At 63.2% G+C, this 55587-nt stretch carries 55 protein-coding genes and 1 pseudogene (2 of these 56 running past the window's edge); 22 read left to right on the top strand and 34 right to left on the bottom strand.

Going from position 1 to position 55587, the window contains the following annotated elements:
• The 3 genes from ACFOJ9_RS27980 to ACFOJ9_RS27970 all read right to left on the bottom strand — a co-directional run.
• On the bottom strand, positions 1–679 hold the 5' portion of the coding sequence (locus ACFOJ9_RS27980; protein ID WP_378983564.1) for an ABC transporter permease. It extends 152 nt beyond the left edge of the window; 679 of the gene's 831 nt are visible here — the first part of the coding sequence; the start codon lies at positions 677–679; its stop codon lies off the left edge, out of view.
• Entirely contained in the window at positions 676–1662 is a 987-nt protein-coding gene (locus ACFOJ9_RS27975) for an ABC transporter permease (RefSeq protein ID WP_378983562.1), read from the bottom strand. The genes ACFOJ9_RS27980 and ACFOJ9_RS27975 overlap by 4 nt, the downstream gene beginning before the upstream one ends.
• 258 nt (positions 1663–1920) lie before the next feature.
• Positions 1921–3531 (bottom strand): ABC transporter substrate-binding protein, encoded by a 1611-nt coding sequence (locus tag ACFOJ9_RS27970; protein ID WP_378983559.1) that lies wholly within the window; start codon positions 3529–3531, stop codon positions 1921–1923.
• 372 nt (positions 3532–3903) lie between these two features.
• On the opposite strand from ACFOJ9_RS27970, the gene ACFOJ9_RS27965 reads away from it, so the two are divergent.
• Complete coding sequence (locus tag ACFOJ9_RS27965; RefSeq protein ID WP_378983556.1) at positions 3904–5094, top strand: M24 family metallopeptidase; 1191 nt, start codon at positions 3904–3906, stop codon at positions 5092–5094.
• Positions 5095–5127: 33 nt separating this feature from the next.
• On the opposite strand, the gene ACFOJ9_RS27960 is transcribed toward ACFOJ9_RS27965, so the two are convergent.
• The 3 genes and pseudogenes from ACFOJ9_RS27960 to ACFOJ9_RS27950 all read right to left on the bottom strand — a co-directional run bounded on the left by ACFOJ9_RS27960 (position 5128) and on the right by ACFOJ9_RS27950 (position 7690).
• Positions 5128–5547, bottom strand: coding sequence for a cupin domain-containing protein (locus ACFOJ9_RS27960; RefSeq protein ID WP_378983553.1), 420 nt, complete (start codon positions 5545–5547; stop codon positions 5128–5130).
• Positions 5548–5652: 105 nt separating this feature from the next.
• Positions 5653–6480, bottom strand: a pseudogene (locus ACFOJ9_RS27955) (phosphoenolpyruvate hydrolase family protein); the annotation flags it as partial.
• Between the two features lie 13 nt (positions 6481–6493).
• On the bottom strand, positions 6494–7690 hold the full coding sequence (locus ACFOJ9_RS27950; RefSeq protein ID WP_378983550.1) for a Tm-1-like ATP-binding domain-containing protein: 1197 nt from the start codon (positions 7688–7690) through the stop codon (positions 6494–6496).
• A gap of 110 nt (positions 7691–7800) precedes the next feature.
• Between ACFOJ9_RS27950 and ACFOJ9_RS27945 the strand changes: the two genes are divergently transcribed.
• From ACFOJ9_RS27945 to ACFOJ9_RS27915, 7 genes are all read left to right on the top strand, one after another.
• Positions 7801–8496, top strand: a complete 696-nt coding sequence (locus ACFOJ9_RS27945; protein WP_378983548.1) for a TetR/AcrR family transcriptional regulator — start codon at positions 7801–7803, stop codon at positions 8494–8496.
• A 358-nt stretch (positions 8497–8854) separates the two neighbouring features.
• On the top strand, positions 8855–10171 hold the full coding sequence (locus ACFOJ9_RS27940; protein ID WP_378983545.1) for an ABC transporter substrate-binding protein: 1317 nt from the start codon (positions 8855–8857) through the stop codon (positions 10169–10171).
• 67 nt (positions 10172–10238) lie between these two features.
• Complete coding sequence (locus ACFOJ9_RS27935) at positions 10239–11144, top strand: carbohydrate ABC transporter permease (RefSeq protein WP_378983542.1); 906 nt, start codon at positions 10239–10241, stop codon at positions 11142–11144.
• A 1-nt stretch (position 11145) separates the two neighbouring features.
• Entirely contained in the window at positions 11146–12105 is a 960-nt protein-coding gene (locus ACFOJ9_RS27930) for a carbohydrate ABC transporter permease (RefSeq protein ID WP_378983539.1), read from the top strand.
• Positions 12102–12323 carry a hypothetical protein gene (locus ACFOJ9_RS27925; RefSeq protein WP_378983537.1) on the top strand — a complete coding sequence of 74 codons (222 nt, stop codon included), beginning with the start codon at positions 12102–12104 and terminating at the stop codon, positions 12321–12323. Before ACFOJ9_RS27930 ends, ACFOJ9_RS27925 begins: the two co-directional genes overlap by 4 nt.
• On the top strand, positions 12320–13423 hold the full coding sequence (locus tag ACFOJ9_RS27920; RefSeq protein WP_378983534.1) for an ABC transporter ATP-binding protein: 1104 nt from the start codon (positions 12320–12322) through the stop codon (positions 13421–13423). The genes ACFOJ9_RS27925 and ACFOJ9_RS27920 overlap by 4 nt, the downstream gene beginning before the upstream one ends.
• 106 nt (positions 13424–13529) lie before the next feature.
• On the top strand, positions 13530–14615 hold the full coding sequence (locus ACFOJ9_RS27915) for an ABC transporter ATP-binding protein (protein ID WP_378983531.1): 1086 nt from the start codon (positions 13530–13532) through the stop codon (positions 14613–14615).
• A gap of 76 nt (positions 14616–14691) precedes the next feature.
• Here the strand turns inward: ACFOJ9_RS27915 and ACFOJ9_RS27910 are convergent, their stop codons facing one another.
• The 3 genes from ACFOJ9_RS27910 to ACFOJ9_RS27900 form a co-directional block, all read right to left on the bottom strand.
• On the bottom strand, positions 14692–15123 hold the full coding sequence (locus tag ACFOJ9_RS27910) for a DUF4437 domain-containing protein (protein WP_378983528.1): 432 nt from the start codon (positions 15121–15123) through the stop codon (positions 14692–14694).
• A gap of 154 nt (positions 15124–15277) precedes the next feature.
• Positions 15278–16249: an AraC family transcriptional regulator gene (locus tag ACFOJ9_RS27905; RefSeq protein WP_378983525.1), complete on the bottom strand. Its 972-nt coding sequence runs from the start codon at positions 16247–16249 to the stop codon at positions 15278–15280.
• Between the two features lie 49 nt (positions 16250–16298).
• Positions 16299–17282, bottom strand: coding sequence for an AraC family transcriptional regulator (locus tag ACFOJ9_RS27900; RefSeq protein WP_378983523.1), 984 nt, complete (start codon positions 17280–17282; stop codon positions 16299–16301).
• A 91-nt stretch (positions 17283–17373) separates the two neighbouring features.
• Here ACFOJ9_RS27900 and ACFOJ9_RS27895 point away from each other — a divergent pair, with 91 nt between their 5' ends.
• Complete coding sequence (locus ACFOJ9_RS27895; RefSeq protein ID WP_378983520.1) at positions 17374–18588, top strand: MFS transporter; 1215 nt, start codon at positions 17374–17376, stop codon at positions 18586–18588.
• A 50-nt stretch (positions 18589–18638) separates the two neighbouring features.
• Here the strand turns inward: ACFOJ9_RS27895 and ACFOJ9_RS27890 are convergent, their stop codons facing one another.
• Positions 18639–19217: a TetR/AcrR family transcriptional regulator gene (locus tag ACFOJ9_RS27890; RefSeq protein ID WP_378983518.1), complete on the bottom strand. Its 579-nt coding sequence runs from the start codon at positions 19215–19217 to the stop codon at positions 18639–18641.
• Between the two features lie 99 nt (positions 19218–19316).
• Here ACFOJ9_RS27890 and ACFOJ9_RS27885 point away from each other — a divergent pair, with 99 nt between their 5' ends.
• Positions 19317–20225, top strand: a complete 909-nt coding sequence (locus ACFOJ9_RS27885) for an SDR family oxidoreductase (RefSeq protein ID WP_378983516.1) — start codon at positions 19317–19319, stop codon at positions 20223–20225.
• Between the two features lie 51 nt (positions 20226–20276).
• Here ACFOJ9_RS27885 and ACFOJ9_RS27880 read toward each other — a convergent pair whose 3' ends face one another.
• A complete protein-coding gene (locus ACFOJ9_RS27880) occupies positions 20277–20624 on the bottom strand; it encodes a GFA family protein (RefSeq protein ID WP_378983513.1) in 348 nt (115 codons plus the stop codon).
• 106 nt (positions 20625–20730) lie between these two features.
• Between ACFOJ9_RS27880 and ACFOJ9_RS27875 the strand changes: the two genes are divergently transcribed.
• Positions 20731–22029: an amidase gene (locus tag ACFOJ9_RS27875; protein ID WP_378983510.1), complete on the top strand. Its 1299-nt coding sequence runs from the start codon at positions 20731–20733 to the stop codon at positions 22027–22029.
• Between the two features lie 18 nt (positions 22030–22047).
• On the opposite strand, the gene ACFOJ9_RS27870 is transcribed toward ACFOJ9_RS27875, so the two are convergent.
• From ACFOJ9_RS27870 to ACFOJ9_RS27850, 5 genes are read right to left on the bottom strand one after another with little or no spacing between them, the layout of a single operon-like run.
• On the bottom strand, positions 22048–22434 hold the full coding sequence (locus tag ACFOJ9_RS27870) for a hypothetical protein (protein ID WP_378983507.1): 387 nt from the start codon (positions 22432–22434) through the stop codon (positions 22048–22050).
• Between the two features lie 41 nt (positions 22435–22475).
• A complete protein-coding gene (locus ACFOJ9_RS27865) occupies positions 22476–23456 on the bottom strand; it encodes a hydroxyacid dehydrogenase (protein ID WP_378983504.1) in 981 nt (326 codons plus the stop codon).
• Between the two features lies 1 nt (position 23457).
• On the bottom strand, positions 23458–24174 hold the full coding sequence (locus ACFOJ9_RS27860; protein WP_378983501.1) for a FadR/GntR family transcriptional regulator: 717 nt from the start codon (positions 24172–24174) through the stop codon (positions 23458–23460).
• Positions 24175–24176: 2 nt separating this feature from the next.
• Complete coding sequence (locus ACFOJ9_RS27855) at positions 24177–25346, bottom strand: mandelate racemase/muconate lactonizing enzyme family protein (RefSeq protein WP_378983498.1); 1170 nt, start codon at positions 25344–25346, stop codon at positions 24177–24179.
• 58 nt (positions 25347–25404) lie between these two features.
• Complete coding sequence (locus ACFOJ9_RS27850; protein ID WP_378983496.1) at positions 25405–26292, bottom strand: sugar phosphate isomerase/epimerase family protein; 888 nt, start codon at positions 26290–26292, stop codon at positions 25405–25407.
• Positions 26293–26692: 400 nt separating this feature from the next.
• Between ACFOJ9_RS27850 and ACFOJ9_RS27845 the strand changes: the two genes are divergently transcribed.
• From ACFOJ9_RS27845 to ACFOJ9_RS27835, 3 genes are all read left to right on the top strand, one after another.
• Complete coding sequence (locus ACFOJ9_RS27845) at positions 26693–27748, top strand: sugar phosphate isomerase/epimerase family protein (protein WP_378983493.1); 1056 nt, start codon at positions 26693–26695, stop codon at positions 27746–27748.
• A gap of 125 nt (positions 27749–27873) precedes the next feature.
• Positions 27874–29061: a Gfo/Idh/MocA family protein gene (locus tag ACFOJ9_RS27840; RefSeq protein ID WP_378983490.1), complete on the top strand. Its 1188-nt coding sequence runs from the start codon at positions 27874–27876 to the stop codon at positions 29059–29061.
• A gap of 33 nt (positions 29062–29094) precedes the next feature.
• A complete protein-coding gene (locus ACFOJ9_RS27835) occupies positions 29095–29946 on the top strand; it encodes a sugar phosphate isomerase/epimerase family protein (RefSeq protein ID WP_378983488.1) in 852 nt (283 codons plus the stop codon).
• A gap of 366 nt (positions 29947–30312) precedes the next feature.
• Here ACFOJ9_RS27835 and phnE (ACFOJ9_RS27830) read toward each other — a convergent pair whose 3' ends face one another.
• From phnE (ACFOJ9_RS27830) to phnC, 4 genes are all read right to left on the bottom strand, one after another.
• Complete coding sequence (gene phnE / locus ACFOJ9_RS27830) at positions 30313–31677, bottom strand: phosphonate ABC transporter, permease protein PhnE (protein ID WP_378983485.1); 1365 nt, start codon at positions 31675–31677, stop codon at positions 30313–30315.
• Between the two features lie 2 nt (positions 31678–31679).
• On the bottom strand, positions 31680–32639 hold the full coding sequence (gene phnE / locus ACFOJ9_RS27825; RefSeq protein ID WP_378983482.1) for a phosphonate ABC transporter, permease protein PhnE: 960 nt from the start codon (positions 32637–32639) through the stop codon (positions 31680–31682).
• Between the two features lie 159 nt (positions 32640–32798).
• Complete coding sequence (gene phnD, locus ACFOJ9_RS27820; RefSeq protein ID WP_378983478.1) at positions 32799–33707, bottom strand: phosphonate ABC transporter substrate-binding protein; 909 nt, start codon at positions 33705–33707, stop codon at positions 32799–32801.
• A gap of 171 nt (positions 33708–33878) precedes the next feature.
• Positions 33879–34736, bottom strand: coding sequence for a phosphonate ABC transporter ATP-binding protein (gene phnC, locus ACFOJ9_RS27815; protein WP_378983475.1), 858 nt, complete (start codon positions 34734–34736; stop codon positions 33879–33881).
• A 78-nt stretch (positions 34737–34814) separates the two neighbouring features.
• On the opposite strand from phnC, the gene ACFOJ9_RS27810 reads away from it, so the two are divergent.
• Entirely contained in the window at positions 34815–35120 is a 306-nt protein-coding gene (locus ACFOJ9_RS27810; RefSeq protein ID WP_378983472.1) for a hypothetical protein, read from the top strand.
• Between the two features lie 52 nt (positions 35121–35172).
• Here the strand turns inward: ACFOJ9_RS27810 and ACFOJ9_RS27805 are convergent, their stop codons facing one another.
• From ACFOJ9_RS27805 to phnG, 8 genes are all read right to left on the bottom strand, one after another.
• Positions 35173–35790, bottom strand: coding sequence for a DapH/DapD/GlmU-related protein (locus ACFOJ9_RS27805; protein WP_378983469.1), 618 nt, complete (start codon positions 35788–35790; stop codon positions 35173–35175).
• Entirely contained in the window at positions 35787–36494 is a 708-nt protein-coding gene (phnL, locus tag ACFOJ9_RS27800) for a phosphonate C-P lyase system protein PhnL (protein WP_378983467.1), read from the bottom strand. The genes ACFOJ9_RS27805 and phnL overlap by 4 nt, the downstream gene beginning before the upstream one ends.
• A gap of 208 nt (positions 36495–36702) precedes the next feature.
• Positions 36703–37479, bottom strand: a complete 777-nt coding sequence (gene phnK, locus ACFOJ9_RS27795; protein ID WP_023760811.1) for a phosphonate C-P lyase system protein PhnK — start codon at positions 37477–37479, stop codon at positions 36703–36705.
• Positions 37476–38375 (bottom strand): alpha-D-ribose 1-methylphosphonate 5-phosphate C-P-lyase PhnJ, encoded by a 900-nt coding sequence (locus ACFOJ9_RS27790; RefSeq protein ID WP_378983464.1) that lies wholly within the window; start codon positions 38373–38375, stop codon positions 37476–37478. Before ACFOJ9_RS27790 ends, phnK begins: the two co-directional genes overlap by 4 nt.
• On the bottom strand, positions 38372–38791 hold the full coding sequence (gene fosX, locus ACFOJ9_RS27785) for a FosX/FosE/FosI family fosfomycin resistance hydrolase (protein ID WP_378983461.1): 420 nt from the start codon (positions 38789–38791) through the stop codon (positions 38372–38374). Before fosX ends, ACFOJ9_RS27790 begins: the two co-directional genes overlap by 4 nt.
• Positions 38788–39900 carry a carbon-phosphorus lyase complex subunit PhnI gene (locus tag ACFOJ9_RS27780; protein ID WP_378983459.1) on the bottom strand — a complete coding sequence of 371 codons (1113 nt, stop codon included), beginning with the start codon at positions 39898–39900 and terminating at the stop codon, positions 38788–38790. The genes fosX and ACFOJ9_RS27780 overlap by 4 nt, the downstream gene beginning before the upstream one ends.
• A 1-nt stretch (position 39901) precedes the next feature.
• Positions 39902–40513, bottom strand: coding sequence for a phosphonate C-P lyase system protein PhnH (gene phnH / locus ACFOJ9_RS27775; RefSeq protein ID WP_378983457.1), 612 nt, complete (start codon positions 40511–40513; stop codon positions 39902–39904).
• Positions 40513–40974, bottom strand: coding sequence for a phosphonate C-P lyase system protein PhnG (phnG, locus tag ACFOJ9_RS27770; protein WP_378983455.1), 462 nt, complete (start codon positions 40972–40974; stop codon positions 40513–40515). Before phnG ends, phnH begins: the two co-directional genes overlap by 1 nt.
• A 136-nt stretch (positions 40975–41110) precedes the next feature.
• Between phnG and phnF the strand changes: the two genes are divergently transcribed.
• Positions 41111–41860, top strand: a complete 750-nt coding sequence (phnF, locus tag ACFOJ9_RS27765; RefSeq protein ID WP_378983452.1) for a phosphonate metabolism transcriptional regulator PhnF — start codon at positions 41111–41113, stop codon at positions 41858–41860.
• Positions 41861–42015: 155 nt separating this feature from the next.
• On the opposite strand, the gene ACFOJ9_RS27760 is transcribed toward phnF, so the two are convergent.
• From ACFOJ9_RS27760 to ACFOJ9_RS27735, 6 genes are all read right to left on the bottom strand, one after another.
• The gene (locus ACFOJ9_RS27760) at positions 42016–43035 is read right to left on the bottom strand and encodes a zinc-binding alcohol dehydrogenase family protein (protein ID WP_378983449.1); all 1020 of its coding nucleotides are present in this window, start codon (positions 43033–43035) and stop codon (positions 42016–42018) included.
• A gap of 70 nt (positions 43036–43105) precedes the next feature.
• The gene (locus ACFOJ9_RS27755) at positions 43106–44071 is read right to left on the bottom strand and encodes an ABC transporter permease (protein ID WP_378983446.1); all 966 of its coding nucleotides are present in this window, start codon (positions 44069–44071) and stop codon (positions 43106–43108) included.
• Positions 44068–45621 carry a sugar ABC transporter ATP-binding protein gene (locus ACFOJ9_RS27750; protein ID WP_378983444.1) on the bottom strand — a complete coding sequence of 518 codons (1554 nt, stop codon included), beginning with the start codon at positions 45619–45621 and terminating at the stop codon, positions 44068–44070. The genes ACFOJ9_RS27755 and ACFOJ9_RS27750 overlap by 4 nt, the downstream gene beginning before the upstream one ends.
• Positions 45622–45779: 158 nt before the next feature.
• Positions 45780–46772, bottom strand: a complete 993-nt coding sequence (locus ACFOJ9_RS27745) for an ABC transporter substrate-binding protein (RefSeq protein ID WP_378983442.1) — start codon at positions 46770–46772, stop codon at positions 45780–45782.
• Between the two features lie 337 nt (positions 46773–47109).
• A complete protein-coding gene (locus ACFOJ9_RS27740) occupies positions 47110–48108 on the bottom strand; it encodes an aldo/keto reductase (RefSeq protein WP_378983440.1) in 999 nt (332 codons plus the stop codon).
• Between the two features lie 170 nt (positions 48109–48278).
• Positions 48279–49784 (bottom strand): UxaA family hydrolase, encoded by a 1506-nt coding sequence (locus ACFOJ9_RS27735; RefSeq protein WP_378983438.1) that lies wholly within the window; start codon positions 49782–49784, stop codon positions 48279–48281.
• A 227-nt stretch (positions 49785–50011) separates the two neighbouring features.
• Here ACFOJ9_RS27735 and ACFOJ9_RS27730 point away from each other — a divergent pair, with 227 nt between their 5' ends.
• From ACFOJ9_RS27730 to gndA, 6 genes are all read left to right on the top strand, one after another.
• Complete coding sequence (locus tag ACFOJ9_RS27730; RefSeq protein WP_378983435.1) at positions 50012–50914, top strand: GntR family transcriptional regulator; 903 nt, start codon at positions 50012–50014, stop codon at positions 50912–50914.
• Positions 50915–51111: 197 nt separating this feature from the next.
• Positions 51112–51468, top strand: a complete 357-nt coding sequence (locus ACFOJ9_RS27725) for a DUF2946 family protein (RefSeq protein ID WP_224700342.1) — start codon at positions 51112–51114, stop codon at positions 51466–51468.
• A gap of 97 nt (positions 51469–51565) precedes the next feature.
• Positions 51566–52105 carry a copper chaperone PCu(A)C gene (locus tag ACFOJ9_RS27720; RefSeq protein ID WP_378983431.1) on the top strand — a complete coding sequence of 180 codons (540 nt, stop codon included), beginning with the start codon at positions 51566–51568 and terminating at the stop codon, positions 52103–52105.
• Positions 52106–52146: 41 nt separating this feature from the next.
• The gene (locus tag ACFOJ9_RS27715; RefSeq protein WP_378983428.1) at positions 52147–52665 is read left to right on the top strand and encodes a YcnI family copper-binding membrane protein; all 519 of its coding nucleotides are present in this window, start codon (positions 52147–52149) and stop codon (positions 52663–52665) included.
• Between the two features lie 51 nt (positions 52666–52716).
• Entirely contained in the window at positions 52717–54354 is a 1638-nt protein-coding gene (locus ACFOJ9_RS27710; RefSeq protein ID WP_378983427.1) for a copper resistance CopC/CopD family protein, read from the top strand.
• Between the two features lie 156 nt (positions 54355–54510).
• Positions 54511–55587 carry the 5' portion of an NADP-dependent phosphogluconate dehydrogenase gene (gndA, locus tag ACFOJ9_RS27705; RefSeq protein ID WP_378983424.1) on the top strand. 351 nt of this gene lie beyond the right edge of the window, so the window shows 1077 of its 1428 coding nt (coding positions 1–1077); the start codon lies at positions 54511–54513; the stop codon falls past the right edge of the window.

Genomic DNA, 55587 nt, shown 5'->3' with positions numbered 1-55587 from the left:
CCCAGGTGACCCGGTTGGGATCGCCCAAGCCGAGGAAGGACAAGGCCGCTTCGGTGAGGATCGCGGCAGCGACAATCACCGATGACATCGCCAGCACCGGCGGCAAGGCATTGGGTAGCACCTCGCGAAAGGCGATCGCCAGCGGGTGCATGCCGATGACCCTGGCCCCGGCGACATAATCGCGCTCGCGAATGGAGAGAACTTCCGCGCGGGCTACTCTGGCAGGCCCGGTCCAGGTGCCGAGCGCGATGGCAATCACGACGATGCCGAGCGACGGTCCGACGACGCTGACGAAGGCCAGCGCCAGCAGGAAGCTCGGCACTGTCTGGAAGGCGTCGGTGATACGCATCAGGACCTCGTCGACGAGGCCACCGGCAAAGCCGGCCAATGTGCCAATCACCGCGCCGACGACAAGTGCGGCGGCCGCGGCCGCGAGCCCGACGGCCAGCGATGTGCGGGCGCCATGAAAAAGCTCGGCCAGCACGTCGCGGCCGAGCCGGTCGGTGCCGAGCGGCAGCGACCAGTCCTGGAACGGCGGCAGCAGCGCCGGCCCGGCGATGGCCTGCGGATCGCCGGGGAAGAGCAGCGACGCCGACAGCGCCATGGCAATCAGCGCCGCCAGGATGACGGCGCCCGCGACCGCTTCAGGCGTGCGCAGAAAGCGGCGGATGGCACTCATGCGCCGGCCTCGCCGGCGCCGACGCGCGGATCGAGGAAGGCATAGGTGATGTCGACGAGCAGGTTGATGACGATGACCAGGACGGCGCTGGTGAGAATAATCCCGAGCAGCAATGGAGTATCACGCGCCGCCACCGCTTCCTGCGCCAGCCGGCCGAGGCCGGGCACGGAAAAGACGCTCTCGATGACGACGCTGCCGCCGAGCATCTGCGCCGACTGCAGGCCAAGCATGGTAACCAACGGCAGCAGTGCGTTGCGGGCGACGTGGGCAAGCACGATGCGGCGGCGTGACAACCCCCTGGCGCGGGCAGCCAGCACGAAATCCAGGCGCCAGACCTCGGCCATGCCGGCACGCATCATGCGCAGATAGAGCGCCAGATAGATGAAGCCGAGGGCGGAAACGGGCAAGACGAGATGGATGGCAATGTCGGCGGCGCGGTCGAGACCGGTCTTGTCCGAGGCCAGGGTTTCGATGCCGCCGATCGGCAGCCAGCGCAGGTCGACGGCAAAGACGACGATCAGCACCAGTCCGAGCCAGAAACCCGGCACGGCATAGAGCGCCAGCGAGCCGATCGACAGGAAGCGATCCCGGAAACTGCCTGGCCGCGCGCCGGCATAGATGCCGAGTGCCGAACCAAGCCCGAAGGAGAGCGCGGTGGCGCTGACCATCAACAGCAGCGTGTTGGGCAGACGTTCGAGGATGACGTCGCGGATCGGTCGGGAGAACGTCACCGACTGGCCGAGATCGAGATGCAGCAGCGCCCAGGAATAGTTGGCCAGGCGCGTCAGCTCCGACTGGTCGAGACCCCAGCGATGGCGCAACAGCTCGATCATGCCGGCGTCGCCGCCGGTCGAGACGATATAGGCGTCGACCGCGTCGCCGGGGGCTGCTTCGAGCAGCAGGAAGGTGCCGACGACGACAATCAGCAGCACGAAGACGCTGCCGACGAGGCGACGGCGGAGCAGGATGAGGGCGCGGGTCATGGGGATGACTCAACGCCGGCCTGGCTGTGAGAGGTGCGGTGTCTAGGCACCCCCCTCTGTCCTGCCGGACATCTCCCCCGCAAGGGGGGAGATTGGCTGTCATTTTTGGCTTCGCCAATCTCCAACATTGAAGAATTCGCGGGACAGACAAGCTGCTGATCTCCCCCCTTGAGGGGGAGATGTCCGGCAGGACAGAGGGGGGCCTCGTAGAACTCAACGCCTACTATGATTTCGCGAACTTTCATCCGCGCAATTGTGTCACGATTCCAAATACGTGTCCGCCCAGTTCGACACCGCCCAGCGCGGGTTGTTGGCGATGTTGCCGACCGTGTCGCGGGCAACGCTGATAAAACTCCATTCGGCGACGTTGATCAGCGGCAGGTCGGTGGCCACCTCCTTTTGGAACTCCTTGTAGAGGTCGGTGCGGGCAGTGGTGTCGAGCGTCTCCGATGCCTTGGCGATCAGCGCGTCGAGCGCGTCGTTCTTGTAGCCGCCCTGGTTGGAGAACGGCACACCGTCCGGAATGCCGCTCTGCACCAGGATGGTGGTCGAGATCGCCGGATCGCCGCGGAACACCGGCGGGCCGACCGCGAGGTCGAAGGCGTGGTCGGCGTAGACCGCCTTGATGTGCGCGGCCGAGTCGTTGTTGACCAACTGAGCGTCGATGCCGATGGCGGCGAGCGCCTGGCGCAGATAATCGCCGAACTGCTTGGTCTCGTTAAAATAGGGTGCGGGCAGCAGCTTGAGCGAGAAACGGTTGCCGTCGGCACCTTTCTTGTAGCCGGCGTCGTCGAGCAGCGCGTTGGCCTTGGCGACGTCGAAGGCATAGGTCGGCACATCGGCGGTGTAGAACTGCGGATCGTTCTTCGGCACCGGACCGGTGGCTGTGGCGGCATAGCCGAGGAACACCGTCTTGACGACGAAATCCTTGTCGATGGCGTGCGCGATCGCCTGCCGCACTTTGACGTCGGCCAGTTCCTTGCGGCGATGGTTGATCTCGACGACAAGCTGATAGGTCAGCCCTTCGTAACCCTTGGAGATCACCTTCAGGCCCGGTACTTTCGAGATGCGGTCGAGGTCGGCCAGCGGCACGGCGGAAAAGGCTGCGAGTTGGATCTCTTCAGCCTCCAGCGCGCTCGCCGCGGACGTGCGATCCGGCAGCACCTGATAGATGATCTCGTCGAGATAGGGCTCGTCCTTGCCCCAGTAATCCGTGTTCTTCGTCAGCCGGTAATATTGGCCGGCCTTGTACTCGCCGAATTTGAACGGCCCGGTGCCGATGGGCGCGTTGTTGGCCGGGTTGTCCTCGATCTTGCCGACCTCGTAGATGTGCTTCGGCACCACGCTGCTCAGCGCCGGCAGCGCGTTGCGGATCAGCTGGAAGGGCGTCGGCTTGGCGAACTTGAACACGGCGGTGAGATCGTCAGGGGTGTCGACGGCGGCCAGATCCTTGAAGACGGTGCGGCCGAGATTCTGCAGCGGCTTCCAGATCTGCAGAGCCGAGAAGGCGACGTCGGCCGAGGTGAACGGCTTGCCGTCATGCCATTTGACGCCGTCGCGCAGTTTGAAGGTCACTGAGAGGCCGTCGGCAGCACCTTCCCAGCTCAGCGCCAGCCGTGGAGCGAGCCCGTCCTTGCCGTCGAAGGAGGCTTCGGCCAGCGTTTCGACGATCTTGCTGGAGATGAAGAACACGCCGTTGGAGGCGACAATCGCCGGATTGAGGTTGCGTGGTTCGGAATCTGCGGCAAGCACCAGCCGGCCGCCCTTCTTCGGTGTCTGCGCCCAGCCTGATGTCGGCATGGCGGTGGAGGCCAGCAGCATTGCCGAGCCGGCAAGCATCGTGCGTCTGGAAATCGTGAAACCTGACATGATCGAACTCCGTCCTCTCCGCGACCCGGTCGGGCGCGCCAATATCCCTCAGACGCCGGCAAGCCCGCCGGCATCCTGCGGCGGCGATTATGAGCCTTGGCGAGGGTTTCGCCAGAGACGGAATTGGCGCATCCTCGCTTGGCTTTGAAATTTTCGTCCGCTGGACCAGTTTGCAGGAAGCGGCTCAATTTGATCAACCTGGTAGGACCAGATTGGGTCGACATATGACGAATGACAGCATGGTGACATCGGATCGTGCTATTCAGCCTATTTCTGGCTGGACCAGAGCGGGCAGAATGGTGCAGATTTGACCATAGCCAAGGGATCTGTACCGAGACAGTCAGCGATTCCAGGCAATTCAGGGAGAGAGAGATGAACATTGCTCCGGGCAAGAATGCCGTCGGCAATATCCCGTTCGACCAGGCAAGGGTCGACGGGCTGATGGAGGAGGCCGGCATCGATGTGCTGCTCGCCACCTCCAAGCACAACACGCAATATCTGCTTGGCGGCTACAAGTTCATCTTCTTCGCCGCCATGGATGCGATCGGCCATAGCCGGTACCTGCCGATCGTCGTGTACGAAAAGGGCGGGCCGGACCATGCCGCCTATATCGGCAACCGCATGGAAGGCGGCGAACACCAGAACAACCCGTTCTGGACGCCGACGCTACACGCCGCCTGCTGGGGCACGCTCGACGCCGCCAACCTCGCCGTCGAGCACCTGCAGAAGATCGGCAAGGCCGGCGCCCGCATCGGTATCGAGCCCGGCTTCCTGCCGTCGGACGCCTACACGCTGATCCGCAAGGCCTTGCCGGACGCCAAGCTGATCGATGCGACCGATATGCTGGAGCGCATGCGCGCCATCAAGACCGATGCCGAGTTGGAGAAGCTGCGCACGGCCTCCGAACTCATCACCGATTCCATGCTCGCGACCATTGCCTGGGCACGCGAAGGCACGACCAAGACCGAGATCATCGAGCAGCTGCGGCGGGAGGAGACCAATCGCGGCATCCATTTTGAATATTGCCTGCTGACGCTGGGTTCCAGCCACAACCGCGCCGCCTCACCGCAGGCGTGGAAGCAAGGCGAGGTGCTGTCGATCGATTCCGGCGGCAATTATCACGGCTATATCGGCGACCTCTGCCGGATGGGCATTCTCGGCGAACCGGATGCCGAGCTTGAGGATCTGCTGGCCGAGGTCGAGGCAGTGCAGCAGGCGGCCTTTTCAAAGGTCAGAGCGGGCACGCTGGGCGGCGACATGATTTCGCACGCCGAGGGCGTGCTGAAGGCCTCGAAAGTGGCTGCCTACACGGATTTCTTCGCCCATGGCATGGGCCTGATTACGCACGAGGCGCCGTTCCTGATGACCAACCATCCGGTGACCTATGAAGGCACCTATGCGGCCAAGCCGCTGGAAAAGAACATGGTGCTGTCGGTCGAGACGACCATGCTCCACCCGACGCGTGGCTTCATCAAGCTGGAGGACACGGTTGCCGTGACTGATGCTGGCTATGTGATGTTCGGTGACCGGGGTCGGGGGTGGAACAGGGGCGCGACCGCCTAATCGGCAAGGAGGGGCGGCGCTGCCCGAACATGGTTACTTCCCGCCCGCCGGCAGCAGCCTGAAATCCGGCAATTCCCGCAAGCCCAGTTCAGGCCCTGCCGGTGAATAGACGACGAAAAGCTGCATCGGCCCGTCGCCGGTGTTGAGTGTCGAATGAAAGCGGCTTTCCGGCACATAGATGGTGCAGCCGGGACCGACCTTCTCGACCATCGGGTTGCCCTTCTCGTCCTCGACCATCTGCTCGCCATGGCCGGAGATGACGAAGATGATTTCCTCGGCACCGGGATGATTGTGGCGTGTGTGGCCCTTGCCGGACGGCAGATCGACGACGCCGCCGGAAAAGCGGGTTGCGCCATTCACTTCGGGCGCTACCGTCAGCGACAATTTTCCCCAGTCGAAGCCAAAGGCGCTGACGTCCTTCGGGTAGACAAACATTTTGCTCTTGTCGCTCATCTCTCATCATCCCTTCTTTTTCTTCGTGGTTTTCTCGCCGTTCTGTCTTTTTGTGGGAGCATCGGATTCTCCCAAAACCGGTTTCCACTTTTGGGTCCGATGCTCCAGCGTCACCGCCTTGAAATCCGCCGTCTGTCTGGCGATCGCGGCTTCCGCCGGCAGCCGTTCCATCGAGCTGGCACCATAGAAGCCGTGCAGGCCCTTGGCATGGGAGAGAATGTAGCGGGCGTCGTCCGGCATCGAGATCGGCCCGCCATGGCAAAGCAGGATGACATCCTTGCGCACCGAGCGGGCCGCGTTGGCAATGGCGTCGATCTCCTGAACGCAGTCGTCGAGTGACTTGGCCGAGGTGGCGCCGATCGAGCCGCCTGTCGTCACGCCCATATGGGCGACAACGATGTCGGCGCCGGCCTTGGTCATTGCGCGGGCCTCATCCGGATTGAAGACATAGGGCGTGGTCAGCAGGTCGAGCTTGTGCGCCTCGGCGATCATGTCGACCTCGAGCCCGAAGCCCATGCCGGTCTCCTCGAAACTCTGCCGCATGCTGCCGTCGAACAGACCGATGGTGGGAAAGTTCTGCACGCCGGAAAAGCCCATTGTCTTCAGCCCTGCCAGCAGCAGCGGCATGATGACGAAGGGATCAGTTCCGTTGACGCCGGCCAGCACCGGCGTCTTCTTGACCACCGGCAGCACCTCGTAAGCCATCTCCTTGACGATCTCGTTGGCATTGCCATAGGCGAGCAGGCCGGCGGCCGAGCCGCGTCCGGCCATGCGGTAGCGGCCGGAATTGTAGATGATGATGAGGTCGATGCCGCCGGCTTCCTCGGCCTTGGCCGACAGGCCGGTGCCGGCGCCGCCGCCGACGACCGGCACGCCCTTGTCGATCATTCCCCTGAATTTCTTCAATATGTCCTTGCGCGGTATGGCGGGCATTTTTTGAGATCTCTCACTGTCTGGCGATGTCGAGGAAGGCTGATGTTGCAGCCTTTGCGAATTCCGGGTCGTTGATGTGGAGCGGAAGGCGCGTCACGCGCCGCTGGCCATTCGGCCTGATGGTGCGCTCGATGGCTTCGAAGAGATCAGCGTCCGCTTCCGGGTCGAAGAAGGCGCCGCCTTCGATGTCGAGCGCCGAAACGCCCTTTTCTGGAATGAGAAAATGCACTGGCCCCTCGCAAAGGGCGAGCCTGGTGCCGATCCACTCGCCGATCGCACGGCATTCCTGCGCCGTGGTGCGCATTAGCGTGACGTTGGGATTGTGTTCGTAGAACAGCCGGCCGCGATAGTGCTCCGGGATGGTTGAAGGCGCCCAGAAGTTGACCATGTCGAGCGCGCCGACCGAACCGACATAGGGTAGCCTGGTACGGGCGATCGCGCCAAAACGATCCTCGGTCGCCGGCAGGACGCCGCCAAACAGGAGATCGCAGACCTCGGTCGTGGTGATGTCGACGACGCCAGACAGCAGACCGCTGTCAGCCAGCTTCTCCATGCTGCGGCCGCCAGTGCCGGTGGCGTGGAAGACCATGCAGTCATAGGTCGAACGGAGCTGATCGGCGATGGCGGTCACGCAAGGCGTGGTGACACCGAACATGGTGAGACCGATCGACGGCTTGCCGTCGGGCGGCGGCGCAGGTCTGGCTGCCATGCCAGCGATCGCCTGGGCGGCATTGTGCAAGACAACACGGGAAAGTCGGTTCAGCCCGGCCATGTCGGTCACAGCAGGCATCATGATGATGTCGGAAACGTCGACATAAGGCGCGGTATCGCCGGAGGCGAGCGTCGAGACCATGATCTTGGGCAGGCCGAGCGGCAGCGCGCGCATGCCTGACGTGATGATCGACGTCCCGCCGCCGCCGCCAATGCCTATCATGGCGGCGATGTCGTTTCGCGATTGGGCAAAGCGAGCGAACGCAATGCCCATCGCAGCGACGGCGGCGCCGCGGTCATTGCCGCCGAGCACAGCGTCACGGCCGCCGGGATGATGGCCGGCAATTTCCTTTGCGTTGACGTCGACGGGAACGGTCGCGTCGTGCGTTCCGACATCAACACGGGAAACGGCGGCGCCCGCAGCAGTGATCGCATCGGCCAGGAAGGCGAGTTCCTCGCCCTTGGTGTCCGCGGTGCCCACCACATAGATGCGTTTCATTACGTTCCCCAATCCAGGCAGGGCGCGATGCCGCCCCCACTGCTCATTGCTCGGCCGCTCGACGATGCGAAGGTCATTGCAAATTTTTGAGACGTGCGTATCGTATTGACATGGATGTCTCACGTCAACAATCCACAGCCAGCGACGGGACCGAGCGGGGAGGCGGCCCAGTGCCTGAGCGTGGACCGCGCGCGCGCACGAAACGGCTGATGCTGGAGACGGCGACAAGGCTGATGCAGGCGGGCGTCACGCCCTCGGTCAGCGAGGTCGCCGAGGCGGCTGAGGTTTCCCGTGCAACCGCCTATCGGTATTTCCCGAGCCAGGCCGCATTGGTGCAGGCTGTCGTCGACGAGGGGCTGGGGCCAATCCTCACCTGGCAATCGACCTCGGCCGATGCCGAGCGCCGGGTCGCCGACCTGTTCGACACGGCCATGCCGCGCATCGAGGCCTTCGAGGCCACGTTCAAGGCGGCACTGAAGCTGTCGCTCGATCAATGGGCGCGGCGTCAGGCCGGCACGCTGGGCGGCGAGCCGGCCTTCACGCGTGGTCACCGCATCGACTTGCTGAAAGAGGCGATCGCGCCGCTCAAGGGCCGTTTGCCGCCGCGCGACTTCAAGCGGCTGGCGCAGGCGCTGTCGCTGATCTTCGGCGTCGAGGTGCTGATCGTGCTCAAGGATATCTGGGGGCTGGACAGCCGCCGGACGATGTCGGTCGCGCAATGGGCGGCCGGGGCGCTGGTGCGTGCGGCGGTCGCGGAATCGATCGGTGACGAAGACAGCATCGATTCGACGGCAGTCGTGAAATAGCGCCAATCTGGTTCGACCAGATTGGCATGCCGACTACTGATATTAGCCGCAGTGCGGGGTAGGGAGCAACACCTGCGTGTATCACTGAGTAGGAAAATATTGGTAAAACAGGCAGATAAACCCAAAATCCGATAGCAATGGCCAAGTCGAGCTGCCAAGAAAGGGCTTGACGTGCATGCGGAATTGGTAATACCAGATCAGGTAAGAAAAGCGGATCGAAAGTGAGGGCTGCGATCCATTTTCCGGCAGGGCGAGGAGGCTCGAAGCCGGAAAAGTGCGATCACGGGAGGAACTACCAGGGCCGGCCCCGTTGCCGGCTCGTCGACAAGGTAGAATGCGCACAAGGGAGGAAATCATTATGCGCAAGTTAGTGACCAGCGTACTTGCTGGTATCGGCTTAACGCTTGCCTGCGGAACGTCCGTTTACGCGCAGGAAAAGTCACTCACCATATTTTGGGCGGAATGGGATCCGGCCAACTATCTGCAGGAACTCGGCAACGAGTACGAGAAGGAAACCGGCGTCAAGATCACGGTGGAAACCACACCGTGGCCCGACTTCCAGACCAAGGCCTTCACCGAGTTCAACGCCCATGGTGACGCCTATGATATGGTTGTCGGCGACTCGCAATGGCTCGGTGCCGGCTCGACCGGTGGCCACTATGTCGACCTGACTGACTTCTTCAACAAGCACAAGGTCGGCGACGTGATGGCACCGGCGACGGTGAAGTACTACGCCGAATATCCGGGCGGCAGCAGCAAGTACTGGGCCATCCCGCTTGAAGGCGACGCCGTCGGCTGGTCCTATCGCAAGGACTGGTTCGAGGATCCGAAGGAAAAGGAAGCCTTCAAGGCCAAGTACGGTTACGATCTCGACGTGCCGAAGGATTTCAAGGCGCTGCGCGACATCGCCGAGTTCTTCTACCGGCCGGACCAGAAAAAATACGGCATCGCCATCTACACAGACAATTCCTACGACGCGATGGCGATGGGCTTCGAGAACGCGCTGTTCTCCTACGGTGGCGAACTGGGTGATTATTCGACCTACAAGGTCGATGGCTTCATCAACTCCGACAAGGCGGTCGCAGCGCTCGACGCCTACAAGGAGCTTTACAAGTTCACGCCTCCAGGCTGGGCCAAGGCGTTCTTCGTCGAAGACAACCAGGCGATCACCGAAGGCCTGGCCGCGATGAGCATGAACTACTTCGCGTTCTTCCCGTCGCTGATCAACGAAGCGTCGAACCCGAACGCCAAGAACACCGGCTTCTTCGCCAACCCTCCCGGCCCGAACGGCGACCAGTTCGCCGCGCTCGGTGGGCAAGGCATCTCGATCGTGTCCTACTCGCAGAAGCAGGAAGAGGCGACGAAGTTCCTGGAATGGTTCATCAAGGACGAGACCCAGAAGAAGTGGGCAGCGCTTGGCGGCTACACCTGCAGTGCCGCCGTGCTCAAGTCGCCTGAATTCCAGAATGCAACGCCGTACAACAAGGCCTTCTACGAGACCATGTTCAAGGTGAAGGATTTCTGGGCGGTGCCGGAATATGCCGAACTGCTGCAGCAGCTCAATCAGCGGGTCTATCCCTACATGATCGGCGGTGAAGGCACCGCCAAGGAAACGCTGGACGCATTGGCGGCCGACTGGAACGCGACCTTCAAGAAGTACGGCCGCGGTCAATAATATCGTGTCTCACGGAGGGGGCGTCGGTGCCTCCTCCGTTTCTTTTTTCGCAAACGGGAGCAGGGTCTTGGCGACCACGATGATCACCACGCTGGACAGGTCCTCGCGGGCGGCCGCGCGCGGCCTCAGCGATATTTCGATCCGCAACCTCTTCATCATCCCGACGGTCCTGTTCCTGATCGTCTTCAACATCTTTCCGCTGATCTACTCGCTCGGCTATTCCTTCACCGACTTTCGCGCGTCTACCAATGCGCCGGCGAACTTCGTCGGGCTGCAGAACTATCGCGACCTGCTCAACGATCCCTATGTCTGGTCCAACTTCGCCATCACCGCGAAGTACGTCATCATCTCGGTCGCTGGCCAGTTGGTCGTTGGTTTCGGCGTGGCGATGCTGCTCAATCGCGACATCCCGCTGAAGGGGCTGCTGACGACGCTGCTGCTTTTGCCGATGATGCTGTCGATGGCCGTCGTCGGCCTGTTCTGGAAACTGCTCTATGACCCTTCCTTCGGCATCATCAACTATGCGCTCGGCCTCGGCACCTTCGAATGGCTGTCTGACCCGAAGATGGCGCTCTATGCCGTCGCGCTGACCGATATCTGGATGTGGTCGCCCTTCGTCATGCTGTTGTCGCTCGCCGGCCTGTCGGCGGTGCCGAAGCATCTCTACGAAGCCGCCGCGATCGATCGCGCCGGACCGTTCTACACCTTCTTTCGCATCACGCTGCCGCTGGTGGCGCCGATCCTGATGATCGCGGTCATCTTCCGCACCATGGAGGCATTCAAGACCTTCGATCTCGCCTACATCCTGACCAGTCAGCCGACGGCCGAACTGATCTCCATCCGACTTTACAAGATGGCATTCCAGGAATGGCAGACCGGGCGCTCCTGCGCACTCGCCTACATCGTGCTGATCATGGTGCTGGCGATCACCAACATCTACGTCAAATACCTCAACAAGGTGAAGGAGCGCTGAGATGGCTGCCGTGCGCACTTCTTCCGAAATCGGCTTCAATCGCGTCGCCATCGTCGCCGTCCTGTTGGTGACGATCATCTTCCTGGCGCCGATCTACTGGATTGCCTCGACGGCGTTCAAGCCGCGCAATCTCGCCACCACCATCCCGCCGACGGTCGTCTTCCAGCCGGAAATATCGCCCTTCGTCAAGCTGTTCGCCAAGCGCTCGCAGATGCGCAACCCAGCGTCGCCGGAGGAGTATGCAGCTGCTCCCTGGTGGGAGCGCGTCGTCTTCGACGGCGGCGAAAAGATCGTGCGTGACGGCAAGGGCCAGGTGCAGTGGTCCGGCTATCCGAGCCGCTTCATGAACTCGTTGATCGTGGCCATAACCTCGACGGTACTGGCGGTCGGCATGGGCACTTTCACCGCCTACGGCTTCTCGCGCTTCAAGGTGAAGGGAGAGGCGGACCTGCTCTTCTTCATCCTGTCGACGCGCATGCTGCCGCCGGTGGTCGTCGCCATCCCGATGTTCCTGATGTACCGGGCGGTCGGGCTCAACGATTCCCATGTCGGCCTAATCATCCTCTACACCGCCTTCAACCTGTCCTTCTCGGTGTGGCTGATGAAGGGCTTCATGGACGAGATCCCGAAAGAGTATGAAGAGGCGGCCCTCGTAGATGGCTACACCCGCATGGAGGCCTTCTTCAAGATCGTGCTGCCCGAGGCCGCAACCGGCATCGCCGCTACCGCCGTCTTCTGCTTTATCACGGCGTGGAACGAATATGCCTTCGCGCTGATCATGACCAGCCGCCGCGCCCAGACAGCACCGCCGTTCATCCCCAGCCAGGTCGGCTCCGGCCTGCCGGACTGGTCGGTGATCGCCGCGGGGACCTTTCTGTTCCTGCTGCCGGTCGCGATCTTCACCTTCCTGCTCCGCAACCATCTGCTGCGCGGCATGTCCTTCGGAGCGATCCGCAAATGAGCTTTCGTGCCATCAACCAGAAATATCTGGAGCCCGGTTCGCAGGTGCTGATGGTGCTCGGCATCATAGCGCTCTGCCAGCCCTGGAACATGCTGTTGCACACCTATGGCCTGACCATCATCCTGATCGGGCTGATCGGCTTCAACATCACCTCGAAGATCGCACCTGAGGAGAAGGCCGGCACCGGCCAGATGCGAAATCCGGGAGCACAGCATTGACCCAGATCGAGCTTCGCGGCGTCCAGAAATTCTTCGGCGCCGTCCAGGTCATCAAGGACCTCAACCTGAAGATCAGCGACAACGAGTTCATCGTTCTGCTCGGCCAGTCGGGCTGCGGCAAGACGACGACGCTGCGCGCCATCGCCGGACTGGAGACGATCGACGAGGGCGACATCCTCATCGACGGCAAACCGATCCAGCATCTGAAGGCCGCCGATCGCGACATCGCCATGGTCTTCCAGTCGTTCTCGCTCTATCCGCATATGAGCGTCTATGAGAACATTGCCTTTCCCCTACGCGCCACACGCAAGAGCAAGGCCGAGATCGACTCGGAAGTGCGCTCGGTCGCCAAGACGCTGCAGATCTTGGACCTGCTCGACAAGAAGCCGTCGGCGCTTTCGGGCGGCGACATGCAACGCGTGGCCATCGGCAGGGCGCTGGTGCGGCGGCCAAAGGCGATGCTGATGGACGAGCCGATCGGCGCGCTCGACGCCAAGCTGCGTGAGGAGATGCGGGCCGAGATCAAGCGGCTGCACATCAAGCAGGGGTCGACCACCATCTATGTGACGCACGATCAGATCGAGGCGATGAGCCTCGCCGATCGCATCGTCATCATGCATGAAGGCGTGCTGCAGCAGGTGGGAACGCCGGACGAGGTCTATTCGCACCCGGCCAATCTGTTCGTGGCGCAGTTCGTCGGCAGTCCGGTGATGAACGTCGCCGATGCGGCGGTCGCCGAGACAGCGTCCTCGGTCTCGGTGACGGTCGGCGGGGCTGCCGCCGGCTTCGAGTTCCCGCGGGCGCTGCTGTCGAAGCTCAACGGCCATGCCGGCGGCCAGCTGGCGCTCGGCATCCGGCCGGAAGGCATCCTCATCCGCCGCGATGCGGCCGAGGGGTTCCTGCCGGTCGAGACGCAGATCGTCGAGCCGCTCGGTTCCTTCGACATCGTCGATCTCAAGGTCGGCTCCAAGATGCTGCGCGCACGCACCAAGAGCGGCTTCGTCGCCGGTCCCGGCCAGAAGGTGTTTGCCAGGATCGATCCGGCCCAGGCGCATTTCTTCGACACGGCAAGCGGCAAGTCGCTGGGGGTGAGACTGTGACGGCCGAAGGCCGCGAAAAGCCAACGATTTGGCTTTTCGAACAGTCGAACGCCCGGAGCCATAGCGGAGGGCAGACCGCCCTCGAACAGCATCGAGACAACTGACCATGGCCCATATCCAGCTCAAGAACATCTCGAAGACCTTCGGCAATCACACTGCCCTGACCGGGCTCGATCTCGACATCGCCGACGGCGAGTTCTTCGTGCTGCTGGGCGAGACGGGCGCCGGCAAGACGACGACGCTGCGGCTGATCGCCGGGCTGGAAAAGCCCAGCGAAGGCCAGGTCTTCATCGACGGCGTCGACGTCGCCGACTGGGGTGCGGCCGAGCGTGACGTGGCGCTGGTGCTGCAGCAATACTCGCTCTATCCGCGCTACACGGTGCGTGAAAATCTCGAGTTCCCGCTGAAGCCGAAGATCCGCCGGCTGCCCGACGCCGAGATCAAGGATCGCGTCGACCGCGCCGCCCGCACGCTGAGGATCGAGCATCTGCTCGACCGCAAGACCGACAAGCTGTCAGGCGGCGAGATGCAGCGCGTTTCCATCGGCCGCGCCATCGTGCGCAAGCCGCGCGTGTTCCTGATGGACGAGCCGCTGTCGGCGCTCGACGCCAAATTGCGAGAGGCGCTGCGCACGGAACTGAAGAACCTGCAGATGCAGCTTGGCGCCACCTTCCTGTTCGTCACACACGACCAGATCGAGGCGATGTCGATGGGCGACAAGGTCGGCGTGCTCAACCATGGCCGCATCGTTCAGACCGGGACGCCGCACGAGATCTACAACAATCCGCGCGACACCTATGTGGCGAGCTTCGTCGGCTCGCCGCCGATGAACCTCATCGACGGCAAGCTTGTGAACGGCCGCGCGGTTATGGCGCCGATGAACTTCGAAATGCCTTTTTCAGGGGGAGCCAAGGCGCACGCGGCGACCGATGGTCGCCCGCTCGTCTTCGGCATTCGTCCCGAGGACGTCTATCTCGAGAGCGGTGCGCCGGTCGAGGCGCGGGTCCACGACGTCGAGAACCATGGCGTCGAAAAGATTCTGACGCTGCGCGTTGGCGACGCCACGCTGCGTGCCACCGTGCCGGCCAGGACCGATGTCGCCATCGAGCAATCCGTGCGCTTTGCCTGGAATCCCGACAAGGTGGTGCTGTTCGACAAGGGCAGCGGGATAAGCCTTCGCCACGCCAGCTGAGTTCTCGGCTTTCATGCACGCCCATGTCGCCGGCCGGCCGGCCAACGGACGGAGTGCGCTGCCTCTGTGGGTCCGGCTATTTCTGGAAGTAGGTTTCGTAAGGCGTTTCGTTGATCAGCAGGATCACGCATTCCGTGTCGGAGACGCAGGCGTCGTCATGCATCTCATCGGCCTTCTGGGTCCAGTAGGATCCCGGAGGCAGCTCGACCTTGGTCGCCTCGCCGCCATCCATCTGCCAGTGCGCCCACAGCCCCTTTATGACCACAGCGCGATAATCCGCGGTGTGTGCATGGACCGGTGCGCTCCAGTTGCCGGGAACCTTCAGCAACGTGCCTGCCGGACCCTTGGCCCGCTCGCCCCACAACGGGCCGAGGCGATGCGGCTGGTCGGGCACTTCCGCGACATAGGGAACCTTGTCGGCCGGCAGGTAGCTGTCCTCAAGGGCAAAGGCGCGCCCGGGAACCCCAAGCATGACGGCGAGTGCAATGATCTTCAGATGATTTGGCATAGGCTCTCCTCTTCGGGCCGACTTGCCACCGGCCCCCTCACTTGCTGGCCATGGCAAGCTATTGCATGCTGTTGGCCCGGCAATGACATTGCGTCCGGAAGGCTTGGCAATTCATCCAATCCGGCAATCCACGGCAGCCGGGGACGGGATGGTCTCAGCGGTCTTCGGAGGTGCCGTCGACGGTGCGCAGATGGCTGGGCGCTATGCCGACGATGCGCTTGAATGCCCGACTGAACGACGCTTCGGAATCGTAACCCAGCCTGGCGGCGATCGTCGAAACCCGCATCCGATCGTCGATCAGCCACTGCCGCGCCTGGTGCATGCGCACCCGGGCGACGTATCTCGCCGGTGTCTCGCCAACGACGGCCGTGAAGCGTTCGGCGAAGGCCGAACGTGAGGCGCCCATCTCGCGGGCGAGCGCTTCGACGGTCCAGTTTCTGTCGGGCTGCAGATGAATGGCGGCCAGCACACGGCCGATGTCGCGATCCCTGATCGCTGCGATCCAGCCGCTGGTGTCGCTGCCGCTGTTCTCTACCCATGAACGGATGATGCTTGCAGCCAACACGTCGGCCAGCCGCGCCAGCATGCCGCCGGAGCCGGCCCGGTTCATGGTTACCTCGCCGGCCATGGCTTCCAGCAGGTGTGGGATGCCGGGCTCACCCGCCATCAATTCCTTGGCGCGCATCATGTCCGGCATCATGCCCAGCAAAGGATGCGATCCGTCCAGGTTGAAGCGCATGCTGCCGCAAAACAGCAAGGTTTTGGGGCCCTGGCCGCCGTTCGAGACATTGAAGACGTTGTCCTGCAAAGGCTCGACACTGTAATTTTCGATCGGCACGGCATGGATGCCTGGCGCGCTGGCAAGGATATGCTCAGCGCCGCGCGGCAAAAGCAATGCATCGCCGGCCTTCAGCTCGATCCATTCCCCGGATGGCGAAAACAGCCAGCATTCGCGGTGGCCGATGAAGTGAAACCGTGCCGCCTTCTGGGCTGGAAACAATACGGCCCACGGCTCAGCAAGTTCGCAGCGGCCGTAGTCGACGCCGTCAAGCCGCAATCCGCGCAGCATTTCGGTCAGCGGGCCGCCTGGGGCGGGCAAGACAGTCTTGGACGAGGTGAAAACCATGCTGATTCCTAGCTCGGAATCACCAGTCCGTCACGGCCTCCATGCTGCGTCAGCTGGCCTGGCGGATATCAGCTTGTTCCTCGGCGCGAAGGTGGCTGGGGGCTGAGCCGATGACGCGCTTGAAGGCGCGGCTGAAGGCGGCATCCGATTCATAGCCGAGACGCGCGGCAACGACGGAGATCTTCATCCGGTCGCGGACCAGCCATTGTCTCGCCTGATGCATCCTGACCTGGGTGACATATTTTGCCGGCGTTTCGCCGACGATGGTGGCGAAGCGCTCGGCAAATCCCGATCGCGAGGCGCCCATCATCCGGGCCAACGACTCGACCGTCCAGTCGTGGTTCGGTTCGAGATGAATGGCGGCCAGCACGCGGCCGATTTCGCGGTCCCTGACCGCGGCGATCCAGCCGGACGAGTCGCCGCAGCCGCGTTCGACCCATGAGCGGATAACGGTGGCGGCAAGCACGTCGGCCAGCCGCGCCAGGATGCCGCCGGAGCCGACGCGCTCCATCGTCACCTCACGCGCCATCGATTCCAAGAGATGCGGAATGCCGGGCTCGTAGGCTTCCAGCTCATGCGTGCGCATCACGTCCGGCATCATGCCGAGCAGGGGATGTAGGCCATCGAGATTGAAGTACATGCTGCCGCAAAACAACAGGGTTCCCGGCCTGCAACACTCCGACATGCCTTCGTTCGACATGCAGTAGACGTCCTTGCAGACCTCCTCGACTTCGTAGCCATGGATTGGCCAGGTCTGGGCGCCCGGCTCGCTGGCCAGCACGTGTGCTGCACCGCGCGGCAGCAGCACCGCGTCGCCTGCATTGAGTTCCACCCATTCGCCGGATGGCTGCTTCAGCCAGCAACCCCTCCGGCCGATGAAATGAAACCGTGCCGCAGGTTGGGCCGGGAACTGAATACCCCAAGGCTCCTTCAGTTCGAAGCGGCCATACTCGACGCCATCGAGGCGCAAACCGCGCAATATGTCGGTCAGCGGGTCGCCAGTGATGGGGATTTTGGACGAATGGTCAAGCATGATGGGGTTTCTAGCATGGAAACTCCAAGGAGTCACTCCCTATGTTGCGTTGCAGCCAAATGCTGCGCTGCAAACAGATCGGAGACTGATCATGGCCGAACCCGCGACAGGCGTCATCGACGCCACACTTTTGAACTCTGCAGACTCCGATGAACGAACCGAGCCGGCTTGGGGCGCCGTGGTCTCGCTGGCACTTGGCGTTTTTGGGCTCGTCACCGCGGAGTTCCTGCCCGCCAGCCTACTGACGCCGATGGCGCGCGATCTCGGCGTCAGCGAAGGCGTGGCCGGACAGGCGGTGACGGCAACCGCGATCGTTGGCGCCATTGCCGCACCCACCATGGCCATCATCACCAGGCGCATGGACCGCAGGTTGGTGATGTGGATGCTGACGGTGTTCCTGATCCTGTCCAACCTTCTGGCCACCTTTGCCTCATCGCTGCCCGTGCTTCTGCTTGCCCGTGTCGTGCTCGGCGTAGCACTTGGCGGCTTCTGGGCGATGTCGGCGGCCATGGCGCTGCGACTGGTGCCGATGCGGCTGATGCCGCGCGCCATGTCGATCATCCTCACCGGCGTTTCGCTGGCGACGGTCTGCGCGGCGCCGGTCGGTGCCTATGTCGGTGACATCTGGGGCTGGCGCACTGCCTTCATGATCGCCACTGTGGTTGCCGCCCTGGCGCTGCTGGTGCAACTGGCCACCATTCCGAAATTGCCGCCCGTGGGTGTGGCGAGCTTCCGCACCTTGCTCGATGTGCTGGAACGCCCGTCGATCAGGATCGCACTGCTGGTCGTGCTGCTGGTCGCTTCAGGACACTTTGCCGGCTTCACCTATGTCCGCCCCTTCCTCGAGAAGGTCCCCGTGCTCGACATCGAGACGATCTCGCTGGTTCTGCTGGCCTATGGCATAGGCGGCTTCTTCGGCAATGTCGCCGGCGGCATCCTGGCCGAACGCAGCCTCAAGGCAGCCGTTGCGCTGGCGCCCTTGATGATTGCGCTGGCCGCCGCCTCGATGCTGGTTTTCGGAGCTTCGCCCACGATCGCCGCTGCAGCCGTTGCGGTCTGGGGCTTCGCTTTCGGTGCGGTGCCGGTCGGGCTGCAGAGCTGGCTGGTGCGGGCCGCGCCCGATCAGGCCGAAAGCGCCGGCGGACTGATGGTGGCGACGTTCCAGGTTGCGATTGCGCTCGGCGCCGTCTTCGGCGGCCTGCTGGTTGATCATGCTGGCGTGGCCAGCGCCTTCGCCTATTGCGGCGCGGCGACACTGTTGGCGGCCATCGTGGTGTTCCTGCGCGGCCCGAAGCGCGCCGAGTAGCCTCGAAGCAGATCAGGTTTCCCTGACACTGTGCATCGGCCCGAAAACCATCACGGTTTTCGGGCCGACGCCGTTGTGATGGCAGCGACAAAGCGATTCAGGCTGTCCTCGACATAGGCGGCCACTTCGATCGCCGGGTCAAAGCTCCACCACAGCAACGAGCCTTGCCAATGCGAGGCCATCAGCAGGCCGATGTCGCGTGGCGGGTTGGGCGTTTCAGCAAAACAGGTTGCAAGAGCGCCGCACAGGAATGCCTTCCAGGCCGCACCCCGCGCCCTGAGCACGGGATCGCGCAGATCCTCGCGCAGGACAAGCAGGCCTTCGGCATAGGACTCGATGCCGCCATAACCTTGCGACAGTGACACCAGCAGCGCCACCGCACCGGCTGGAGTTCTGGGAACCGTGGCTGCCAGCGTTCTGGTGTTGTGGTCGAGACCGTCCCAGGCGTGCAGCAAGGTGCGTTGTTTCAATTGCGCCTTGTTCTTGAAGCGCTGCACCAGCGTTGCACCGGAGAGACCGCAAGCCTTCGCCAAACGCTCGAAGGTAAGTGCTTCAGGACCATGCTCGTGGATCAGCCGGTGCGCGGTCTCCAGCACCTGCTCGTCGGACTGGGTTTTTGGCCGGGTCATCTTGACATCCTGATATAACCGAATGATCATTTATATATATGATGTGAGCAGCACTGGCCAGCCCGTGTCTGATCGAGAGTCCGTTTTTGGGAGAGTTCAATGACGTTGCAAGGGAAAGTTGCCCTGGTCGCCGGCGGGACGCGCGGCGCCGGACGAGGCATAGCGGTCGAACTTGGCGCAGCCGGCGCCACCGTCTATGTCACCGGGCGCAGTACGCGCGCCCGACAATCCGAATATGCCCGGCCCGAAACCATCGAGGAAACAGCGGAACTGATCTGCGCGAACGGAGGCAAGGGCATCGCCGTGCAGGTCGATCATCTGGTGTCCGACGATGTGCACAGGCTGGTTGAGCGCATCCGCACCGAACAGGGCCGGCTCGACATCCTGATCAACGACATCTGGGGTGGTGAAAAGCTGTTCGAGTGGGACAAGCCGGTCTGGGACCACAATCTGGACAACGGCCTGCGCATGCTGCGGCTTGGCATCGACACGCATCTGATCACCGCGCACCATGCGCTGCCGCTGTTGATCGAACGTCCGGGCGGGCTGCTCGTCGAGGTCACAGACGGCACGGCCGAATACAATGCCGATCACTACCGGCTGTCGCCCTTCTACGACCTCGCCAAGGTCGCGGTGACGCGGATGGCATGGGCGCATGCCAAGGATCTGGCAAAACACGACGCTACGTCCGTGTCGCTGACGCCCGGCTGGCTGCGTTCGGAGATGATGCTGGAAGCCTTTGGCGTCAGCGAGGACAATTGGCGCGACGCCACTGCCAAGATGCCGCATTTCGTCATTTCCGAAACGCCACGCTTCGTCGGTCGCGCCGTTGCGGCTTTGGCGGCGGATCCGGATCGCTCGCGCTGGAACGGGCAGTCGCTGTCCAGCGGTGGGCTGGCGCAGGTCTACGGCTTTACCGACCTCGACGGCTCACGGCCCGACGCCTGGCGTTATGTTCCGGAGGTCCAGGACGCCGGCAAGCCCGCCGATGCGACGGGCTATCGATAGGTAGCTTGGTTCCGGACGGAAAACCGCTGCGCACTTTGTCCTGGAATTGCTTCAGGCCGACCGCCCGTCGAAATCGAAGACCGACAGGGTCGAAAGGTCGAGATCGGCTATGCAGTGGACGTTGATGTAGGCACTGCGTTCTCTGCTTTCGCGAACGTCCTCCGCAAAGGGATGAATGCCGCAGCCACGGCAGAACCGGTGCGCGATGGCATGGTTGCCGAATGTGTAGCTTCCGAGATCATCGCCCCAGGCCAGGACCTGCAAGGTCTCATGCGGGATGGCACACAACAGGGCGCCCTTGCGCGAGCAGATCGAGCAATTGCACCGCACGGCGCCGGTCAGTTCGGCCTTGAATTCGAAGGCGACCTTGCCGCAGTGGCAGCTGCCTTTGTAGAGCATCGGATTTTCCTCGCATTCGACAGGGTGCAAAACCGCCTGCGCCGGGTTAAGTCTCGGCAAGCCATGCCCCAAGGACGTTCAAGGCATCTGGAGTCCGACACCGAAAATGCAATCAGTCCGTGATCATCTGGAAATCATCCTTGCGCGCCTTGCTGCCCGTGCCGGCGAAGAACGGGTGTTTACGAAGCTCTATGCCGAAGCCGCACGGGCCGCGGCTGATGCCAGCGATGCGCGCAAGCGCGCGGGCGTAACACTGGGGCCGCTCGACGGCACCATCATCTCGATCAAGGACCTGTTCGATGTCGCCGGCGAACCAACCACGGCCGGCTCGCTGATGCTTAGGACCGCAGCACCTCCGCTGCGCGATGCCGTGATCGTCAGCCGGCTGCGGCAGGCCGGCGCGGTGATCATCGGCAAGACCAACATGACCGAATTCGCCTTCACCGCTATCGGTGACAACCAGCACTATGGCACGCCCGGCAATGCGATGGATGCCAGCCGCATCCCAGGAGGCTCGTCTTCGGGCGCCGGCGTTTCGGTCGGCGAAGGCACCTGCGACATCGCCATCGGCTCAGACACGGGCGGTTCGGTGCGCATACCGGCATCTCTCAACGACGTCGTCGGCTTCAAGCCGACGGCGCGGCGCGTACCATTGACCGGCGCCTATCCATTGTCCGCAACGCTGGATTCAATCGGACCGCTGGCGCTGAGCGTCGCTGCATGCGCGGTCGCTGACGCCGCGATGGCCGGCGAGGAACTGCCGGCACTGCACCTGTCGCTGCCGCTTGCCGGGCTTCGTGTCGGCATTCCGCGCGGACTTCTTTTCGAAGACACCGAAAGCGAGGTTGCCGCGGCGTTCGATCGCAGCCTTCGCAAGATCGAGCAGACAGGTGCGCGCCTGGCGGACCGGTCGATCGACGATCTGCTTGCCGACATGCGCGTGGCGACCAAGCGCGGCTCGATCGCGGCGATGGAAGGGGCCGAAGTGCATGCCGACTGGCTGGCGACAGGGGCATCGGTGCCGGTCGACCCGCACGTCAGCGGACCTTTGTCGCGGGCGGCAATGCTGCCGACGCCGGTCTACATCAGGGCAATGCGCCGTCGTGCAGCGCTCGCCGCTGCCATGGACGAGCGGCTGGCATCGGTCGATGTGCTGGCTCTGCCGACCACACCGGTGACAGCGCCGACCATCGTTGCGATGACTGAGGACGCCGAACTGCGCGACCGCACCGAAAGCCTGCTGCTGCGCAACACGCAGGTCGCCAACCAGTTCGACCTTTGTGCGATCTCGCTGCCGATGCCAGGCACGACGCTGCCTGCAGGATTGATGCTGGTGGCGCGCAACGGGCATGACCGGCGCCTGCTGCGGATTGCTGCTGAAATAGAGTCGCTGCTTGGCGCGTGACCAGGGCTGGACTGAATATCAGTGCGACGAACAGTGCTTGCGTTCGCTGTCCTTGGCGGTCCGTACGATGCGGGTCGCGACCAGCCAGGGCAGGTTGTACTCCTTGCCGGTGATGGTCTGGGTGCGGTGCTCGATCGAGCCCCTGACGACGATCTTTCCGGCATAAAGCGCGTCGGAAAGATCCGTTATCGCCTTGTCGGCCTGCGGTAATCCGCTGGGGTCGACCGACACGCCCTTGATGATCGCTCCGGTGGCGAGGTCAAGTGCGCTGTTCGACGGGCACGGCGCCTTGAAGCAGCGCAGCCCGTTGTCGCAATAGACGTAGCTGCTCTCGGCCGCGGCGAACGACGGCAAGGCGCAGATCGAAGACGCGGCAACCAGGGACGCGAAGCGCAGAGTGAACATGGGTTCAGCGTCGCCGAGAATTGGGGCGAAACAGCGATGTGTTACACGCTCGGCGGAAAGCGCCGCCGGTAATGATCGACCACTTCGGGATTGCGCAGATTGACCGGCAGTTTGCCCGCCAGCACCAGCAAGGCTTCGCCTGCCGCGCCGACGCCCATGCGCATCATCGATTCCTCGGTGATGCCGGCCATGTGCGGCGTGATGATGACATTGTCGAAGCCGAAATAGGGATGGTTTGACGGCAGCGGCTGCGTCGAAAACACATCGAGCGCGGCGCCACCGATGCGGCGTTTCTGCAAGGCCTCGATCAGGGCGTCGTCGTCGATGACCGGCCCGCGCGACACATTGATCAGCAGCGCATGCGGTTTCATGCGGGCGATCCGCTCCCGGTTGATCAGACCGCGCGTTTCCGGCGTCAGCGGGCAGCACAGAACGATGATGTCGCTTTGTTCGACCAGCGCGTCGATCGACAGGAAGCCGACCTTCTCCGGCGCCGGCTGCATGCTGCGCGTCGTTGCCACCACCTTCAGGTCGAAGCCGTGCGCGGCGATATGGCCAACCGCCTGGCCGACAGCACCAAGGCCGACAATGCCGATCGTCTTGCCGGCAAGCTCGCTGTTGGAATTGGTGTGCTCGCGGCCGGCGAGCCAGCCTTTTGCGCGCAGGTCGCGGTCGACGACGCGGAAGTTGCGAAGCAGGGCGAGCGCCGCAAACATGACGTGCTCGGCTACCGAGCGGGCATTGACCGCCGGCACGTTCGCCACCAGCACGCCGGCGGCGGTCGCTGCTTCCATCGGGATCATGTCGAGCCCGGCACCATGGCGGATTGCCGCCCTCAGCTGCGTCGCTGCGTCGAAGAGCTGTGGCGGCAGCGGCGCGCGCACGATGACGATGTCGGCATTCCTCGCCTCGGCGGCCAGCGTGGCCGGATCGATGGCGGAGGCGACGACGAGTTCTCCGGCGCCCGAGAGCATGGCCGAGGCGCGCGGGTGCAGGGGGTGGGTCGTGAGGATGCGGGCCATGTCAGGCTCTTTCGAGTGCCGGGCTTTGAGGTTCCTCGCCATGGCCTTCGATCAGGCCTTTCCAGTAGCTCTCAGCCCCTTGCAGATGGGCGCTCATCAGCGCCTGGGCGAGATTGCCGTCGCGGCGCAGCAGCGCCTCATAGATCTGGATATGCTCGGCATGCGAGCGCACGTTGCGCTCGGGGTCGTTGAAATAGATCGGCAGGCGCTGCTCGCCCATCATGTAGTAGACGCTGCAGACATTGTGGAAGACGCTGTTCTTGGTGGCGCGCACGATCTCCAGGTGGAATTCGCGGTCTTCCCTGGCAAGGCCTTCGCCGGCGGCGATGCGCTCTTCCGAAGCTTTCAGGATTTCGCGCAGCCGCTCGAAATTCTCCTCGGTGGCGCGCGAACAAGCAAGTTCGGCCGCCTTGATCTCGTGGATCTTGCGCAGCTCGACCGTCTCGTAGATCTGGATCGGGTCGAGCGGCAGGCCCGCACGGGCAAAAAGCGCCATGGCTTCCACACTGGCCTGCTTGGTATCGATGTAGATGCCGGACTTGGCCCGGCGCTCGACGATACGCATGGCTTCGAGGATGGCGAGCGCCTCACGGATCTGGCCGCGGCTGACAGCGAAATGCTCCGCCAATTCGCGTTCCGACGGCGTTCGGCCGGTCTCCTTGTCTGAGTGGGAGAACAGGTAGGCGGCGAGTTCCGCGAGAAGGTTCTTTTCTTTCATTGTCAACCGCGTTGCGCGTGCGCCTCCAGGAACCGCTCCGAAATGGTGAATCCCAGACCCGGTTCTTCCGGGATCGCTATCATACCGTCCTTGGCTTCGACAGTCTCTTCGATCAGGTCATGGATCATCGGGTTGGCGCCGAGCGAATATTCGACGGTAAAACTCGACGGCGAGGCGGCGCAGACATGCAAGCCGGCGAAGAAGCAGGGTGCGCCGGCCCACAAATGCGGCGCGAAACGCAAATTGAAGGCGCTGGCGATGGTGCCGATCTTCATCGCCTCGCTGATGCCGCCGCAAAAGGCGGGATCCGGCTGGAAGATGTCGGCGGCTCTCAGCACCGCGAGGTCGCGGAAGGCATAGCGTGTCGCCTCGCTTTCACCGGTGGCGATCGGGACGGCACCTGACGCCCGCACTTCAGCCATGCCGGGCTTGTCGTCGGCGATGATAGGCTCCTCGAACCAGGCGAGGTCCAAATCGTTGACAAGGTGGATGAAGCGTTTGGCTTCGGCCACCGTATAGGTGCCGTGGGCGTCGACCATCAACTCGACATCGGGGCCGAGCGCCTGCCGTGCGGCGCGGACGCGGGCGGCGGAAATGTGTGCTGCGCCGTCCATGGCACCAACCCGCATCTTCAGTGCCTTGAAGCCGCCCTTGGCGATATAGGACTTCAACTGCTCGCCGATGACGTCGGCGGCGGCCCAACCGCCGGATGCGTAGGCCGGCATGCGATCGAGCTTGCGGCCGCCGAGCAACCGCCAGACCGGCACACCGAGTGATTTGCCCAGGATGTCCCATAGCGCGATGTCAACGGCGCTGATGGCGGCGATGCTCATGCCGCGCCGCGCCAGCTGCGGCATGGCGTGGCCGGCGCGCGCGGCGCTGTCGTGGCGCACGCCATTGTAGAGCATTTCCCAGATGACGCCGATATCGGCCGGATCGCGGCCGATCAGCTGCGGCCCGACCTCATGGTTCAGCATGTGGACGAGGGCGCCGTAGCTGCCGGCGCTGCCGGCGGCGTTCTTGCCTTCGCCCCAGCCGACCAGCCCGTCATCGGTCTCGATGCGCAGGATGGCGGCGTCGAAGGTCGTCACCTGGCCGAAGTCGCTGCGGTGTTGCCGAGCGGCTTCGATCGGGACGCGGACCCACCAGGCTTGGACGGTCTTGATGCGCATATTCTTCCCCAGCCCTACCGCCGTCTGACGGAAGGGCAAATTCCCAACAGGCAGTCGGCTACTTGATCAGCGCCAGCAACGTTTCGGCGTTGATGCGCATCTGGTCGGTGTAGAACTTTTCCGTGAGCACGCTGGAGCCGTGGTCCTGGATGAACTTCAGCTGTTCGGGTGAGATGTCGACCGGATTGCGCTCGACCATGTCGGGATAGGGGGCCGCCGGCGTCCGGTCTACGGGTGCTACGAATTCGTTGGTCAGCGCGCCGTCGTAGCCGATCTCCCGCAAGGTGGCGACGATCTTAGGCCAGTCGATCTGGCCAAGGCCGGCGGCAAAGCGGTTGTTGTCGGCGACGTGGAAATCGAACAGGCGCTTTCCGGCCTGCCGGATCGCGTCATAGACGTTAAATTCTTCCATGTGGATGTGGTAGGCATCGAGGCAGACGCCGCATTCGGGACTGACCGCGTCGGCCAGCGCCAGGGCCTGGGCGCCGCGATTGAACAGGTAGGTTTCGAAGCGATTGAGCGGCTCGACGGCAATCTTGACGCCGACCTTCTTGGCATGGGTGAAGCATTCACGGGTGGCGTCGACAACCCACTTCCATTCCTCTTCCTCGGTGCCGTCGGGCACCACCTTGCCGACCGTCGCCGGAACCAGCGTGATGATCTCGCCGTCGAGCTCGCTGACCATGGTCAGCACGTCCTTGACATACTGAACGGAGCGCTCGCGCTGGCCCTGGTTCTTGGCCGCAAGGTTGCGCTCGCCCAGCATCAGCGTCACCGCGCCCCAGCAGCGGATGCCATGCTCCTTCAGCAGCGCCCGCGTCTCCTTGGTCTTGTATTGTTCGGGCTCGCCGGAAATCTCGATCGACTCATAGCCGAATTTCTTGATGCGCTTGAGTGTCGTCTCCAACGGTTCCGCGCGCATCCAATTGTGCGTCGAAAGATGCATGGTCTGTCCTTCCCAACTCGTCTCTATGGTTCGCCTGCGACATGCATCGCCAAAAGGCGGCGCAAGGGTTCCTCCCCAAGGCATCCCCAGTCCTTTCTCGCAAACTGGTTCGACCAATTGGGCCTGAAGCGAGGTCTACAGCAAATTCTCCGGGACGGCAAGAAGCGCGGGAATGCGACTTTCTGTGCGAATTATTTCTTTGATTATATTGAGATATTTATCCTTATCTCGTGTGATCATGGGGCCATGATGACGCATCGCGAGGCTTGACCAAATTCGCATATTTGGTAATACCAGAATGGTGGCGCGTGCAAGCGCCCGTTGAGAAAAGACCAAAGTGGCTGGCCCTGCTTCCAATCGGCGCTATGCTCGGTCGCGAGAACAATGAGGGAGGATGCCGATGCCGACGACAATGAAGGGCCCTGGACTGTTTCTGGCGCAGTTCGCGGGCGATGCCGCGCCGTTCAACTCGCTGGCGTTGATCGCCAAATGGGCGGCCGGTATCGGCTACAAGGGCGTGCAGATCCCGACCTGGGACGCGCGCCTGTTCGATCTCAAGAAGGCAGCCTCCTCCAAGGCCTATTGCGACGAGGTGAAGGGCATCTGCGCTGACGCCGGCGTCGAGATCACCGAGCTGTCGACGCATCTGCAGGGGCAATTGGTGGCGGTGCATCCGGCCTATGACGCGCAGTTCGACGGCTTTGCGCCGGCTTCGGTACACAACAATCCGAAGGCGCGGCAGAAATGGGCGGTCGAGCAGATGACGTTCGGCGCCAAGGCGTCGAAGAACCTTGGCCTGAAGGCTTCGGTGTCCTTTTCCGGAGCACTAGCCTTTCCTTACCTCTACCCCTGGCCGCAGCGGCCGGCCGGGCTGATCGAGGAAGCCTTCGCCGAACTCGGCAAGCGCTGGAAGCCGATCCTCGATGTCTATGAGGACAATGGCGTCGATGTCGGCTACGAGATCCATCCCGGCGAGGACGTGTTCGACGGCGCCACCTTCGAGATGTTCCTCGATGCGGTCGGCGGCCACAAGCGCTGCAACATCAATTACGATCCGTCGCACTTCCTGCTGCAGCAGCTCGACTATCTCGAATTCATCGACATCTATCACGAGCGCATCAAGGCGTTCCACGTCAAGGACGCCGAGTTCAATCCGACCGGCCGGCAAGGCGTCTATTCCGGCTATCAGAGCTGGACCAACCGCGCCGGCCGCTTCCGTTCGCTGGGCGACGGGCAGGTGGATTTCGGCGGCATCTTCTCCAAGCTGACGCAGTACAATTATGATTCCTGGGCGGTGCTGGAGTGGGAGTGCTGCCTGAAGCATCCGGAGGATGGTGCGGCAGAGGGCGCACCATTCATCGAGCATCACATCATCCGGGTGACGGAAAAGGCATTCGACGATTTCGCCGGTGGCGCTACGGACAAGGAGGTGCTGCGCGGGATGATGGGGATTTAGCGAGCCTTTCCCCTCCCCCTCGAGGGGAGGGTTCATGCCGAGCTCTGCCTCTACGACCCCACCCGATCCGCTGCGCGGATCGACCTCCCCTCAAGGGGGAGGTGAACAACAGCGAGGAGAAAAACATGGTCGGCGCATCGAAGTCGGAAACGGGAGGCGGCCCGATCCGCTACGGCATGGTTGGCGGCGGGCAAGGCGCCTTCATCGGCGCGGTGCACCGGATCGCGGCGCGCCTGGACAATGATTTCGTGCTGGTCGCCGGCGCTTTGTCATCCGACCCGGCTCGTGCAAAGGCCTCGGCCGCCGAACTCGGCCTCGATCCGGACCGCAGCTATGCGTCCTATGCCGAGATGGCCAAGGCCGAGGCGAAGCGACCCGACGGCATCGAGGCGGTGGCCATCGTCACGCCGAACAATGTCCATGTACCGGCGGCAAAGGCATTCCTTGAGGCCGGCATCCACGTCATCTGCGACAAGCCGCTGGCAACGACGCTCGCCGAAGCCAGGAAGCTGGCGGCCGTGGTCGAGAAGACCGGCAAGGTGTTCGTGCTGACGCACAACTACACCGCCTATCCGATGGTGCGGCAGGCGCGCGAGATGGTCGCCAAGGGCGTGCTGGGCGACATCCGCATCGTCCAGTCCGAATATCCGCAGGACTGGCTGACCGAGGATCTGGCCGCCACCGGCCAGAAACAGGCGGCGTGGCGCGGCGATCCGAAACAGGCAGGCGCCGGCGGCGCGCTGGGCGATATCGGCACGCATGCCTATAATCTCGCCCGCTTCGTCTCCGGGCTGGAGCTGGACTCCCTTTCAGCCGACCTCGACGCCTTCGTGCCGGGACGGCTGCTCGATGACAACGTCAACGTCATGCTGCGCTTCAAGCCTGAGGGCAAGACGCATCCGGCCAAGGGCATGATCTGGGCAAGCCAGGTGGCGCCGGGTCACGAGAACGGGCTGAAGCTGCGCATCTATGGCTCGAAGGGCGGGCTGGAATGGGTGCAGGCCGACCCGAACTATCTCTGGTACATGCCGTTCGGCCAGCCGAAGCAGCTGATCACCCGCAACGGCGCCGGCGCGCTGCCGGTGGCGGGCCGTGTCAGCCGCGTGCCGTCGGGCCATCCCGAGGGCTATCTCGAAGGCTTCGCCAACATCTACCAGGAGGCCGCACGCGCGATCCGCGCGGCGCGCAGGAAGGGCGGCAAGCCGGCAAAGGACGTCGTCTTCCCGACCATCCAGGACGGCGTCGAGGGCATGGCCTTCATCGAGGCCTGCGTGAAGTCGTCGAAGAAGAATGGGGCGTGGACGAAGCTCTAAAAAAATCCGGGGGATCCAAGGGGAGGGGCGTCGATGAAAATCGGCATGTGCATGTTCTTGTGGACGACGGCCGTGTCGAAGAAACACGAGCCACTGCTGCGCGATATCAAGGCGACCGGCTTCGATGGCGTCGAGATACCGATCTTCGCCGGCACGCCCGACGATTATAAGAAGCTCGGCGAACTGCTCGACCGCATCGGGCTGGAGCGAACGGCTGTCTCGGCAATGGGCGATCCGGCGATGAACCTAATCGCGGCCGATGCGGCAACGCGCAAGGCCGGCGTCGACTACATGAAATGGGCTATCGACTGCGCCAATGCGCTTGACGCCAGCACGCTGAGCGGCCCGCTGCATTCGACGCTCGGCGCGTTTTCCGGTTCTGGGCCGACGGCTGCCGAGAAGAAGCGCTCGGTCGCCTCGCAACGCGCGATCGGCGACTATGCCGGCAAGAAGGGCGTCACCATCGGCCTCGAGGCGCTCAACCGCTTCGAATGCTATCTCCTCAACACGATGGCGGACCTCTCGGAGCATATCGACGTCATCGACCGGCCGCACATAAAGGCGATGTACGATACTTTCCATGCCAATATCGAGGAGGCCGACCCGATCGGCGCCTATACAAAACACCGCCGGAATGTCGTGCATATCCATATCTCTGAGAACGATCGCGGCGTGCCGGGGCGCGGCAACATTCCGTGGACAGAAACATTCTCGGCCATCCGCAAAAGCGGTTATGACGACTGGCTGACGATCGAGGCGTTCGGCCGTTCGCTGAAGGATTTGGCTGCGGCAACCAAGGTGTGGCGCGATTTTTCCGAGAGCCCGGAAGCGGTGTATCGAGACGGGTATAAGCATATCAGGAACGGGTGGAAGAGGGCGGTTTAGGCTCCCTGATCGGGCGATAGTCACGCGAAGAAGACCTGCGTCGGCGACCCTAGGCGCGAGGCGAGACGATGATGCGCCTAGACTAGTCCATTCGATTTGCGTTCGCGGCGGTTGCCAGGTGGTTCCCCCACTCCGTCTCGGCTTCGCCGAGCCACCTCTCCCCCCTCCGGAGGGAGAGGAAAGGAAGCGTGGTGGCGCGGGGAGAAGAAGAATGCCTCGGCCTTGGAGGACGGGTGCCGACTCGGACTGCCTTGCGCCCTTCCTCTGCCCCATCGATCGGGGGAGAGGTGTCGAGCGCAGCTCGACGGAGTGGGGGTCGACCTTTGGCGCCGAGCGAGACGATGCTTGCGCTTCTGCGCCACAAGGCTAACCCTGCTCGGCCTGGATCCTGTTGTAATCGTGGATTGTCCGGCTCAGCCGGCGGCGCAAGAAATTGGAAATGTTGTCGAAGATGAAGACGACCAGCAGGATCATCAGCACCATGTAGAAGACGTTGGCCCAGTTGGAGTTGGTGCGCATCGCTTCCCACAGCTTCAGGCCGATGCCACCGGCGCCGACAGCGCCGATGATGGTTGCGCCGCGGGTGTTGGATTCCCACTGGTAGAGCGTCTGGCTGATGAAGATGGGTATGACTTCCGGCATCACGCCATAGCGCTGCACCAGCAAGCCATTGGCGCCGGTCGACTTGATGCCTTCGCGTGGCTTGTCGTCGATGTTCTCGAGGCTTTCCGAATAGACTTTGCCGAGGGTGCCGATCTCGGTGAAGAAGATGGCGGCACTGCCTGCCAGTGGGCCGGGACCGAAAGCGCGGGTGAAGAACAGCGCCCAGATCAGCATGTCGATGGAGCGCATGAAGTCGAAGAAGCGCTTGAGCACCTGGTTGACCAGCCGGCTGGGCGTGATGTTGCGGGCGGCGAAGAAAGCGAGCGGGAAGGCGACGATGCCGCCCAGCATGGTGCCGAGAAAGGCCATGACGATGGTCTGCAAGAGTTTCGTCCAGACATCGCCATGTTGCCACTGGGCGTTGTTCCAGATGTTGTCGCCGGCCAGCGCCAGATTGGATGTGCCCGGCTTGAGTTCGGGTCCGGAGACGATCAGCGAGGCCACTTCGCTTGCCGACTTGCCGAAGAAAGGCGAGCGCGTGTCGAAGACGAAATTTGCCCAACCGAGGAAACGTTTGCGGACTTTGACCCGGTCCACGGTGACGCGCACCTCCCCGACAAAGCCCATCTTGGCGACGATCTCATCGTCATGCACGGTCACCCAGTCCGGCACCGGGCCCGAGATCACCGGCTTGCCGCTGGTCAGCGCCACCGGCACTGTCTGTCCATGAGCGACAATCGTCGCATAGGTCTTGTCGAACGTGACCGATTTGGCCTGGCCGTCGATCCGCACGGTGAAGGAACCGTCGGCGTTCTTGATTACCCAATCCGGATTTGGATTCTCGCCCAGCGCCGAGAAACGCGGATATTTGGGCGTAATCTCCGGCTGGTGGAGCCGGAATTCCGGTTGCAGATCGTAGCTGACCCATTGCGTCAGGAAGAGCGGCAGCCGTTCCCAATGCGATTCGCGCAACACCTGCGGCAGGCTGAAGAACCATAAGGCATAGACGAGATAGAGGAGCGTGCCGACGAACAGGAGCAGCGGACCGAAGCGCCTGTACGCCGGACGCCGGAACACGTGCGGGTAGCGTTCCTCGATCGCTTTGATTTCATCGACGGTCATGGCCATGGTCAGGTGGCGCTCATCAAAAAGGCCTGTTCGCCGACCAATTTGCGGCGCAGCCAGGCGGAGAACTGGTCGATGATGAAGATGGTCGTGAACAGCAGCAGCACCAGCGCCAGCGTCTTGGCGCCGAAGCCGCGCGAGATGGAGAGTTTCAACTCTTCACCGATGCCGCCGCCGCCGACGGCGCCGATGATGGTCGAGGCCCGGACATTGATCTCGATTCGCAGCAGCGTATAGGACATGAAGTTGGGCAGCACCTGCGGCAGGTCGGCGAAGCGCACCCGCTCGAACCAGTTGGCGCCGACCGCCGTCAAGCCTTCCTCGGCACGCATGTCGATGTTCTCGTTGATCTCGTAGAACAGCTTGCCGAGTGCGCCGATCGAATGCAGGCCGATGGCGATGATGGCGGCGATGGGACCGGTCGAGACGATTGCGGCGAAGAGGCCGGCAATGACGATTTCGGGAAAGGCGCGCAGCAATTCCATGAGGCGCTTGACGATGAGCCGCAGCACCGGGTGCGGCGTCAGATTGCGCGCCGCGATGAAAGAGAAGGGCACGGCGAAGACAAAGCCGATAAAGGTCGAGACCAGCGCCACATTCACCGTGGTCAGCATCAGCTCGAAATATTCGGGGATGTAGAGCCCGCCCCAGACATGAACGCGGCCGAGTGGGAAGTTGAATTCCTGGGTGCCGGTGTCATGGGGGGAGGCGATGTCGAACAGCGCGCGCCAGACGTCGTTCCAGTCCTTGGGAACCAGCCAGCTCAGGAAATCCAGGATATGGGGCAGACGGTCGAAGAAGTGCCCGGCATTGGCTTCGTCGGCAAACCACATGCTGGAAAACATCGCGACAAGCAGCAAGCCAACGCCGAGTGCTGTATAGAGCCGGCGCAGGGACGTCTGGCTTCGCCAGGCATCGGCCATCTGGTGGGTGGCGCCGGAGGGGGCTGTCACTGAAATGGTCATGATCGGAGATGCAGAAAGGGCGGTGCTGCTGCATCGGCCCGAAAATCGAAGTCCGATTTTCGGAAAGTCCGATGCGGCAATCCATGATGCTAAAGCGTACTTTGTGCGTCCAAGTGGACGCACGTCGCTTTAGTGAACACCGCCCTTCTGATTTCGCCGTTAGCCGCCGATGGCTGCCTTACGGGCCTCGACGATGACGTTGTAGAAGTCCGCCTTCACCGGGACGTAGCCGGTAAAGTCGCCGCCTTCGACGCCTTCGAAGCAAGCCTTGTCCTTGGTCGGCAAGGCGGTGAAGAAGGCGGCCAGCTTGGCGGTCATGTCGTCGCCGAGCGCGGTGCGCACGACCAGCGGGCCGTTCGGGATCAGGCCCGAGCGCCAGACTTCGACGAAGTCGTTGGGGTCGACTGCGCCCTTGGCGACTACCTTGTGGAAGCTGCCAGAGCTGAAGCCGTTCTTGAAGTCGCCGACGCCCGAGGAATCGTCTACCGCCACGTCGACCTTGCCGTCGCGCACGGCGAGGATGTTGTTCTCATGGCCGCCGTTGAACTGGGTCGAAGCGAAGAACGTCTCGTTCGAAGCGCCGGTGTCCTTCGGAATCTGGGTCAGCGGGATCAGATAGCCGGAGGTCGAATCCGGATCGGCATAGCCGAGTTTCTTGCCTTTGGCCGACTTGATGTCGGTGATGCCGGAGGACTTCAGTGCCAGGCCGATCGAATAATAGCCGGTGGCGCCGTCGGTCTGCTGGGTGGTGAGGATCGGGGTGACCGCCTTAGGGTCCTTGAGAACGACGCTGGCATAGCCGGAAGCGCCGAGTTCGGCGAAGTCGAGTGTGCCGCCGAGCAGACCCTGGATGACGCCGTCATAGTCGGCGGCGGGGAACAGCGAGACCTTTTCGAAGCCGAATTCGGCCTTCAGATGATCGGCGAGGCACTTGTAGTTGCGCAGCCGGTCGGTTTCGTTTTCACCGCCGAGAATGCCGACGCGAAATTCCTTCATGTCGGCGGAATGGGCCATGCTGGTCGCCATGGCGAGCACCGAAACGGCGCCAAAAACCATCTTCCTGAACATCTGTTATCTCTCCTGTAGGTTCCGGCCCCGCGCCGGCAGCGTTATCGATTTTGACAGGTGCCCTTGACGTGGGCTGGCGATCCCAACCGCTCTTTTTTGGTCCATGATCTCTGGACAAAACGGTTCCCGTTTGCCCGAGAAAACCGGTTTCCACTTTTCGGGATCATGGACTCAATATCCCGGGAATGCGGGCTCGAGCGGTCCGGCGGATGCGGCGATCTTTCGGCTGAAGGCAACGCTGGTCGAGGTGATGGCCTCGGAAATTTCGCCGCCATTGCTGTCGGCGCCATAGACGAGACGCACGGCCTCGCGGTTGAGCTCTTCCGGCGGGCCGTCGAAGACGACCTTGCCGGCGGCCATGCCGATGATGCGGTTGCAATAGGTGCGGGCGGTATCCAGCGTGTGCAGATTGGTGACGACGGTGATGCCTTCGCGCAAATTGATGTCCTGCAGCGAATCCATCACCACCTTGGCGTTGAGCGGGTCGAGCGAGGCGATCGGCTCGTCGGCGAGGATCACCTTGGGCTGCTGCATCATGGCACGGGCAATGGCGACGCGCTGCTGCTGGCCGCCCGACAGCGTGCCGGCCGGCTGCAGCGCGGTGCGGGCGATATCGAGCCGCTCGAGCGCGGCGACAGCTTCGGCGCACTCGGCGCGGGAAAACATGCCGAGAAGGTTGGACACGGTCGAACGGTGGTTCAATTTCCCGAGCAGCACATTGGTCAGCACGTCGAGGCGCGGCACCAGGTTGAACTGCTGGAAGATCATGGCGCAATCGCGTTGCCAGCGCCGCAGTGGCGAACCGCGCAGCTGGGAGACCTCGGCGCCGTTAAAAAAAATCGACCCCTGGCTGGGATCGATGAGACGATTGATCATGCGAAGAAGGGTCGATTTGCCAGCGCCCGAACGGCCGATGATGCCAACCATCTGACCCTGTGGGATCGCGATGTTGATATCGCTGACGGCGGTGTTCTTGCCAAATCGTCGGGTGACACCGCGGATTTCGAGCGTGGCAGAGGTTGCTGGCATGGGGGCAGGTTCCAGTCCGGACCATTGATCGTCAGGCTCTCGCCTAACGCAGCCACATGAACCTGCCGTGTCGCGGTGATGTCAGTTTTGTTACGCTCCACAGGTGTGGAGTTACGGTCGGCCCAGGACCAGCAGTTCCTCGAAGTGCTCCATGTCCCTGAAGCTGCAGAAGGCGGGCGCCTTGATTTCGATTACGGGAGCCTGCTGCTCGAAAAGTGCCAGGCAATCATCGAACCGGCCCCGCAATGCGGCGGCCCGATCATCCGCAAGACGCTGGACCTGGTAAGCGAAGGTGATGTGGAAGACGTAAGCGTCGTGATCGGCATGCCGGTAACCGAACGGCACGGCCAGTGCGTTACGCCAAGCCGCGTCCTGCGCCGGTGATGTGTCAGGGATATGAATGAAACAGGTTCGCCCATGACGATGATGTGATGGCTTATCCGCCGTATTTTTCCAGAAAAGCCTCAGCCTCAAGCGAACGAAAATCATCCAACGCGGCGCGCAGCCTTGCATGGTCCCAGTCCCACCAGGCAAGCGCCTGATAGCGTTCGGCGGTGCGGCGGTCGAAGCGCTCGCGGATCGGTTTGGCCGGCACACCGCCGACGATGGTGTAGGGCGCGACGTCCTTCGACACGACGGCGCCGGCGCCGACCGCTGCGCCATCGCCGACGGTGACGCCAGGCAGGATGGTCGAGCCATGGCCGAGCCAGGTGTCGTGGCCGATAGTGACCCGCCTGGCGCGGCGCTGGGCGAAGAACTCGCTCTCGTGCTCGGCGTCGTCCCAATAGTCCGAGGCGCGATAGGTGAAATGGTGCAGCGTAGGCCGCCAGGTCGGGTGGTTGGTGGCGTTGATGCGCACGCTGGCTGCAATGTTGGAAAACTTGCCGATCGTGGCGCACCAGACGGCGCAATCCTGCATCATGTAGGAATAGTCGCCGAGCTCGCTTTCCGACACCCGGCTGCGGTCGGCGATCTCGGTCCAGCGGCCGAGCGTCGAGTTCTGCACCTCCGCCGTCGGATGGACCAGCGGCGTCTCCGAGAGCTTCCTGGTCATGCGGCGATTTTTCCGGGAGCGAAAGCGGTGACGTCGATGACGCGGTCGGCAACCGCCTCGCGCACGTCGTGGTCATGGAAGATACCGAGCAGGGCGACATCAGCCGCCTTCTTGGCGGCGATGAGTTCGATCACGACATCGCGGTTCCTGGCATCGAGCGAGGCGGTCGGTTCGTCGAGCAGCAGGATCGGGTGCTCGGTGATGAAGCCGCGTGCGATGTTGACGCGCTGCTGCTCACCGCCGGAGAAGGTCGCAGGCGGCAATGCCCAGAGTTTCTCCGGCAGATTGAGCTGCGCCAGCAAGGCGCGTGCCTTGCCGCGGGCAATCTCGCGATCCTCGCCGCGCTCGACCAGCGGTTCGGCGACCACATCCAACGCCGAGACGCGCGGCACGGTGCGCAGGAACTGGCTGACATAGCCAATGGTCCGGCGGCGCACCGCAAGCACGGTGCGCGGGCTGGCGGTGGCGAGGTCGATCAGCCCGTCATCGTGCATAACGATGATCTGGCCTTCGTCGACGGCGTAGTTGCCGTAGAGCATCTTCAGGATCGAGCTCTTGCCGGCACCGGACGGGCCGCCGAGCACGGTGCATTCGCCGGCCCTGATCGAGAACGAGACACCGGCGATAACAGGCAGTTTGATGCCGTCGCGCAGATGCATGGTGAAGCTCTTGGCGACGTCGGAGACAACAAGCGGGGTTGGCATTAGAAGGCCCTCCGATCTTCAGTCGTTTGCGGGCCAGCACCCCCCTCTGCCTTGCCAGGCATCTCCCCCGCAAGGGGGGAGATTGGCAGCCTCTTCGCCTCGCTTTTTCTGCAACGTTGGAGAGTGGCGAAGCCGGGAGTGACATCCAATCTCCCCCCTTGCGGGGGAGATGGCCGGCAGGCCAGAGGGGGGTGTACAAGCGCCATCGTCAAACCTGCAGAATCGAGGAAACAAGCAATTGCGTATAAGGCGCTCGCGGATCATCGAGCACGCGGTCAGTAAGGCCGCTTTCAACGACACGGCCGTCCTTCATCACCATCATGCGCTGCGACAACAGCCGCGCCACGGCAAGGTCGTGGGTGACGACGATGGCCGCCAGACCAAGATCGGTGACCAGACCGCGCAGCAGGTCGAGCAGGCGGGCCTGCACCGAGACGTCGAGGCCGCCTGTCGGCTCATCCATGAACACCAGCCGTGGCCCGGTGACGAGGTTGCGGGCGATCTGCAGGCGCTGGCGCATTCCGCCGGAAAAGGCGCGGGGCTCGTCGTCGATGCGGTCCTCGTCGATCTCGACGCGCGACAGCCAGTCAACGGCGGTGGCGCGGATCTTGCCGTAGTGGCGGTCGCCGACAGCCATCAGCCGCTCGCCGACATTGGCACCGGCCGACACCGTCATGCGCAGGCCGTCGGCCGGGTTCTGATGGACAAAACCCCAGTCGGTGCGCATCAGGAAGCGGCGCTCGGCCTCGCTCATGCGATAGAGCTCGCGGAACTGGCCGTCACGCATGCGGTAGCTGGCGGTGCCGGAACTGGGCAGCAGCCGTGTCGACAGGCAGTTGAGCAGCGTCGTCTTGCCCGAGCCGGACTCGCCGACGACAGCCAGGACTTCGCCCGGCCACAGGTCGAAGGAGACGTTGTCGCAGCCAACGCGCGAGCCGTAGAATTTGGAGAGCGCCGAGACGCGCAGCAGCGGTTCGTCGGTCATTGCGCCGGCTCCCTGTTTCCTGGGGCAAGATGGGTTTCCGGGGCAAGATGGCCGCGGTGGCCGTCTTCACGCCGCTTCTCGCAGTGGTCGGTGTCGGAGCAGACGAACATGTGGCCGCCATGGTCGTCGAGGATGACCTCGTCGAGATAGACGTTCTCGGCGGCGCACAGCGCGCAGGGCTGGTCGAAGGTCTGGACCTCGAACGGATGATCCTCGAAGTCGAGGCTGACCACTTCGGTGAAGGGCGGCACAGCATAGATTCGCTTTTCGCGGCCGGCACCGAACAATTGCAGGGCCGGTGAGCGGTGCATCTTGGGATTGTCGAATTTCGGCGTCGGCGACGGGTCCATGACGTAACGGCCCTCGACCTTGACCGGATAGGCATAGGTGGTGGCGATGCGACCGTGCTTGGCGATGTCCTCGTAGAGCTTGACATGCATGAGGCCGTATTCCTCCAGCGCATGCATCTTGCGCGTCTCGGTCTCGCGCGGTTCGAGGAAGCGCAAGGGTTCGGGGATCGGCACCTGGTAGACAAGCACCTGGCCCGCCGTCAGCGGATGCTCGGGGATACGATGGCGGGTCTGGATGATGGTGGCGCTGGCGGTATCGGTCGTCACCGCGACATTGGCGACCTTCTTGAAGAAGGCACGGATCGAGACCGCGTTGGTGGTGTCGTCGGCGCCCTGGTCGATGACCTTCAGCACATCGTCGGGGCCGATGATCGAGGCGGTGACCTGGACGCCGCCGGTGCCCCAGCCATAAGGCATTGGCATTTCGCGCGAGGCGAACGGCACCTGATAGCCGGGGATAGCGATGCCCTTGAGGATCGCCCGGCGGATCATCCGCTTGGTCTGCTCGTCGAGATAGGCGAAGTTGTAGGTGGCAATGTCGGTCATGGTGCGACTTCCAGTCCCTTGGCATAACGTGCCAGCCGCTCAGTGAGCGTGCCGGTGTGCAGTTCGAACATGTGGTTGTCGTCGTCGTAGAAATAGATCGAGCGGCCTTCGCCCTCGACGCGCGGACGCGGCGGGCGCATTTCCAGCCCAAGCTTGCCGACGCGCTCGGCGTAGCGGTCGAAATCGGCGTCATCGATCTTGAAGGCGATGTGGTTGTAGCTGCGCTCCGGTAGTGGCTCGCCCTCCATGATTGCGACCCAGATGTCGCCGATCAGGAAGAATTTTTCGCGCGACAGCGAGAACTGCCTGGCGTCGCTGGCATAGACCTCGCGCGCGTCGAATACGCTCTCGAGGATCTTGGTCATCCGGTCGAGGTCGCGGACGATGAAAGTCATGTGGGACAGGCCTTCGATCATTCCGCGGCTTCCCGCTTCTCTTCGACCTTCGCTGGGTTTTCGCGGGCGTCATACTCGGCGCGCATGCGGCGCACGAGGTCGAGTTCGGCCTGGAAGTCGACATAGTGCGGCAGCTTCAAATGCTCGACGAAGCCGGTCGCCTGGACATTGTCGGAATGCGAGATGACGAACTCCTCGTCCTGGGCGGCGGCAACGACATCCTCGCCAAGCTCCGAGGCGCGCAGCGCCCGGTCGCAGAGCGCCATCGCCATCGCCTTGCGCTCGCTCTGGCCGAAGACCAGCCCGTAGCCGCGGGTGAATTGCGGCGGCGCCTTGGCTGAGCCCTTGAACTGGTTGACCATCTGGCACTCGGTGACCCGCACGGTGCCGAGCGGCACAGCGAAGGGCAGTTCCGGCACGTCGAGTTCGAGCTCGACCTCACCGATGCGGATCTCGCCGACGAAGGGATGGTTGCGGGCATAGCCACGTTGCGTGGAATAACCGAGCGCCAGCAGGAAACCCTCGTCGCCGCGCGATAGCGCCTGCAGGCGGATGTCGCGCGCCATCGGGAATTCCAGCGGCTCGCGGGTGATGTCGCCGGGGACATGGTCCTGCGGCATGTCGCCATCGGGTTCGATGAGGCCTTCGCGAGCTAGGATCGCCGAGACGCGCGGCATGGCTTGCGCTTCCGTCTCGCGCAGCAAGGGCTCGGCGACATCGACCCCCGCGGCAAGCTCGGGATCGAGCAGCCGGTGGGTGTAGTCGAAGGTGGGCCCAAGCAGCTGGCCGCCGGGCAGGTCCTTGTAGGTCGCCGACACACGCCGCTCGACCAGCATGTTGGCGGTGTCGATCGGCTTGGTGTAGCCGAAGCGCGGCAGCGTCGTGCGATAGGCACGCACCAGGAAGATCGCCTCGATCATGTCGCCGCGTGCCTGGACGATGGCAAGTGCGGCCAGTTCCCGGTCGTAGAGCGAGCCTTCGCTCATCACCCGGTCGACGCCGAGCGCCAGCTGCTCGACGATCTGGTCGAGGCGAAGTGCCGGCACGGTACGGTCGCCCCGCCGGCGATCGGCAAGCAGGCTATGAGCGTTGGCAATGGCCGCTTCGCCACCTTTTACCGCGACATACATCTTACGCCTCCATCGTCTTGATGCGCGTCGTGCGCGGCAGGCAGGCAATGCCATCAGCGGTGGCGAGGATGATGTCGACGCCACGGGGAAAACGCTTGATATTCTGCTTCCACTGCTCGACGAAATGGCGCGGCATCTGCGCCGGCGCGATCGTGGCGCTGGTTTCGATGCCGGGGCCTGCGAGCAACAACGGCGTGCCGGAGACGAGATCGCTGATTTGCAGGATCAGCGTCGTCGAACGGTCGGGATAGTCCTGCGTGCCTTGCGAAAAACCATCGAGCGCCATCATCTCGGCGGGTGCTGCGATCAGCGCGAAATGTGCATCGGCCGGCGTGTTGGCCAATGGCGCGCCGGTGTGGAAACCAAGCCAGGATTTGATTGCAGTGGAAGCTTGCAGAGCCGGGTCGAGCCAGAGCGGCGTGTCGTTGTCGCACAGCGCCAGCGCGATGGCACCGGCAGTTGCCGAGAGCGGCGCCGGCGGTCGGGCGAAGGCTGGCAGCGGCTGTACACTGCCTGGCCGCGCCATCGCGTCCATGACCGCGCGGAACACGGTCTGGGCGTCGAAGACAGGATCGGCGAAACCGCCCTCGATCGATTGCGCTGCGATGTCCATCAGTCTTCTCCGCGAACCATGGTGAAGAAATCCACCTTCGTTGCCGCCGTCTCGGCGCGGCGTTTTTCATGCGCTTTGGTCAGGGCCGACCGCAGAGGCGCTATCAGCCCGGTCTCGACCTTGGCGCGGCGGGCAGGGTCCTGCCATAGTGCGTCGGCGATGGCCGCCAGCCTCGCCTTCTGCTTGTCGCGGCCAAGCGCATAGCAATGGCCGACCTGTCCGGACGGCAGCCGGACCGTGGCACGGGTAACGGTCGCCTCACCGACATTGAAGGGCGCGCCGCCACCACCGATGCGGCCGCGCAGGGTGACAAGGCCGGTCTCGGGGCCGCGTAGCAGTTCAGCGTCCGAAGGCAGTCCGGCCTCGTTCCAGAGCCGCACGATGTCATCGCCGCTGGATTGCGCCAGGGTTGCCATGGCGGCCTTGCGCTCGGCCTGGTCGCGGGCTTCCTGTCCTCGCATAAGCAATCGTCCTCTTTGCTAAATTTGTCTATTGATATAGACAACTATACAAATTATACCTATTATCTAGCGCGAGTCCATGACGGGTGGATGACAGGCAGTAGAAGACTGGGCGCTAGAAAGGTGGGGGCAATCAATGGTCGGGCGGCTGGCAGCGGACAGCATCGAGCGGCGCAGCGGCGTTTCACTGTGGCGGCAGATCGCCGACAAGATCCTGCATGCGATCGCCATCGGCGATTTCGCCGAGAACGCCGCGCTGCCGCCGGAGGTGGCACTGGCCGAGCGCTATGGCGTCAATCGCCACACGGTGCGCAGCGCCATATCAGCCCTTGTGCAGGAAGGCGTGCTGCGAGCCGAGCAGGGGCGCGGCACCTTCGTGCTGTCGCGCAAGCGGTTGTCCTATCCGATCGGCGCGCGCACACGCTTTTCGACAGGCTTGCAGGGGCAGACGACGGAAAGGCACATCGTCCTGCTCGCCTCGTCGGTCGAGCCGGCCAGCCAGCGCGTCGCCGAGGGCCTTGGCCTTGCCAGGGGAGCTGAGGTGATCCGTCTGGAAACGCGCGGCGAAGCCGATGGACGGCCGGTGTCGCGTGCTGCCGGCTGGTTCGATGCCAGGCGCTTTGCCGGCATCGATGCCGCGATGGCTGAGACCGGTTCGATCACAGCCTCGCTGGCGCGGTTCGGCATTGACGACTATCTCAGGCAATCGACCGTGCTGTCGGCGCGCCATGCCGATGCGGCTGACCTTGCCGACCTCGACCTGCAGCCGGGCGCCATCGTGCTGGTCACGGTCGCCGTCAACGTCACGCCGGACGGCCAGCCGATCCAGTTTTCGGAGTCGCGGTTCCCGGCCGAACGGGTGGAGCTGAAGCTGTCGGCGCTGTAGGTTGTGCCGGCCTAATACGAGACCGTGATTTGTCTGACTCACGCTGATACCAGACCAGCTCGGTCGCGCTCACTTGTCAGCGGCTTGGCGTTTGAGGACCGCCTTCGACCTGCGCGGGGCGTCGTCAATTCGGGCCGGGTTCACCGTCTGCCATGTTATGACCCCACCTCTATCACAGCCTTGATCAGGCCGGACTTCTCATGCGCCCAGCGAGCGAGATCGCGCGGCGTGCCGGAGAGCGTGGTGCGGTGGGTGACGAGCTTGGCCAGCGGCACGGCGCCGTTGCGGATCGAGGCGGCGACATGGTCGAAGTCGGCGCGCAGCGCGTTGCGGCTGCCGATCAGCGTCATCTCGCGTTTGTGGAATTCCGGATCGGAAAAGCTGATGTCGTCCTTGACGACGGAGACCAGCACCAGCGTTCCGCCATGCGCGACATGCGCGAAGGCCGACTGCACCGACTGGGTGTTGCCGGTGGCGTCGAAGACCACATCGAAGCCTTCGCCTGATGTCGCTTCCCTGACCAGATCGGGCACCGCGCTGCGCGAGCCGTCGAGGATCTGGAAACCAAGCTCGTTCGCAGCAAAGGCGAGCCTTTCGCTGCTCATGTCGAGCAGCGTCACGTCGAGCCCGGCAATGCGGGCGAAGATGGCGGTGCCGAGCCCGATCGGGCCGGCGCCGATGACCAGCGTGCGGGCGCCGGGATCGGCGCGTGAGCGCCGCACGGCATGCGCGCCGATGGCCAGGAACTCGACAGCAGCGGCGTCGGCCAGCGACAGGCCGTTGGCCGGATAGAGATTTTGCGCCGGCACCAGGATCCGTTCGCACATGGCGCCGTCGCGATGCACGCCGAGGACCTCGATTCTGACGCAGCAATTCGGCTTGCCGTGCCGGCAGGCGATGCATTTGCCGCAGGAAAGATAGGGGTTGATGACGACCGGTTCGCCAACGGCCAGTTCGACGCCTTCGCCGGTCTCCACCACGATACCCGATACTTCATGGCCCATGATGCGGGGATAGGCGAGGAACGGATGCTTGCCCTCGAAGATGTGGTAGTCGGTGCCGCAGATGCCGACATGGCTGACCGCCACCAGCGCCCAGCCGGCGGGTGGCGCGCCGGGCGCGGGACGGTCTTCCAGGACAAGGTCGCCGGGCGAGCGGCAGACGACGGCTTTCATGCTTCAATCCAGTCTGTGAAATCGCCGGCCCGGCAGTGATGTCGGGCCGGCGATTGATTGTGGGGTTGGCTCACTTGCCGCGGCGGCGTAGCCCGTCGAAATAGACGATGATGATGATCAGCGCGCCGGTGATGATGCGCTGCCAGAACGAGTTGACGTTGAGCAGATTGGCGCCGTTGTTGATGGTGGCCAGGATGAAGGCGCCGAGCAGCGGTCCGTGCACCGAGCCGACGGCGCCGAACAGCGAGGTGCCGCCGATGACCGACGAGGCGATCGCCTGCAGTTCCCAGCCCTCGGCCTGGGTCGGGTTGCCGATGCCGATGCGGGCGGCCAGCAACACGCCGACGAAGGCCGCGCACAGGCCGGATAGCGTGTAGGCCATGTAGATGGTGCGCTGGACATTGACGCCGGACAGGCGCGACGCCTCGGCATTGGAGCCGACCGAGAACAGATACCGGCCCCAGCGACTGTGATGCAGGAAGATATAGGCCGGAATGCCGACCAGGATCACCATCCAGAACAAATTGGGGATGCCGATGAAGGAATTGCGCGAGAACGCGGTGAAGGTGTCGCTGTTGATGTTGATCGAATTGCCGTTGGTCATCAAAAGGCCGATGCCGCGCAGCGAGGTCAGCGTCGCCAATGTGATGATGAAGGGCGGCAGGCCCATCTTGACGATGCCGAAGCCGTGGAACATGCCGATGGCAACACCGACCAGCAGCGTCACCAGGATGGCTAGCCAGATGGGGAAGCCGGCGTTGATCATCATGGCGACGACGACGGTGGCGAAGCCGACCACGGCGCCGACCGACAGGTCGATGCCGCCAGTGATGATGACGAAGGTCTGACCGACCGCCATGATGGCGATCATCGAGCCCTGGCGCAGAAGATTGGCCATGTTGTTGCCGGAGGCGAAGCTTGGTGTCGCCACGGAAAGCACGATCCACAGCAGCACCAGCAGCGCCAAAAGCGTCAGCCCAAATAGGACGTTATAGTTGCGCTTCGGTTTTTCGACAGCAATCGCCTCGGTGCTCATATCTGTCCTCCCAGCTTTTCTTGTTTCTCGGCGAGCGCCTGCGTGAGAATGTCCTCGTGGCTGGCGGCGCGGAAACCGTGCGTCGCCACCAGTTTGCCGCGCCGGAACACATGCAGCGTGTCGGCGAGTTCATAGACTTCCGGCAGATAGGACGAGATCAGGATGATGCCGGCGCCTTTAGACAGCAGCGCGCCGAACAGGCGGTAGATCTCGGCCTTGGTGCCGACATCGACGCCGACCGTCGGCTCGTCGAAGATGAACAGCTTGGCGCCGTGGGCCAGCCATTTGCCGATGACGATCTTCTGCTGGTTGCCGCCCGACAGGCTGGATGCCAGCGCGCCACGCGTTGGCGTCTTGATGCGCAGATCGGCGATCTGGCGATCGGCTTGCGTTTTCTCCTGCGCGCTCGAAATTAGCAGATTGTTCGAAATGCGCTTGTAGATCGGCAGGTTAAGGTTGAGGCCGACCGGCAGGTTGAGGCAGAGGCCCTGGTCGCGGCGGCTTTCCGGCGCCAGCGCCATGCCGAGCTTGATCGCGTCATGCTCGGACTTGACCTGAACATCCTTGCCTTCCCAGAGGATCTGGCCGGCAGACTTGCGGTGGCGGCCGTAAAGCGTGGTGACGAACTCGCTGCGCCCGGCGCCGATCAGGCCGTAGAGTCCGACGATCTCGCCGGCGCGAACTGTCATCGAAACATTCTCGAAGCCCTTGCCGGACAGGTTTCTTGCCTCGATGATCGCGGCACCCGGTGTGAAATGCTCCTTGTGATAAACCTGCTCGATCGAGCGGTTGATCATCATCTTGACCAGCTCGGCATCGTTGGTCTCGGCGATGTTGCGGGTGCCGACCAGCGTGCCGTCGCGCAGCACGGAAACACGGTCGGCGAGTTCGAACACCTCCTCCATGCGATGGCTGATGTAGATGATCGTCACGCCTTCGCCTTTCAGCCGGCGGATCAGGGTGAAGAGCTGGTCGGCCTCCTTGCGGGTGAGGTAGGCGGTCGGCTCGTCGAAGATCAGGAACTTGGTGCCGCGCACGGTGGCGCGGGCCGCTGCGATCAGCTGTTGCTGGCCGATGGTCAGGTCGCCAAGCGTGACATGCGCCGGCAGGTCGAAGCCGAGGTCGTCGATGATCTTCTGCGCTTGCCTGACCATGGCGCGCTGCTGCAGGATGCCGAAGCGAGAGTTTTCCTCGCCGAGGAACATGTTGGCGGCGACCGTCAGATGACGGCAGAGCACGACTTCCTGATGCACGGCATTGATGCCGAGCGCCATCGCCTCATGCGGTGTCGCGAGCGCTGCCGGCTGGCCTTCCCAGATAACCTCGCCGGAGGTGCGCGGCATGACGCCGGTCAAAAGCTTGATGAGCGTGGATTTGCCGGCGCCGTTCTCGCCGACGATGGCGTGGATCTCGCCGGACTTGAAAGCAAGATTGACCGGCTTCAGCGCGTGGGTGCCGGGATAGCGCTTCTCCAGCCCGCGCAATTCGAGGATGGTGCGCCCTGGTTCCAGCACGGGTGCCGGATGCAGTTCCTGCGCCGTCGAAATCATGACAATCCTCCCAGATTGGCCGCACGATTGGCACGTGGCGAGGCAAGGATATGCCTCGAAAACAGCCTAGCTTAAGCTTGTGGATTGCCAAGCCGTTTGTGCCGGCAGCTTATGTCTCCGGGGCGCGGCGCCCCGGAGACGATTGCGGATGCGACGGCTTAGAGCTTCGGGTTGAGCAACGCGTCGATCTTGGGGTCCTTCATGTTGTCCTTGGTCACCAGATTGGCGCCGGTGTCGACATTGGCCTCGACCTTTTCGCCCTTCGAGGCAGCGAGCGCGGTCTTGATGCCGTCATAGCCCATCCGGTAGGGATCCTGGACGACGAGGGCGGAAATGACGCCGTCGTTGAGGAACTTGATCAGCTTCTCGTCGCTGTCGAAACCAACCAGCGCCAGCTTGCCGCCAAGGCTGTTTTCGGCGACAGCCTGACCGACGCCCTGCGCCATGATCAGGTTGGAGGCGAAGATACCCTTGAGGTTCGGGTTGGCGGTGATCAGGTCGGTGGCGATGTTGAGGCCGGTGGTGGCCTGGCCGTCGGCATATTTGTCGGCGACCAGCTTGAGGCCCGGATATTTGGCGGCCAGCTGTTCGGTGAACCCCTGCTTGCGCTGTTCGAGCGAGCCGGCGCCCGGTGCGTTGGTGATCAGGGCGACGTCACCCTCGATCTTGCCGCCGTTGGCGGCACCGATGGCGGCTGCGAGGCCATCGGCAGCGACGCGGCCGCCCTGCACGTTGTCGGTGGTCAGGAACGAGGTGAAGGCCTTGGAGTCGGCGCCGGAGTCGATGCCAATAATTTTGACCTTGGCAGCGGCTTCATCGATCGGCTTGCCAAGCGCCTTGAACTCGGTGGGCGCAATGACGATGGCCGCCGGGTTGCTGGCAACGGCATTCTCGAGGATCGAGACCTGGCCGTTGACGTCGGTTTCAGCCTGGGCACCGAGTTCCGGCACGTTGACGCCGAGATCCTTGCCGGCCTTGCGGGCGCCGGCCAGAACGATCTGCCAGTAGAACGACGTGGTGTCCTTGACAATGATCGGAATGGTCACGTCCGCCGCCGAAACCGGCGCCGAATGCATGACGCCGGCGAGCATCGAAGCTGCTGCCAGCGCCATGACTGCGCGGCGGTTGAGAATGCTGGTCACGAATTTCATGAGGTTCCTCCCTAAGTCGCCCGGTGAACGTTACGGAAGCTCCGTCTGGATAGGCGTGCGCCAAACAGAACTTTATCAATAAAAAACAGTTGCCATGTTTTGATAGTGCATCGATCCAGCCGATGCAAGCGGTGTTTCACGCCAGTTCTGCCGAGGTCTGGCAGGAGCAGATCCACCGCGCTGCTCCTCCCTTGCCGCCGTCAAACGCTCCGTTTCCGTTCCGTGATTGTATGGAATATTAATTCCACACATTCGTCAATATGGAATGTTCATTCTTTTATGGGATCGCAAGAATGTGAAACCCGGATCACCGTTCACCGCGGGGTGGATGCGCGTTTCACGCCAGCTCCTGCACCAGCGTATAGGGGCGATATCTGGCGTATTCTGTCTCCGGCACGTCGATGTCGAGCAGTTCGAGGTTGCGCGTCAGATTTGCCAGCTTGGCGGTGCCGGTCAGCACGGTGGCGACCGCGGGTTCATGCAAGGGGAACTGGAACGCGGCGGCCGCCAGCGGATAGCCGCCCTCGGCAGCGATCCGTTCCATCGCTCCGACGCGGTCGAGCACGTCATGGCTGGCAGGGCGATAATCGAAATGCGCGCCTTGCACCGGCCCGGTCGCCAGGATGCCGGAGTTGAACACGCCGCCGATGACCAGGGACGTCTGTTGCGACCGGCATAACGGCAGCAACTCCGCTTCGGCGCTGCGGTCGAGCAGGGAATAGCGGCTGGCAAGCAGGATGCAGTCGAGCGGCGCCTCACGCATCACGTCGAGACAGATCTGCACCTCGTTGACGCCGAGCCCATAAGCGGAAATGACGCCGGACCGTTTCAACTCTTCGAGCGCCTTGAGACCGCCATCCATCAGCTCGCGAAAGTGCAGCTTGGTCTTCTCGACACCGTGTGTGTAGACGCCGATGTCGTGGACGAACAGGATGTCGATCTTGTTGAGGCCAAGCCGCGCATAGCTGAACTCGACCGACCGCATGATGCCGTCATAGGAATAGTCGTAGTCGAGCCCGAAGGGCAGTGGATCGACATAGGAATGATCGGGAACCTGGTCGTCGGGCACCGGGCGGAACAACCGGCCGACCTTGGTGGATAGCACATAGGAATCGCGCGGCTTGTAGCGCAGGAAGTCGCCGAAGCGTCGTTCCGACAAGCCGAAGCCATAGAAGGGTGCGGTGTCGAAATAGCGCAGGCCGGCTTCCCAGGCGCCCTGCAGCGTCTCCATCGCCGCTTCGCGCGAACAGGCGCGGTAGAGACCGCCAAGTGCCGCGCCGCCAAAGCTGACCTCGGTGACCTCCAGAGCGGTCTTGCCGACGCGGCGTTTTTTCATGCAAACCTCCCCGGTGCCAGCCGTTGCTCGACTCGGCAATCTACTCGATATCAGTACAATCTAATCTAACAGGCTGTTGAAAAACTGTTTTGTTCACGGAACGTATCAGAATCAGACCAAGCACAAATCAGAGTCAAACCGGGTATCTCCGATCCTTTTTCAACAGCCTGCTAAAGCGTTGCGCCAAGATGCCAGGGCACGAACTCGTTGTCGCCATAGCCGAAATCCTCGCTCTTGGTCTTGCGGCCGGAAGCCGTCTCGACGATCAGTTCGAAGATCTCGCGGCCCATGCCGGCGATGGTTTTTTCGCCCGAGGCGATGACGCCGCAATTGACGTCCATGTCCTCTTCCATCTGGTGATACATGGTCGAGTTGGTGGCGACCTTGATCGACGGCGTCGGACGGCAGCCGAAGCAGGAGCCGCGGCCGGTGGTGAAGACGATGACGTTGGCGCCGCCCGCCACCTGGCCGGTGGCCGAGACCGGGTCGTAGCCGGGCGTGTCCATGAACACCAATCCGCTGCCTGTGACTTTTTCGGCGTAGCCGAAGACACCGTTGAGCGGCGTCTGGCCGCCCTTGGCGACCGCGCCGAGCGATTTCTCCAGGATGGTGGTCAGGCCGCCGCGCTTGTTGCCGGGCGAAGGGTTGTTGTCGATCGAGGCGCCGTGCTTGGCGACATGGTCCTCCCACCATTTCACGAAGCCGTCGAGCTTCTGCGCGATCTCCGGCGTTGCCGCGCGGTAGGCGAGCAGATGTTCGGCGCCGTAAATTTCCGTGGTCTCGGAGAGGATGCCGATGCCGCCAACGCCGGCCAGGATGTCGACGGCAGCGCCGAGCGCCGGATTGGCTGTAATGCCCGACATGCCGTCGGAGCCGCCGCATTGCAGGCCGACGACGATCTCGCTGACCGGGATCGGCTCACGTTTCAATTGACCGACTTCCTCGGCGATTTCGGCCAGCACCAGCATCGCCTTTTCCACCGATTTGCGTGAACCGCCGGCGTCCTGGATGTTGAAATGGCGTTTGCCGGCAGCGACGCCCTTCTGGCCGTAGAGCGTGAGCTGGTTGACCTCGCAGCCAAGGCCGACCATCAGCACGCCGCCGAAATTCGGATGGCGGGCATAGCCCGCAAGCGTGCGGTGCAGCACCATCATGCCGTCGCCGGTGCCGCTCATGCCGCAGCCCTGGCCGTGGACGATCGGCACGAAGCCGTCGATGCCGGGATATTTCGGCAGCAGCGTCCGGTTGGCGGTGTCAGCGATGGAATGGCAGACGGTGGCCGAGCAATTGACGCTGGCGACGATGCCGATGAAGTTGCGGGTCCCGGCGCGGCCGTCGGCGCGGCGATAGCCCATGAAGGTGCGGGCGCGGTCGGCCTCTGTCGCGTGCTCGGCCTCGCTCGGCGGCACGACCGGCAAGCGGCCGGATTCGAAAACCAGATTGTGCGAATGAACGTGCTCGCCCGCTGCAATATCCTGTGTCGCGCGACCGATCGCCTGGGCGTATTTGACCACGGCCTCGCCGGCGGCGATCGGCTTGATCGCCACCTTGTGCCCGGGCTCGATCAGCGCACTGGCGACGGCACCGCCCGGCAGCGCGGTGCCGATCTCGATGCGGCCGTTGGCGACTGCGACATTGTCGGCAGGGGACAGAAGAATGCAGTTGGAGGCGTTCACGGGCGGTTTCCTGGGTGATCCTGGGTTGCGCGGACGGATTGACACGCGTCTGTTTAGAGATAATGTCTTTTATCGTGAAAAAACAGTTTTGCGTCAATTGTTTTTTCGTGGGGAGTTCCGCATGTCCTTGGTTGTTCCGGGAAGCGATTTCGCTTCTCAGGGCCATGGGAACGTCATATTGCGCTTCAAACCGGCCGCCGCAAGCGACGGCGTGCAACGGGTCAGGGATGTCGAAGAGCAACAACGTCTACAAGGATGCCTACAACCGCTGCCTGCGGCTGCTCGACGAAACGCGCAGCCTGCCTTCGGAGCCGGAACTGGGCACCTTGCTTGGCGTCAGCCGTACGACCGTCCGCACCATTCTTGCGCGCATGGAAGAGACAGGGCTGATCGCCTGGAACAAACGCGCCAAGACGGTGCTGCGCGAACCGCGTCCGGATGATTTCTTCCCCGAAGAAGAGACCGACACGCTGGCCGAGATCATCGAGCGGTCGTTCATGCGCAGGCTGCTCGCCGGCGGCGCCGAGGCCGGCATGCAGATCAACGAACTCGAACTGGCGCGTGAGATCGGCGTCGGCACCACCAGCGTGCGCGAGTTTCTGATCCGCTTCTCCCGTTTTGGCCTGATCGAGAAGCGCCGCAACAGCCATTGGGTGCTAAAGGGCTTTACGCGCGCCTTCGCGCTGGAGCTGACCGAAATCCGCGAAATGTTCGAACTGCGCTCGGCGGCCGCCTTTGCCGCTCTGCCTCAGGACAGCGCGGTCTGGGTTGATCTCGACCGTCTGGAAGACGAGCATCGCCAGCTGGCAAGCGGGATCGCCACCCGCTTCAACGAATTCTCCGAGCTGGACGAGCGCTTCCACCGGCTCATCCACCGGGCATCGCGTAACCGCTTCATCGTCGATTTCTACGATGTCATCGCCATGATCTTCCACTACCACTACCAGTGGAACAAGGCGCAGGAACGCGAGCGCAACGAAGTCGCGATCGGTGAGCATCTGGCCTATATCGAGGCGCTGAAATCGCGCGACCTCGGCAAGGTCGATGCCGCCTGCCGCAAGCACCTGAAATCGGCGCGCCAGACATTGCTGACCTCGATCCCGGAAAGCCGGCCGCCACAAAAATCCTGAGCCGCGTCGCGGCTCAGGGTCTTGTTTCATGCATGTCGTTGTCCCAAAAACCGCCGCACACTTTTGGGCGACATGCATTGATATGCCGCGTTGCCGCAGCGGCGATTTGGCGATTTTCCACCCGCCAGCCCCGTGCTAGGTATGGTACGTTGCTGCGAAGAGGCAGGGCTTTGGGCGTATCGAGGAGACGGTGGAACATGCCGGTCGCGCTTGTCGCGGCCTACTTGCTGTTGCTCCAGTCGACGCTTGGTGCCTTCGCCTTTGGCGCCGGTCCCAACGCATCGCAGCTCGACGCCTTCGGCAACGTCATCTGTACCCATGAGGGCGCAACCCAGCTTCCGGGCGGCAACCAGCCGCCGTCCCATCTGCCCGCGTGCTGCGTGCTCGGCTGCAGCATGGTTTCGGCGGCCTTTGCGCCACCGCCCGGTGCAGGCCTGGCGCTGGGTAGCCTTTCCTTCGAAACGGTTGCCTTTGTCTTCCCGGCGGCCATCCATCTCGACTTCGCGCGTGAGCGTTCGCCGTCGAACCCGCGCGCGCCGCCGCTGACGGCCTGAGCCTGTTTGCCCGGCGGAACCTTTCGTGGGCGTACCCATCCAAAGATCGAACGGCTCGCGACCGGCAACGGCGCGACCATCACTTCATGGAGCAACCATGTCCTATTTTTTCCCCGACGCCGCGCGTCCTATGCTCGGCAGCATTCTACGCAGCATCGAAGAGCGTGTCGGCATTGCCGTGCTGGCTCTTACGCTGTTGTTCGTCGGCGCCCAGTCCGTCTTCGCGCATGAGTTCAAGGTCGGCGATCTCGATATCGGCCATCCCTGGTCGCGCGCCACGCCGGCCGGCGCCAAGGTGGCCGGCGGCTATTTCACCATCACCAACAATGGCAGTGCGCCGGACCGGCTGGTGTCGATTTCCTCCGATATTTCTGAAAAAGCCGAACTGCATGAGATGAGCGTCAAGGATGGCGTCATGACCATGCGGCCGGTTGCTGGCGGCCTGGAAATTCCGGCCGGCGGCAAGGTGGCCCTTGCGCCTGGTGGCTATCATCTGATGTTCATCGGCCTGAAGCGGCAACCCAAGCAGGGCGAAAAGTTTTCCGCCACGCTGACCTTCGAAAAGGCCGGCGCCGTCAGCGTCGATTTCGCCGTCGAAGGCATGGGTGGTGGCGCCATGGACGATCACGCCAATTGATCGGGCCAGTTAGACAAATTTTGAGGATCTGAGGGACCATCATGAACAAGTATCTTTTGTCGGCCGCGGCACTTTTCGTGCTCGGGACGAGTGCCGCCTTCGCGCATATCACGCTCGAAACCCAGGAGGCTGCCGTCGGCTCGACCTACAAGGCGGTCCTGCGTGTGCCGCATGGTTGCGACGGCAAGGCGACGACCGCCGTGCGTGTGCAGATCCCGGAAGGGGTGATCGCGGTGAAACCGATGCCGAAGCCTGGCTGGACGCTGCAGACCAAGAAGGGCAAGTACGAGAAATCATACCAGCTCTACGGTCAGGCGGTGACCGATGGAGTCCAGGAAGTCGACTGGAGCGGCGGCAGCCTGCCGGATGAATTCTACGACGAGTTCGTCTTTCGCGCGACGCTGACGGCGGATCTCCCGGTGGGCCAAAAACTTTACTTCCCGGTGGTGCAGGAATGCGATGGCGCGGCCGATCGCTGGATCGAGATCCCGGCAGCCGGTCAGGATGAGGACGCGCTGGAAAACCCGGCACCCGGCATCAAGCTGTTGCCGAAGAAATGATCGTTCGGGCGGCGCGCTCGGAAAAGCGCGCCGCCTTTTTGTGGCGGTGACATGAGCACGACCCCCTTCCTGCAAACGGCTTTCATGACCGGTAAACGCGCCGGCCAGCTTGTCGTCGGCCTGTTGGCCATGATCGTGTTTCTTGCCAGCCTTGCCGTGCCAAATCAGGCCTTTGCCCATGCCGCGCTGATCAAGACCGATCCGGCTGACGGCGCGGTGCTGGAACAGGGGCCGGCACAGTTCTCGCTGACCTTCAGTGAGCCGGTGTCGCCACTGGTGCTGACCCTGGTGAAGCCCGACGGAACGCCGGTCCCGCTAACGTCAGTCCGGCTCAGCGACCAGACGGTCGAGATCGACAATCCCCAGAAGCTTGCGTCCGGTACGCATGTGCTGAGCTGGCGCGTCATTTCGGCCGACGGCCATCCGGTCGGCGGTTCCCTACTGTTTTCCATCGGCGCGCCAAGCGCGCCGCCGGCCGTGTCCGAAGCCGTCGACTGGCCGTCGCGGTCGGCCATCTGGCTCGGCAAGGTCTTTCTTTACATTGGCCTTTTCCTCGGCGTCGGCGGCGCCTTCGCCCTCGCCTGGCTGGCCCGGGGTGGCCGCGCCGGACAGCGCTTCGTTGCAGCCGCAATCCTGGGCGGACTTGTCGCGGCGCCCTTGTCGCTCGGCTTGCAGGGGCTTGATGCGCTCGGCGCACCGCTCTCCCATCTGGCGCAGCCGGTCATCTGGCGGACCGGGCTCGGCACCAGTTTCGGCTGGACGGTGCTGGTCGCGCTGATCGCGCTGGGGCTCGGCCTGCTGTCGCTGGCCGGCCCCCGCGCCACCGCCAAACCATTCGCGCTGGCCGGCCTGGCCGGGGTTGGGATTGCCCTTGCCGCCAGCGGCCATGCCAGTGCCGCCGAGCCGCAATGGCTGACACGGCCGATGGTGTTCCTGCACGGCGTCGGCATCGCCTTCTGGGCCGGTGCATTGGTGCCGCTCGGTCTGGCGCTGAAGGGGCAATCGGCGAAGGCCGCGCCATTCCTGCGGCGGTTTTCACGCATGATCCTGCCTGTGGTGACCATGCTTGCCGCTGCCGGCATCGTTCTCGCCGTCATCCAGGTGCAGACACCCGCGGCGCTGGTCAATACCGCCTACGGCCGGCTGCTGCTGATCAAGCTCGGGCTGCTGGTCTTTCTCTTCACGCTCGCCGCCGTCAATCGCTGGAAACTCACCGCGTCGGCCGAGGCCGGATCGACAGAGGTACAGCGCAGGCTGGTCCGCTCGATCGGCGTCGAACTGCTGATCGTGTTGGCCATCTTCGGCGTTGCCGCGGGTTGGCGCTTCACACCGCCGCCACGGGCCTTGGCGATCGCGGCGGCGCAACCGGTGTCGGTCCATATCCACGCGCTGCAAGCGATGGCGGATCTCAGCATCACGCCTGGCCATGCCGGGCCGGTCATTGCCTCGATGATCATCATGAGCGGCGATTTCGGCCCGCTCGACGCCAAGGAGGTGACGCTGGTGCTGTCGAAGCCCGAGTCCGGCATCGAGCCGCTGAAGCGCCCGGCGTCCAAGCCCGGCGACGGCAGCTGGCGTGTCGACAACCTCGTCATCCCGGTGCCCGGCCGGTGGACGGTGCGCATCGACATCCTGGTCTCGGACTTCGAGATGGTGAAGATCGAGGCGCCCGTCGACATCAGGCCGTAGGGCCGGACCGGCAAGAGCTTGGCCGACCATCCGTGCAACACAATTCGGCGAGGTGGTTGACGCGGCCCGAAAGGCCCGTCAATCATCCCTTGAAGAATGGGCATCCCCGCAAATCGCGGGCCCGAACCAACAAGATCCGAAAGCAGGGAAGAAACGATGGAAAAAGCCGAAATCGGCCTGATCGGCCTTGGCACGATGGGCTCCAACCTGGCGCTCAACATCGCCGAGCACGGGCATCGCATCGCCGTCTTCAACCGCACCAGGGCGCGTACCCACGCTTTCGTCGAGAATGCCGGTGCGCTGAGGGATATGGTGGTGCCCTGCTACAGCCTGGAAGAGCTTGCCGCCGCGATCCGGCCGCCACGTCCGATCATCATCATGGTGCTGGCCGGCAAGCCGGTCGATGAACAGATCGCGGCGCTACGCGGCGTGCTGTCGGCCAACGACATCGTCATCGACGCCGGCAACGCCAATTTCCGCGACACGATGCGGCGCTTCTCCGAGCTTTCCGGCTCGGGCCTCACCTTCATCGGCATGGGCGTGTCCGGTGGCGAGGAGGGCGCGCGCCACGGCCCGTCGATCATGGTCGGCGGCACTGAGGACTCGTGGAAGCGTGTCGAGAAGGTGCTGACCGCCATCTCCGCCAAATTCAAGGATGAACCCTGCGCGGCATGGCTCGGCACCGACGGCGCCGGCCATTTCGTCAAGACCATCCACAACGGCATCGAATATGCCGACATGCAGATGATCGCCGAAATTTACGGCATCCTGCGCGACGGCTTAGGCATGGGGCCGAAGGATATCGGCACGGTGTTTTCCAACTGGAACAAGGGCCAGCTCAACTCCTATCTGATCGAGATCACCGCCAAGGTGCTGGCATCAGACGATCTGAAGACCGGCAAGCCGGTGGTCGACATCATCCTCGACCGCGCCGGCCAGAAAGGCACTGGCAAATGGTCGGTCATCGAGGCGCAGCAACTCGGCATTCCGGCGACGGCGATCGAGGCGGCGGTGGCGGCACGCGTTCTGTCATCGATCAAGGACGAGCGGCTGGCGGCGGAAAAGGCCTATGGCAACGCCGGCGTGACGAAGATTTCCGGTGACAAAGACGCCTTGCTGAAAGATCTGGAGTTGGCGCTGTTCGCCGGCAAGATATCAGCCTACGCCCAAGGTTTTGCGGTGATGAGCGGCGCCTCCGAGGAATTCAACTGGAACCTGCCTATGCCGACCATC

Origin of the sequence: Mesorhizobium cantuariense (assembly GCF_042647205.1) — a bacterium.
Taxonomy (GTDB): Bacteria; Pseudomonadota; Alphaproteobacteria; order Rhizobiales; family Rhizobiaceae; genus Mesorhizobium; species Mesorhizobium cantuariense.
Note: the sequence above shows the minus strand (reverse complement) of the source record. Positions and strands in the feature narration are given on the sequence as shown.

Coding starts and splice junctions, on each gene's coding strand:
- ACFOJ9_RS27975 (WP_378983562.1), bottom strand. CDS start 1,662: ATGACCCGCGCCCTCATCCTGCTCCGCCGTCGCCTCGTCGGCAGCGTC.
- ACFOJ9_RS27970 (WP_378983559.1), bottom strand. CDS start 3,531: ATGTCAGGTTTCACGATTTCCAGACGCACGATGCTTGCCGGCTCGGCA.
- ACFOJ9_RS27965 (WP_378983556.1), top strand. CDS start 3,904: ATGAACATTGCTCCGGGCAAGAATGCCGTCGGCAATATCCCGTTCGAC.
- ACFOJ9_RS27960 (WP_378983553.1), bottom strand. CDS start 5,547: ATGAGCGACAAGAGCAAAATGTTTGTCTACCCGAAGGACGTCAGCGCC.
- ACFOJ9_RS27950 (WP_378983550.1), bottom strand. CDS start 7,690: ATGAAACGCATCTATGTGGTGGGCACCGCGGACACCAAGGGCGAGGAA.
- ACFOJ9_RS27945 (WP_378983548.1), top strand. CDS start 7,801: ATGGATGTCTCACGTCAACAATCCACAGCCAGCGACGGGACCGAGCGG.
- ACFOJ9_RS27940 (WP_378983545.1), top strand. CDS start 8,855: ATGCGCAAGTTAGTGACCAGCGTACTTGCTGGTATCGGCTTAACGCTT.
- ACFOJ9_RS27930 (WP_378983539.1), top strand. CDS start 11,146: ATGGCTGCCGTGCGCACTTCTTCCGAAATCGGCTTCAATCGCGTCGCC.
- ACFOJ9_RS27925 (WP_378983537.1), top strand. CDS start 12,102: ATGAGCTTTCGTGCCATCAACCAGAAATATCTGGAGCCCGGTTCGCAG.
- ACFOJ9_RS27915 (WP_378983531.1), top strand. CDS start 13,530: ATGGCCCATATCCAGCTCAAGAACATCTCGAAGACCTTCGGCAATCAC.
- ACFOJ9_RS27910 (WP_378983528.1), bottom strand. CDS start 15,123: ATGCCAAATCATCTGAAGATCATTGCACTCGCCGTCATGCTTGGGGTT.
- ACFOJ9_RS27905 (WP_378983525.1), bottom strand. CDS start 16,249: ATGGTTTTCACCTCGTCCAAGACTGTCTTGCCCGCCCCAGGCGGCCCG.
- ACFOJ9_RS27900 (WP_378983523.1), bottom strand. CDS start 17,282: ATGCTTGACCATTCGTCCAAAATCCCCATCACTGGCGACCCGCTGACC.
- ACFOJ9_RS27895 (WP_378983520.1), top strand. CDS start 17,374: ATGGCCGAACCCGCGACAGGCGTCATCGACGCCACACTTTTGAACTCT.
- ACFOJ9_RS27890 (WP_378983518.1), bottom strand. CDS start 19,217: ATGACCCGGCCAAAAACCCAGTCCGACGAGCAGGTGCTGGAGACCGCG.
- ACFOJ9_RS27885 (WP_378983516.1), top strand. CDS start 19,317: ATGACGTTGCAAGGGAAAGTTGCCCTGGTCGCCGGCGGGACGCGCGGC.
- ACFOJ9_RS27880 (WP_378983513.1), bottom strand. CDS start 20,624: ATGCTCTACAAAGGCAGCTGCCACTGCGGCAAGGTCGCCTTCGAATTC.
- ACFOJ9_RS27875 (WP_378983510.1), top strand. CDS start 20,731: ATGCAATCAGTCCGTGATCATCTGGAAATCATCCTTGCGCGCCTTGCT.
- ACFOJ9_RS27870 (WP_378983507.1), bottom strand. CDS start 22,434: ATGTTCACTCTGCGCTTCGCGTCCCTGGTTGCCGCGTCTTCGATCTGC.
- ACFOJ9_RS27865 (WP_378983504.1), bottom strand. CDS start 23,456: ATGGCCCGCATCCTCACGACCCACCCCCTGCACCCGCGCGCCTCGGCC.
- ACFOJ9_RS27860 (WP_378983501.1), bottom strand. CDS start 24,174: ATGAAAGAAAAGAACCTTCTCGCGGAACTCGCCGCCTACCTGTTCTCC.
- ACFOJ9_RS27855 (WP_378983498.1), bottom strand. CDS start 25,346: ATGCGCATCAAGACCGTCCAAGCCTGGTGGGTCCGCGTCCCGATCGAA.
- ACFOJ9_RS27850 (WP_378983496.1), bottom strand. CDS start 26,292: ATGCATCTTTCGACGCACAATTGGATGCGCGCGGAACCGTTGGAGACG.
- ACFOJ9_RS27845 (WP_378983493.1), top strand. CDS start 26,693: ATGCCGACGACAATGAAGGGCCCTGGACTGTTTCTGGCGCAGTTCGCG.
- ACFOJ9_RS27840 (WP_378983490.1), top strand. CDS start 27,874: ATGGTCGGCGCATCGAAGTCGGAAACGGGAGGCGGCCCGATCCGCTAC.
- ACFOJ9_RS27835 (WP_378983488.1), top strand. CDS start 29,095: ATGAAAATCGGCATGTGCATGTTCTTGTGGACGACGGCCGTGTCGAAG.
- phnE (WP_378983485.1), bottom strand. CDS start 31,677: ATGGCCATGACCGTCGATGAAATCAAAGCGATCGAGGAACGCTACCCG.
- phnE (WP_378983482.1), bottom strand. CDS start 32,639: ATGACCATTTCAGTGACAGCCCCCTCCGGCGCCACCCACCAGATGGCC.
- phnD (WP_378983478.1), bottom strand. CDS start 33,707: ATGTTCAGGAAGATGGTTTTTGGCGCCGTTTCGGTGCTCGCCATGGCG.
- phnC (WP_378983475.1), bottom strand. CDS start 34,736: ATGCCAGCAACCTCTGCCACGCTCGAAATCCGCGGTGTCACCCGACGA.
- ACFOJ9_RS27810 (WP_378983472.1), top strand. CDS start 34,815: ATGTCAGTTTTGTTACGCTCCACAGGTGTGGAGTTACGGTCGGCCCAG.
- ACFOJ9_RS27805 (WP_378983469.1), bottom strand. CDS start 35,790: ATGACCAGGAAGCTCTCGGAGACGCCGCTGGTCCATCCGACGGCGGAG.
- phnL (WP_378983467.1), bottom strand. CDS start 36,494: ATGCCAACCCCGCTTGTTGTCTCCGACGTCGCCAAGAGCTTCACCATG.
- phnK (WP_023760811.1), bottom strand. CDS start 37,479: ATGACCGACGAACCGCTGCTGCGCGTCTCGGCGCTCTCCAAATTCTAC.
- ACFOJ9_RS27790 (WP_378983464.1), bottom strand. CDS start 38,375: ATGACCGACATTGCCACCTACAACTTCGCCTATCTCGACGAGCAGACC.
- fosX (WP_378983461.1), bottom strand. CDS start 38,791: ATGATCGAAGGCCTGTCCCACATGACTTTCATCGTCCGCGACCTCGAC.
- ACFOJ9_RS27780 (WP_378983459.1), bottom strand. CDS start 39,900: ATGTATGTCGCGGTAAAAGGTGGCGAAGCGGCCATTGCCAACGCTCAT.
- phnH (WP_378983457.1), bottom strand. CDS start 40,513: ATGGACATCGCAGCGCAATCGATCGAGGGCGGTTTCGCCGATCCTGTC.
- phnG (WP_378983455.1), bottom strand. CDS start 40,974: ATGCGAGGACAGGAAGCCCGCGACCAGGCCGAGCGCAAGGCCGCCATG.
- phnF (WP_378983452.1), top strand. CDS start 41,111: ATGGTCGGGCGGCTGGCAGCGGACAGCATCGAGCGGCGCAGCGGCGTT.
- ACFOJ9_RS27760 (WP_378983449.1), bottom strand. CDS start 43,035: ATGAAAGCCGTCGTCTGCCGCTCGCCCGGCGACCTTGTCCTGGAAGAC.
- ACFOJ9_RS27755 (WP_378983446.1), bottom strand. CDS start 44,071: ATGAGCACCGAGGCGATTGCTGTCGAAAAACCGAAGCGCAACTATAAC.
- ACFOJ9_RS27750 (WP_378983444.1), bottom strand. CDS start 45,621: ATGATTTCGACGGCGCAGGAACTGCATCCGGCACCCGTGCTGGAACCA.
- ACFOJ9_RS27745 (WP_378983442.1), bottom strand. CDS start 46,772: ATGAAATTCGTGACCAGCATTCTCAACCGCCGCGCAGTCATGGCGCTG.
- ACFOJ9_RS27740 (WP_378983440.1), bottom strand. CDS start 48,108: ATGAAAAAACGCCGCGTCGGCAAGACCGCTCTGGAGGTCACCGAGGTC.
- ACFOJ9_RS27730 (WP_378983435.1), top strand. CDS start 50,012: ATGTCGAAGAGCAACAACGTCTACAAGGATGCCTACAACCGCTGCCTG.
- ACFOJ9_RS27725 (WP_224700342.1), top strand. CDS start 51,112: ATGCCGGTCGCGCTTGTCGCGGCCTACTTGCTGTTGCTCCAGTCGACG.
- ACFOJ9_RS27720 (WP_378983431.1), top strand. CDS start 51,566: ATGTCCTATTTTTTCCCCGACGCCGCGCGTCCTATGCTCGGCAGCATT.
- ACFOJ9_RS27715 (WP_378983428.1), top strand. CDS start 52,147: ATGAACAAGTATCTTTTGTCGGCCGCGGCACTTTTCGTGCTCGGGACG.
- ACFOJ9_RS27710 (WP_378983427.1), top strand. CDS start 52,717: ATGAGCACGACCCCCTTCCTGCAAACGGCTTTCATGACCGGTAAACGC.